A 57,671-nucleotide genomic window follows, 5' to 3' on the forward strand; every position below is an offset into this window, starting at 1 on the left:
CTATCGACGGTGGGGCGGCGCTTCAGGCTCTGTGCGACGGCATTCAGATCCCGCAGCACCCATTGGGAAGACACCGCCCCCATGAGCGCGGCGGCTTCAGCAGGATCGGTGGTCGCCGTGGATCCTTGCCGCGCATACAACTCCGGCGCGCAGGCGACGAACCCGGCCGCGGCAAACCGCCGGGCGACATCTCGGATGTGATCAGTCAGCCCCCACCACTCATGCAGGATGATCACCGCCGGGGCAGCACCCGCAGCCTGGGAGGGTTCTGCAAGAAACGACGGGATGGACGTGCCGTTGCCGACGACCTGGAGGGTTTCTGAGGCAACCACCGCCTACGCCCCCACGTCATTGAGCATCTGCTGCATCGGCCTGGCGAGGCACGTGAAGATCGGCGTGTCGCGAATGGTGTACTTGCTGCCTTTGGACTCGCGCAGCGCCATCACCAGATCCAAAAAGTCCTTGGGTTCGTTCGTCTCAAAGGCCACGACAAACTCCTGATCATCCAACCCGAAGGAATAGGTCGTGTGCAGCCGCACCGACGGGAATCTATTGCCGATCTTGATGTGCTCATCCATCATCGCCTGCCGCTCCTCCAGCGGCAGCAGGTACCAGTCGCGCGATTTCACAAACGGATAGACGAAGAGGTACTTATCGTTGGCCGGCGTGATGCATCGGCGTCTGTCTGCGTGATCAGGATCAAGTTTATCGACGTAGGTCGACCGCTTGGTCATCGATAAATAGGAGTACGGCACGGAGAGATAGCCGCCCATCGCTGTGCGCCCCACGGCCCCGGACATCTCCTGCAGCGGCTCCAACGTTGCCCCGACGCGCCAAATCATGAAATCCGCATCCGCCTTCATGCCGATCAAGGAGTACGTGCGCACCATCAGCTTTCTCGACCAGGTGTCCACCACGCCGGCCAACTCGTTGGCGTGCTTGCGTTTTGTCGACTGCGGCAGCCGCCGCCACTCCGGGCTGAGGTGAAAAAACCTGAAACTAACGAACTGCCGGATATCGGCTGCTTTTGCCGTCGACGCCTGAGGCTCTGTCACTGTCTGTGTCGTCATGCTCTCTATTTGCTATCTGCTATTTGCTATCTGCTTAAATCAATCGCTGGTAATTTTCTACCGGCAGTTTCCACACGGCGACACCGCAGAACCGATCCCCTTCCGGGCACACCGGACGCTCGCTCGCCTGCGATCGCACCCAGCAGGGGGCGGCGAGCCATTTGCCAATCTCGGGGAACTGCTGGGCCACTTGCAGTACTTCGTCGCGCGAGGCGTTCCAAATTTCTTCCTGAGCAGTATAGCAAAGCCGGTGCACCCACTTATGATGAAAATGCATCAAATCGCCGGACTCTTCGAACCGCACTGGAAACGCATTCGGCAGCAGATACAACGCGAACTCTTCTGAGACGCAAAGATTCAGCAGCTGATCGATCGCCTCCCACGTGCGCACCATGATCCGCTGGTAGGCCTCCTGGGCCTGGGGGCTGGCCGCAATCAGCGGCGGCGTGATGAAATCCGGCCGGCCGCTGATGAACTGCGCCGCAAGAATCGGCCGCGAAGCCGGCACCATGCGGTGGCGCTGATCTTGCGAATCTGCCGTGTGCGAGAGCTTCTTCTTAAACGTAAAGTGCGGATGCGCCATCGCGCGCGAGAGTTTGCTCATCGTGGTCAGTGTCAGCGCATCGCCCAGATACCGGTTGCGCGAGGGGTCCAGAATCAGCCGGATCGCCTTGGCATCGCCCAGCTGCTCGCGGGTCAGCCCCAGCATCGAGCGCACCGCTTGCGCCATGCTCTCTTGCGCGCGGGCGCTGTGATCGATGAGCTTGGAGGTACGGCCCTCCAGGGCTCGGTCGAACTCATCGAGAAACTGATTGGTGGCCCCATTTCGCCCCCGGCCATGGAAAAACTGGAAGCATTGGTACTCCAGCGTTTCGTCCATGGGGATGGGGTCTTCAGCCAGCGCCATGAAGGCCGGATCGATCTTCGAGACTTCTTCGACCATCCGCTGCACGACGAAGCGCTGCTCCAGCGGCGCATCAAATTGCTGGCACAGCCGCCAATAGCGATGCAGCGTGAGGCCGCTGATCGTATGATACAGATGCGCGTGGGTGGCCACCGGCAGCACGTAGCGGGCGATTTCCTGGCATCGTTTCTTGATGGCGCTAGCCCATTGCTTTTCTTCGACATTTCTCGACGGAAAGATACGTTGATACTCCTTGACCACCACTGGCTTGACCAGCTCGATGAGGGCGTGGTACGCATCCATCTGCTCATGGACGGTGGTAAGGTAGATCTCGCGCGCGCGATCTTCCAGCGGAGGAATCGTGAAATTCTCCGGCTTGACCTCGACATATCTCTGTGAAACTTGTTCGCTATTATAAAAAGGATGTGCGTGCAGAAATGACCAAATGAACTGGCGCGACACCTTCTCGAGGACGAACTGGAAGGTTGGATGCTGGATGGTGGTGTGATGGCCGGCTTTGTAGATGCTCTCGGCGATGCGATCCCGCTGCTCGCGCGACTTCTCGTCCTTGCCGACGTCGTCGCTGGAGATGACTTTCGAGGAATAACACGTCCGCGCCGTCGCAATCGCGAGATTGTACGGCTCCTGGAAATAGTTCTCCAGCCGCACAATCGGCTCGGGAGTGAGTGTGGTTTGGGTAACGGCGGTCATCGACGTGGAATACCGAATTATCTTACTCGCTTTAGGACTAGACTTCCAACACTTTGGGGGCTTGGGTGAGAACCTTGCAGCTATCAAGGGTGACGACCACCATGTCTTCGATGCGCATGCCGCCGGCATCCAGATAGTAGAGGCCTGGCTCGACGGTGACGACCATGCCGGCCTTAAGGATATCGGATTTGCCTGAAACGCGCGGCGGCTCATGGATCTCCAGACCCACCCCGTGGCCGGTGCCGTGGAAGAAGCCTTGCATCCGGCCATTTTGCTCACCGGTTTTAAAACCGAGAGAGTTGAAATATGCCATGATTTTGTCATGGACGAGTTTTCCGTCAACGCCGTCTTTGATGATTTTATAAGCAATCTCCTGCCCTTCTTTGACGGCTTCGAACATTTTTTTCACTTTATCCGAGGCCTTGCCCTTCACGACCGTCCGCGTGATGTCGGCGAAGTAGCGGCTGCGTGAATGCTGCGGAAACACATCCATCACAATCGGCTCATTCGCGCGCAGCGGGCCTGAGCCTTCGTTGTGCGGATCCACCGCCTGCACGCCAGGCGCGATGATCGTATGCTGGGCGACACAGTCGCGCTCCATCATCGTCAGGTGCATCGCCTTGCGCAGCAGCTCCACGGTCAGCGGTTTGCCGCCGATCCACAAGGCACCGTCGGATTTCACCTCGGAGTTGCCGATCAGCGCAATGGCGGAAGCCAGCGCATCCTCGGTCACACGCAGGCTCTCCGTCAGCAGCGCAATTTCTTCTTCGGACTTGACCATGCGCTCAGGAAAGAATGGATCGGCTTTTGGCTCGACGGTGAAGCCGCGTTTTCGCAGCGCATCGGCGTAGGCCAAGCCGAAATCCATCGGGACGTCGACCTGCGTGACCGAACGGCTCTTCAGCAATTCCCCAACAACATCCATCATGCTCGGCTCCTTGCCGAGCGCTTGCTTCGCCTGCTGGGCGAGCTTGGAGTACGAAAGGACTTCGTCGGCCTTGGACTGCGCTTTCGCGCGGTCGACCTCGAGGTCGCTCATGACGACGACGCGGTGGGAGTCAAACTGGGCAAAAATAAAGGGGTCGGGCGCGAGAAACCTGGTGGCGTAATAGAGGTTGGCGTTCTTCTCGCTGTCGGCGATGATCAGTTTGGCGGTGGCCATGATCGTCTAGGATAACACACCCCCGAGTCCGACTCTAGACAGAACTCGGCTCAATGCCTATAATGAAGCAACTTCGTGGAATTTTTCACAAGCTCCCAGACCATCCAATGAGTGAAGCGGTCTTTTTTTATCTCTTCACCATCCCGATGCTCTTGGCAGCGGCCTCGGTGATCATCAGCCGCCAGCCGATCTACAGCGTGCTCTCATTGCTCGTCGTCATGCTCTGCCTGGCGTCGCTGTTTGTCATGCTGCACGCCTACCTCGTCGCCGCACTCCAAGTGCTCCTCTATGCGGGCGCGGTCCTCGTCCTCTTTCTCTTCGTCCTCATGCTGCTCAACCTCGAGCGAGAGAGCCTCTCGCGCATGCGCGCCTTCACCCTCTGCACCGCCGGGACGATCGTGGCGCTCGCATTCTTGCTCAATGTCGTGCGCATCTTCTGGGCATCGCACCCAGGATCGGTGTTTCCAGCAACAGCCGCAGAAGGCACGGTGGAATCCATTGGACGATTATTATTCAGCCAGTACGTGCTGCCGTTTGAGCTCACCTCGTTTTTGATCTTGGCGGCGATCATCGGCGCCGTGACCCTCGCTCGTCAGGAACCCAAACGATGAACTGCGACACACGACCCATGACTCACGACACACGACAACAGATGTTTCGTTTGGTCATGTGTCATGGGTCGTGCGTCATGGGTCGCCGTTTCGTCCGTTAGCATGATTACTCTGACTCACTATCTGGTTACGAGCGCGCTCCTCTTTACGATCGGCCTTATCGGCATCGTCACGCGGCGCAATGTGCTAATGATCCTCCTCTCCATTGAGATCATGTTTAATGCGGCGAACCTGGCCTTCGTCGCGTACGCGCGAGCCTGGGGAGATCTCGGCGGCCACGTGGTCGTCTTCTTCGTCATCGCGGTCGCCGCCTCCGAGGTGACGGTCGGCCTGGCGATTGCGGTGCTGCTTGCGCGGCAACTGAAGACGCTCAATGCGGATGAGGTCAAGCTCTTGAAATGGTAGAGCCGTCGCTGGCCCCGATCCTCTCGTGGACCATCTTGCTCGCTCCGCTGTGCGCCGCGGGATTGATTTGGGCCTTTGCGATCCGCCGCAAGCGTCTGAGCGCAACACTGGCCATCGCAGGGTTGCTGATTGCCTTCGCCTGCGCTGGGATGCTGTTTCTCCATGCGCTGAAGATGCCGGCGGCCCTGCCGTTTGAAACCTCAGTCAACTGGATCGACCTGCCTGGATTCACCGTGCCGTTTGGCATCCTCATCGATCAGCTCTCGCTGCTCATGTCGCTCGTCGTGACCGGCGTGGGCAGCTGCATCTTCATGTATGCCACGGGATACATGCATGATGACTCGGCCTACAGCCGATTCTTCGGCGCGATGTCGCTGTTTGCCTTCTCGATGCTGACGATCGTGCTCTCAAACAACTGGATTCAGTTGTTCATTGGATGGGAGCTGGTCGGATTCTGCTCGTACCTGCTCATCGGCCACTGGTACGCCAAACCGTCGGCGGCTGACGCGGGCAAGAAGGCGTTCATGGTTAACCGCGTGGCGGATTTTGGATTCCTGCTCGGCATTCTGTGGCTGTGGGCCATCTCCAGCCCGCTGGCCTCAGAGCGCACGTTTCATTTTGCGACGCTGGAGCATCGGCTGCCGGCCCTCGCCCAGGCTGGCCTGATTCCCATGGCCATGCTGCCGTTCATCGGTCTGCTGCTCTTCTGCGGCCCGATGGGCAAGTCGGCGCAATTTCCGCTGCACGTCTGGCTGCCCGATGCGATGGAAGGCCCGACCCCGGTCTCAGCCCTCATTCATGCCGCCACGATGGTGGCGGCCGGCGTGTACCTCCTCTGCCGCGCCTTCTGGCTGTTTGAGGGCTTGCCATCGGTGATGACGGTGATCATGTGGGTGGGGGGCGCGACAGCGTTTTTGTCCGCGTGTCTGGCCCTTGTCGAAACCGACCTGAAACGGATCCTCGCCTACTCCACACTGAGCCAGCTTGGCTACATGGTGATGGCACTTGGCCTCGGCGGATCCACGGCCGGCATGTACCACCTGACCACTCACGCATTTTTTAAAGCCCTGCTGTTTTTGGCCGCGGGCAGCGTGATCCACGGCACGCACGAGCAGGATATCCGTAAGCTCGGCGGCTTGTGGCATTCCATGCGGTGGACCTCGCTGGCCTTTTTGATCGGGGGACTTACCCTTGCGGGTCTTCCTCCGTTTTCAGGGTTTTACAGCAAAGACGAAATTCTCGTCTTGGCGTTTGAGCGCAATACTCCGCTGTTCGCGCTGGCCACCGCCACCGCAGGGTTAACGGCGTTTTACATTGCCCGCGCATGGTTCGTGGCGTTCACCGGAAAGAGCCATCCCGCCTCCGGCGGGACAAGCGGCCATGCGCACGAGTCTCCAGCGGTCATGCTGATTCCGCTCGGCGTGCTGGCCGCCTTCTCCATCATCGCAGGCTATCTTGGCCTTCCTGCGTTTCTTGGTGAGCATGCCGAAGCCTTTCACTGGCTGGTGGCCGGCATTGCGCTGGCCGTCGCGGCGATCGGTCTGGTCTTGGCCTGGGTCGTCTATAGCAAGCAGTTCGTGACGTCGCAGCAACTGGTCCGCGCGCTCGCCCTGCCCTATTCATTTCTCGTCGACCGCTATCATATTGATGATGTCTACACGTGGTACGTTGAGAGCATCCAGCAGAAAGTGATCGCGGGGTTCTGCGCATGGTTCGAGCGGTTCGTCATTATTGGCGTTGCGGTCAACGGTACCGCATGGCTCGCGCAAAGCGCAGGCCGCGTGATGCGCCGCCTGCAAACCGGCACCGTGCAAACGTACGTCCTGGGATTTTTCATCGGCATCGTGATCCTCCTCTCCGCCTTCGTCCGTCAGTAATCCATGCCGCTCTCGCTCCTTATCCTCTTGGCTCCGACGATCGGCGCGCTGCTGCTCAGCGTCATGCCCGAAGACCGCCCTGCCCTGATCCGACGGATTGCCGTGGCCGCCACGGCGATCGCGCTTGTGGGCGCGCTCCTCGCCATCACCCGTTACAACACGACGATTGGCGGCTATCAGCACGAGACCATGATCCCCTGGATCCGAGCGCTTGGCATCGGCTTCCACTTGGGGGTTGATGGCATCAGCGTCGTCCTCGTGCTGTTGCATGCGATCTGCGCATTCACCGGTGTCTTGATTTCCTATGCGATCAAGCAACGCGTCAAAGAGTACTACATGTTTTACCTGCTGCTGATCACCGGCGTCTTCGGCGTGTTCCTCTCGCTCGACCTGTTCTTCTTCTACTTCTTCTACGAGATGGCGGTCATTCCGATGTATCCGCTGATCGGCATGTGGGGCAGCGATGTGAAGGAACAGGGTGCCGTGCGATTTTCCAAAGAGTACGCCGCGATGAAGCTGACGATTTACCTCACCCTGGGCGCAGTCGTGGCCCTGACCGGCTTGCTGTGGCTGTATGTCACCTCGGGCGCGAAGACGTTTGACCTGGTGGAATTGCAGCGCCATTTTTCGAGCGCGCCGCTGGCCCCCGCGCTCCAGCGCAGCATCTTCCCCTTGTTGGCGATCGGCTTCGGCGTCATCGCCCCGATGTGGCCGCTGCATAGCTGGTCGCCGATCGGCCATGCCGCGGCACCCTCCGCGGTGAGCATGCTGCACGCCGGGGTGCTCATGAAGCTCGGGTCCTACGCGATCATCCGCCTGGCGATCGGCCTACTGCCGCTGGGTGCGACGACCTGGCTGCCGTGGATCGCGGCGATTTGCGTGATGAACATCATCTACGGCGGCTTCGTGGCCATGGCCCAAAAAGATTTGAAACTGATCATTGGATATTCGTCGTCGAGCCATATGGGGTATGTGCTGTTAGGGATTGCCTGCCTTACCCCGCTCGCACTCAATGGCGCTGTCCTGCTCATGTTTGCGCACGGCCTCATGACCGCGCTCGCCTTCGCGCTCGTCGGCCACATCTATGACCAAACGCACACGCGATGGCTGCCCGACTTAGGCGGCCTCGGCCATCAGGTACCATTCATCGCGGTCTGCGGGGTGATGGCCGCGATGGCCTCAAGCGGGCTGCCGGGGTTTGCCAATTTCGTGGCGGAATTGCTAGTGTTTCTCGGAGGGTGGGACGAGTACCGCATCCCGGTGATCTTCGGCGTCTTCGGCGTGGTCATCACGGCGGTGTATATGCTGCGCTTTGTGCGGGGAACGTTTTTTGGGCCGCCGAAGCCAGTGTTTGCCGGACATGTCCGCGATGCGACGACGGCCTTTGCGCGCTTGCCGTATGTCGTCCTCATCGCCACTTTGCTCGTGGTCGGCTGTTGGCCTCAACCAATCCTTCGGATTATCGATACGAGCAGCCGAGCCTTGATTGAACAGGTCCTGCGCACCCCATGATGTCCTTCAGTCTTCTGGGCGTTGAACTCATTATCTGCCTCTGGATCGGCGTCATGCTGATCGCCGATCTCCTCCTGCCGCCTGCTAAAAAATCTTCGCTCTGGCTCCTCGCCCTCGCCGGTGTGGCCATCGCCGGTGGCGCGCTTTGGACGCAGTCGCAGCATGCCTTGTGGCGCGGCCTGCCTGCCGCGCTGGGCGCGGCGCAGGCAGGCGAAATCTTCCAAGACATGTTCATCGTCGATCCCTTTTCGTCGTATTTCAAAGCCTTGTTTTTGATCACGGCGGCGATCGTCATCCTCATGACCCGAGAATTCCAAGCGCATGTGCCGGCTCATCTGGGGGCGTTCTTCATGCTGCTCTTCACCGCCCTGCTCGGGACCTTAGTGCTCGCCTCGATCAATGACTTGCTGATACTCTTCCTCGGCTTGGAGCTCCTGACGTTTTCGCTCTACATCATGGCGGCGTATCTGAAAACTGATTCACGGTCTGTCGAAGCCGGAATGAAATACCTCATTCTCGGCTCTGTCTCCTCAGGGTTTCTTATTTACGGCATCGCCTTGCTCTACGGTTTTGCCGGCGGGACCAGTTTCACCGCGCTGCGAGCGGCGCTTGCTAACACCGCAGGGCCAGTGCCGCTGACGGCTCAAGCAGGGCTTGTGCTGCTGCTTGCCGGGCTCGGATTTAAGATCGCCGCGGTGCCGTTTCACTTGTGGGTGCCGGATGTCTACGAGGGAGCGCCCACTCCGGTCGTGGCGTTTTTGTCGGTGGGATCAAAGATGGCGGGGGTCATCGCGATGCTGCGCGTCCTCTACGGCGTGTGGCTCCCGCTGCACAGCCTGTGGGGGCCGATGGTCGCCCTCGTATCCGCGGCCACGATGCTCTACGGGAATCTGTGCGCCATTCCCCAAACGAACATCAAACGGCTGCTGGGCTATTCCTCCATCGGGCATGCCGGATATCTCCTCATGGGGTTATCCACCGGTTCCGTATTTGGCGTCAGCGCCGTCGCCTATTATCTCCTCGCGTTCTTGGTGAGCAATCTCACCGTCTTCTTCGTGGTTATTATCGTCTCAGAAGCCGTCGGGGGAGATCTGATTGAGCACTACCAGGGATTATCGACACGCTCGCCGGGACTCGCCGCCGCGATGTTCATTGGCCTGCTGTCGCTCGCCGGAGTCCCCCCGCTGGCAGGATTTGTCGGGAAGCTGTTCGTGCTCTTGGGGACGATGGAAACCGGCCGCTTGTGGCTCGTGGCTCTGGGTGCTGTGAATGTGGCGATTTCGCTGTATTACTATTTGATGATTGTGAAGCGGATGTACCTCGATGCGCCACGCTCAACCGCGCCGATCCGGGTGCATCCGCTGGCGATGGCAACGATCGGGGTACTCGTGGTGGGTATCGCGGCGATCGGCATCGTTCAAGAACCCTTCCTCACCCGCATTACCCACATTCCGTTCGCTGTCTTGCGGTAATTCAGCGCGCATCAGCGGCGCCTAGCCGACGTTTCTTCCTGCAGGTTCCTTAAAGATCTCCTTGAAGAAGGCTTTCATTTCTTCCCAGGATTGCTGATCAGCCTCAGCGTTATACGCCATGCCGGCAGAGGGATCATTGCCGGCTTCTCGAACCGTAAAACTATGCACCGCGCCTGGATATTGAATCACGCGATAATCCACTCCGGCTTGCTTCATCTCCTCTTCAAGGGCCGCCACGTTATCCTGCGTCACAAATGTATCATCCGCCCCGTGGAGCACGAGCACTTTGCCTTTGATCTGTTTCGCATCGGCAAGGTTCGGGGTATCCAGCGCTCCGTGAAAGCTGACCACGCCAAGAACATCTGCTCCGCTTCGGGCCAATTCCAACACGGTGGTCCCGCCGAAGCAGTAGCCGATGGCCGCGACTCGCGTTGGGTCAATGAATGGATGCTGCTTGAAAAAATCGAAGGCGGCGGTGATCCGTCGCCGCATCAGCTGCCGGTCGCTGCGATAGAGGCCGGAGAGCTTCGCCGCCTCTTCGTGATCCTTCGCCTGAACACCCTTGCCATACATATCGGCGGCAAACGCGATATAGCCCAGCTCCGCCAGTTGCTCGGCCCGGCGCTTGGCGTAGTCGCCGAGCCCCTTCCACTCATGCACGACCAGCACGCCGGGCCGCTGGCCCTTGAGGGCATCATCGTACGCGATGTAACCTTCCAACACGGCATCACCATCGTGATATTCCACCGTCTCCGTTTTCACCGCCGCCTGCGCATGAGGAGCAAGAGCCATGCTGAGGAAGATCACAGCCATCAAACGTTTCATGGTGCACATGCTCCTGTTGTGATTACGACGAAATTTTTCCGAAGAGATGGCGCAGCGCTGGTTCAAGAGTAGGATACCGAAACACATAGCCGGTGTCTAGGAGTCGGGCGGGCCGCACGCGAGCGCTGGAGAGCAGGACCTCCTCAGCCATCTGGCCCATCAATACGCGCAGGGCAAATGACGGCACAGGAACGATGGTTGGACGCGACAGCACGCGTCCAAGCGTTTTCGTAAATTCTCGATTGGTCACGGGATTCGGCGCGACAAGATTCACCGGTCCCTGCAGGGTTTCACGCGTGAGCGCGTGGAGCATCCCTCCAAGGATGTCATCGAGAGCAATCCAGCTCATGTATTGGCGCCCTGAGCCGAGTACCCCGCCAAGACCACACTGAAAAGGCGGCAGCATCAGCTTGAGCGCTCCACCGACCGGGCTCAGCACCACACCGATTCGCACATGCACCACGCGGATCCCCCGGCGTCTCGCAGGATCGGCTGCGGCCTCCCACTGGCGGCAGACTTCAGCCAAAAACCCCGAGCCCTGCGTGCTGTGCTCTTCCAATATCTCTTCACCACGATCACCATAAAAACCAATAGCTGAGGCCGTCACCAGAACCTTGGGAGGTTGAGACAGATGAGCCAACGCTTCACTCAGCCTGCGCGTTCCATGGGCTCGGCTGTCACGAATGCGCTGTTTCTTCTGCTCGGACCATCGGCCGATGATCGGCTCTCCGGCTAAATGGATGGCGCCTTCGACCCCTTCAAACCCCGAAACCTCAGGCGATCGGGGCACACGAACGACGGTATGCCCTTCAGCCGCCAGAGACGGGATGAGGGCAGATCCGATAAACCCTGTGGACCCTGAGACGGCGATTTTCATGTTGCAATATGGCAACGATACCACGGCAATGGATGGTTCGCAACAGCCGGAGGATATTAGATTGACGGAGCAATGTTGGTGCCGGGGGGAGGAGGCGGAGGCGTTGCGGGAAGCTGCGTAAACTCTTGAGGCGTGAGCTGGACGAATTTTTCAGGGGCGTCCCCGAATTTGCGAGTGCCGGGGTTGAGGAGCTCTTTGATGTCAATCCACATGCCATCGCGGGAGTAGGCGGCGATGTCATGGCGCTGCGTATCCATCCGGATCGCATCCTCCGGGCAGGCCTCAACGCAGTAGCCGCAATAGACGCACTTGCCCAGGTCGATGTCAAAACTCTTCGGCACTTTTTCCACGTTCGGGTCTGGGTGCTCGCCAGCCACGATGTAGATGCAGCGGGCCGGGCAGACCGTCTCGCACATCATGCAGGCCACACAGCGAGGCGTGCCGTCAGCGCGCTTTGTCAGACGATGGCGCGTGCGCAGCCGAGGCGAGGTCACCCGACGCTGATCCGGGTACTGGATCGTCACCGACGCTGGGATATTGCGGAAGAGCCCGACGCGATGCGCGATGTGCAGGCCGAGGTTTTGCCAAAAGTGACGGTTGGTGATCAGTAACCCTTGGGCGATGGCCGGCAAATAGGTGCGCTCCCACCAACTGAGCTTGCGGCGCTTGTGCGCATCGCGCAGCCGATGCAGTAATTGATGACTTAACGTCTCAGCCATTTTTACCTTAATACGATGATTACGCTCGTAACTGCGATATTGACTAACGAGAGGGGAAACAGAACCTTCCAGCCTAAGTGCATCAGCTGGTCATACCGAAATCGCGGCAGAGTCCATCGAATCAACATGAAGAACCAGATGAAACCTGAGACTTTGAGCGTCAACGACACGAGTCCGACGGCCACAAAGGCGAGATGCGGCACCGCCACGACCGCGCCCCACGGGAAATGGAACCCATCGGCGGCGAGCCACGGCGTTTGCCATCCGCCGAAAAACAGCACGGCGGTCAGCGCAGACACCAGCACGATTTCGACGAAGTCGGTCAAGAAAAACGCGCCGAACTTCATGCCGCTGTATTCGGTGAAGTAACCGATGATTTCCGGTTCGCCTTCCGGCAGATCAAACGGCACGCGCTTGGTTTCTGCTAAGGCGGCGGTGACAAAAATAATGAACGCCAACGGCTGCGTGATGATCCCCCATAAGGGAATCCATCCGCCGGCGACATGGCTGCCCTGCTTCAGGATGATCTGGTTCAGATCCAGCGTGCCATAGCAGATCACAACCCCGATGAGCGAAACGCCTAAGGCGATTTCATAGGCCAGCATTTGGGACGCCGCGCGCAACCCGCCGATCGTGGAGAAGTTGTTGCCCGACACCATGCCGGCGAGGATTACCCCGTAGATGCCGATGGAGGCGAGGGCCAGGACCACGAGCAGCCCGGCGTTGATGTTGGCGACTTGCAGCGGAATTTCTCGGCCCCACAGTTGCAGCGTCGGCCCGAGAGGAATCGCCGCAAAGGCTACGATGGCGAAAAAGACCGAGAGAAACGGGGCCAGCGTGTGGAGAAACTTATCTCCCCTCGCTGGAATGATATCTTCCTTGGAGATCATCTTCAGCACATCGGCCAGCGCGTTGATGATTCCTAAGCTGCCAAGCTTGCGGATGACCCAGTTGAGCGGCCCAAGCCACCGCCAGGTGAAGTAGGCCCGGTTCGCGCCCACGCGGTCTTGCATCAGCGCGCTTTGCTTGCGCTCCAGCCAGGTCTGCGCGCCGGCAAGATTCAGCACGCCGCCGAGCACGAGCAGACTGACAATCACTTTAATCCAAAAATCAATCCACATCGTTGGTCACAAGTCACAAGTTACTGCTCCAAGAACGCCCCCTGATCACCGATCGCTTGATAGGACAATCCTTGGAACGATTGTTCGATCTTGGCAAGTTCATCAAATGTGGTCTTGGCATCAACGAACCGTGTTTTCAAGCCAAGGCGCTGAGCCAACTCGTTGAAAATCTCAAGTTCGGAACGGGCCTCAGCCCATGGCAGCAGGGCGGCATGGATGCGCTGCACCCGACCTTCGAAATTCGTCAGCGTGCCTTCCTTCTCAGCGCAGACCGCGCTGGGAAGCACCACATCCGCATGATCTGCAGCCGGAGTAGCATTCGCGCCAACGAAAACGACGAACTCCAGATTGGCTGGCACCGTCACATCCGGCGAAAACACGAAGAGGGCTGTGATCTGCTTCTTCGTCACTTTTTCCAAAAGGCCCCCAGCTCCTTCAGGAATGCCAAGCGCCTGGGCGCCTTTGGTGTTCGGCGATCGATCGGCTTGCAGCAACAGATCGTCACTCGATCCACTCTTGGGTCGTTGAAACACGATCTGCGCAATACCGAGTTCCGTGAAGAACCGCTTGGCCGCAAACAGATCTTCGTTGGTCATGTGACTTGAAAGCACGACACCCACGCGATCGAGCTGTTTCGCGCCGCGAAGCTGCGTGAGCCGCTCAACAATCCGCGCGACTCCCTCCTCCCATGTCGCCTGCCGCACATGGCCATGGTCTTTGACGCCGACATGCGTGAGCCGATTTTCATCGATATAGTTGTAGCCGTAGCGGCCGACATCGCACATCCACCATTTGTTGACATCGGCGTTGTAGCGGGGTTTGAGGCGCATGACGCGCTCGCCATTGGCGATATGCGGGCGCCATTCGCGCTCGCGATTATAGTGAATCTCGATGTTGCAGCCGCGGGAGCAGCCGGTGCACACCGATTTCGCCGAGCCCAGGTACCACACGCGGCATTTGAATCGAAAGTCGCGGTCGGTGAGAGCGCCGACTGGGCAGATATCGACGACATTGCCTGAATAATTGTTGTCCAACGTCTTCCCCGGATGCACGCCGATTTCCGAATGATCGCCCCGATTGAAAATGCCGAACTCGCCGGTCTTCGTGACTTCATCGGTAAACCGCACGCAGCGCGAGCAGAGGATGCACCGCTCCGCGTCCAGCATTACTGTCGGGCCGATGGGCACCGCCTTGGGCTTCTTATGCTTGGTCTCGTTGAACTTCGGATCGTAGAGGCCATGCTGCATGTAGTAGTCCTGCAGCCAACATTCGCCAGCCTGATCGCAGACCGGGCAGTCCAGCGGATGGTTGATCAGCAGAAACTCCAGCACATCGCGGCGCCCGGCCAGTGTTTTATCGCTGGTCGTGTTGACCGCCATGCCCTCGGCTACGCGCGTGTGGCAGCCGATTTGCAGCTTCGGGGCCCCGGCGATTTCCACCAGGCAGATGCGACAGTTGCCGGCGATGGAGAGGCCTGGGTGGTAGCAGTAGAACGGAATCGGGCTGCCGGCTTTTTCGCAGGCCTGCAGCACCGTCGTCCCCTCCGCCACCGTCACCGATTTTCCGTCGATCGTCAATGTGATTTGCTTTGGCTCAGGCATTTTCTTTCCAAATGCGACACATGACCCATGACTCACGACTCATGACTATTCTGGTTGAAGTCCAGGGTCATGTGTCGTGGGTCGCGACAGCAACAACTGGCGTCGTTTGTGATCCAAGATTGCAACGCTTTTCTCGAACGTGGTATTCAAACTCGTCACGAAATTTTCTGATGTAGCTCTGCACCGGCCAGGCCGCGGCATCGGCGAAGACGCAGATCGTGCGGCCTTCCATGTTGCCGGCGATATTGAGCAGAATGTCGAGGTCTTGCTGCCGGCCCTGCCCTTTCATGATCCGATCCACAATCTTGAACACCCATCCGGTGCCTTCGCGGCACGGCGAGCATTGGCCGCACGATTCATGCGCAAAGAACTTCGAGGCGAACCAGAGCGCGCGGACCATGCAGGTGGTGTTGTCCATCGTGATCACACCGGCCGAACCTGCCATCGTGCCGGTGGCGAGCAGCGAGTCAAAATCCATGCGGACATCAATCTCGTCTGCGCGTAAAATCTTCGCTGAGATACCTCCAGGGATGACGGCTTTAAGTTCGCGCCCTTCGGCCACGCCGCCGGCTGCCGCAATCAGTTCGCGCAGTGTCACCCCATGAGAAGCTTCATACAGGCCAGGCTTCTGGACATGACCGCTCATGGAAAACAAGCGCGTGCCACCGGTCTTACCGAACCCGAACTTGGCAAACCACTCCCCGCCTTTGCCAATGATCGGCGGCACACAGGCCAGGGTCTCCACATTGTTGATCACCGTCGGCGACGCAAAGAGCCCGGCGATGGCAGGAAAGGGCGGTTTCAACCGCGGAAAACCTTTCTTGCCTTCAAGGGACTCCAGCAGCGCTGTTTCTTCGCCACAGATATAGGCCCCGGCTCCTCGATGCACGACAATATCCAGCGAATAGTCCGTGTTAAAGATACGGTTGCCAATAAAGCCGTACCTTCTCGCATCATCGATGGCCTGCTGCACAATCTGTGCCGGGCGTACATATTCGCCGCGGATGTAGATGTAGGCTTTGCGGCAGCCGGTGGCGAAGGCGGCGATGATCATGCCCTCAATCAATCGATGAGGATCCCGCTCGATGATGTACCGATCCTTCATCGTGCCTGGCTCGCCTTCATCCGCATTGACGACGAGAAACTTCGGTTTCGTCGAGCCCTTGGGAATAAAGCTCCACTTCTTTCCCGCCGGAAAGCCGGCACCCCCAAGACCGCGTAAATTGGATTTAGTCACTTCGGCAATCACCTGATCCGGCGACAGCTCGGTGAGCGCCTTACGCGCGCTCTGATAGCCGTCATCACGGACATACGTCTCGATCTTCTCTGAATCTTTAACGCTGAATCGTCTCGAGAGAATCGGTTCGACCAGTCCCACGGTGCCGCGAAACGCATTCGGGATCTCCGGCAACGACTCTGGTGATTGCACCAACGTGCTGATGATCTCGCGGGTGATGGGCCCCACATACTGATCATTGACCTGCATCATCGGCCCATGCTCGCAGGCACAGAGGCACTCGACGGTTGAGAGGGTGAACTTGCCATCCGGGGTCGTTTGGCCTGGTGCGATCCCTAAGCGCTCGGAAATCCCCGCGACACAGCCATCCGCGCCCTTGAGCGCGCAGGCGATGTTGTGGCAGACCTGGACGTGATATTTCCCAACCGGAGTTTGGTGGAACAAGGTGTAAAAGGTGACGGCTTCGTGGACGTGCGCCGGGGCCACGTCCAGCAGCTGGCCGACCCAGTTTTCGGCGTCGGTTGTAATGTGGCCGAAGCGCTCCTGTATTAAGCGCAACACCGGCAGCATCGCCGCCCGCTTCTGCTCGTAGCGAGCGACAATCGCCTCGGTTTCTTGTCGTATTGAGTCCAAAGACTTCATCTCTCAAGGCGATATCAGATATGAAATGGCCATTTCATATCTGATATCGTAGTTAGCGGTCGAGTTCGCCGCCGATCATGTTGACGGAGCCGAACGTCGGGATGATGTCGGCCAGCATATCGCCGACGATGAGCTCGGGGAGTGCTGCCATAATCGCAAAGCATGGCGGGTGCACGCGCACCCGATACGGCCGATCCCCACCGTCGCTGACCACGTAGAAGCCGACTTCGCCATTCGCCCCCTCGACCGCGCTGTAGTACTCGCCAGCTGGGGGGCGCAGCCCATGGCCGAGCATGATCAGCTTAAAGTGGTTCATCAGCCCTTCGATGTTGCCATACGTGTCTTCTTTGGCCGGCAACGCCACCCGGCGCTCGCTGGAATAGACCGCCTCATGCGGCCCGCGCGTTGAGCCCTGCAGCGTTGGATCCAGCGTCACGCGCACCTGTTTGAATCCGGCCACCTGGCCCATCTTCGCCTCATCCACCATCACATTCGCCGGCAGCACGCGGCCTTCAGAGTCAATATTGATCGGACCGGCTGGGATGCTCGCCAAGGCCTGCTCGATGATGCGCATGCTCTGCTCCATTTCCTCCATGCGCACCAGATACCGGTCATAGTTATCGCCATGCTCACCCGTCGGGATATCGAATGACATGCGGTCGTAGACGAAATACGGCTGGCTCTTGCGCGTATCGAGTACGATTCCGCTGCCGCGCAGAAACGGCCCGGTGATCCCGTAGCTGATGGCGCGCTCTTTCGAGATGATCCCGGTCCCCTGCATCCGATCCGCAAAGATGCGGTTGCGCGTCAACAGCGTGTCGCACTCTAAAACCACCTTGCGAACCTCTTCAAGGACGCGGCGAGTCCATTCGGCGAATCCCTCGGGTAAATCGGCCTTGACCCCGCCGATGCGGCCATAGGAGATCGTCAGGCGGGCTCCGGTGACCGCCTCAACCAGCTCCCACAGCCATTCGCGAGCCTTGATCATGTAGAGAAACACGGTAAAGGCGCCAATTTCCATCGCTGAAGCGCCAATGCAGGTCAGATGGTCGGTGATGCGGGAGATTTCGCTCATGATGACGCGGATGTATTGGCAGCGCTCGGTCACCTCGATGCCTAAGAGTCGCTCGACCGCAAGGCAAAACCCGAAATTATTGATCAGCGGCGAGACGTAGTTGAGCCGATCGGTGTACGGCATGACGTTGTTGTACGGCCCGCGCTCGCTTTCCTTTTCGAACGCGCGATGGAGATACCCGATCTCGACATCGCAGCCCATCACGCGCTCGCCGTCGAGCTCGACGATGAGCTGGACGATCCCGTGCATGGCCGGATGCGACGGGCCCATATTCAGAAACATGTGTCGAGTCTCAGTGGCCGAGTGGCCAAGTGGCTGGGCGGCCATTAGTTCATTGGACCAATCAGTGGTTGGCGTCTGCGGACGGGATAGTCTTTGCGCAGCGGATGGCCTGTGAACTCTTCGTACATCAGGATGCGGCGCAGGTTTGGATGGCCGGTAAAGCGGATGCCGAACATGTCCCAGACCTCGCGCTCATACCAATCCGCCGAGGCCCACACACCGGTCAGCGACGGCACGGTCGTATGAGCCATCGCCACCGGCACGCGCACGCGCAGCCGATGGTTGTGAGCCGTGGAATAGAAATGATAGACGAGATCGAACCGATAATCATCATTGGAAACTCCCCGCTCCCACGTTTCGGTCACCGGACGCGGTGTCATGTAGTACGGCAAGGGTGACGGGGTCACGAGGGTGGGGGCGCTGTGTTGTGCAGTGCCGAATTTGAGGTAGTCCACGCAGGAAAGGTCCATGAGCATATCGAAGTACTGCGCAGCATCATCACGCAGATACCGTGCCACGTCAAGCAACCCTTCGCGTTTGAGCACGACGGTCTGCTGCCCGCGAAAGATCCGCGCAGCGATCACGTGCTGCGGAAACCGTTGTCGAATTGCCTCTGCCAAATTCATTTGGCGCTCCACAGGTGGGCTTCGGGACGATGCGGAACCTGCAATTCACGTGGGCGGCCGGCAGGACCCAGCGGATCCTTCGCAGAAGCACCCTGGGCGATCTTTTCCTGAAGTTTCATCAGTCCGTCCAGCACGTTCTCCGGACGCGGCGGGCAGCCCGGGATGTAGATATCAACGGGCACCACCGTGTCGATGCCCATGACGGTGGCGTAGTTGTCGTAAAATCCTCCAGTGCACGTGCACACGCCGAAGGCCACGACCCATTTCGGATCCGCCATCTGGTCATAGATGCGGCGCAGCACCGGCGCCAGCTTATGGCTGATCGTGCCGACGACAAAGAGCACATCCGCCTGCCGAGGCGAGAACCGCGGAAAGCCTGCGCCGAAGCGATCCATGTCGTAGTGGGAGGTCGCCGTCGCCATGTATTCCATCCCGCAGCAGGCAGTGACAAAGGGATATTGGAAAATAGAAAACTTGCGCGCCCAACCCAGGGCCGCATCCAACTTGGTCGTCATCCAGCTGAGTTTTGAGGTATCCGCAACCATTATTTAAACTCCAACGCGCCCTGCTTCCAGGCATAGATGAACCCCGCGACCACGATCAGCAAAAAGAACCCCATTTCCAGGATGCCAAACCACCCCAGCTCTCTCACTAAGACCGCCCAGGGGAACAAAAACACCAGCTCGACGTCGAAGACCACAAACAGCATCGCCACGACGTAGAAATGCACCGGCAGCCGGCCGGCCGGCAGCGCGATGGGGTCTTTGCCACACTCAAACGGCTGGGCCTTGACCGGATTCGGCTGTTTCGGCCCCAGGAAGGCATTGAAGGACAACAGGAGCGCCGCAACCCCGGCGGCAAGGGCAGCCAAAATCAGTATGGCGGCATATTCGATCATCGGCGAAATGTTTCACAGCTTGGGGTTTGAACAGCGGCCTCGGCGTGGTCGGCCGAGGCTGTCCGGGGGATTATAGCAGGTTTTATTTATTGTAGTCGAGGCCGCGCTCGAGGAATTGTTCGTCCATCTTCTTGGGCGCGAAATAGCTGCGGACGAACGCTTTGAGCGGCTCGATCTCAAACTGGCGGCAGCTATAGACGTCGATCGAAATGAAATCTTTCGGGGTGAGCGTGTGCAGCTGGATGCCGCTTTCGACCAGGGGAATCCAGCCGGAGAGGCCGGCTTTATCGGGAAATCGCTTGCCGTCGGTGCGGAAGATGAAGGGCGGCGACTGCGGCTCCACCTTCAAGACGCGCACAATTTCTTCAAGGAAATTGTAGCAGAGGGTCAGATCGTCACAGGCCCCCCGCTTGCAGTCATAGAGATCGAGAAGCAGTTGATAGCCAAATGGGGCGACGAGCCGCCGTTTGGGTTTGCTCGCTTCGGCGGTTTCGGGCAGATCACACACCTGGGGCATACACCCTCCTCCTACAAGAAAAATGCAACACCCCGGCGGTTTTCCCGTCGGGGCGATCAGTCGTGACACGCGAATTGTGTGTTGGTCGTTCGTTCAGTACGGCACCGTCCTGAGTGTCATCATATAACAAGCCGCTCGATTGTCAATATGATTTCATTGCCGCAAGCTCGCGGCGCAAAAGCTCCAGCGGCAGGCCGATGACGTTGCTGCGGGAACCCGCGATGCGGGCGATCAGCTCCCCGCGATCCGCCTGCCTGCGCCGCGCCCGGCGCGGCAGGCAGGCCTGCAGCGCATACCCTCCCGCCTTATCGAGCGGCGAGCTTCGCGCGAACAGCCGCTGAATCGCCCCACGGGTCATCGGCTGAAACGTGACCTGGGTCTTTTCATAGGCCGCGCGCATCCGTCCGGTCCCGGGATCAAGCAGGCACAGGCCGGTATACACCCAATGGCTATTGCCGCTCAGCTTCTTCAAGAGGCGGAATGCCGCGCGCATCGTGCTGGGTTTGCCAATAACGCGCCCTTGGAAATAGAGGAAGGTGTCAGCGCCAATGACGATCCCGGAAGCGCGCAGCGGGAGTTTCGCGCAGCGCGCCTTGCCGACCGCGTTGCGCATCGCGTTCGCGGAGGGCGATTCGTTGCGGCGGATCGTCTCGCGATGGGCCGAACGGACGACGCGAAACGGCCGGCCGAGTTGACGGAGCAGCGCGCGGCGGCGGGGAGACCGGGAGGCGAGATACAACATCGACTAAGTTAAAACTCTTGAACGAGGGCTCGCATCTCGTTGACGGTCTGGGCGCGGTGGACACGATCACGGAAGGCCGCCGCTCCCGGATAAGTTCTGAAGTACCAGGCCACGATGCGGCGCAACGGCCCAACTGGATCATGGTCGTATTGCTCTTGCAGATCCATGTGCCGCAACACCACGGTTTTGAGTTGCGCCATGTCAGGAAGCGGCGGGGCGGCTTCGTGCTGCAGCGCGGCTTCGATCTGCCGATAGATCCAGGGATTGCCCAGCGCCCCGCGCCCGATCATGACGCCATCGCAGCCTGAAACATCCAAGAGCCGCCGCGCGCTGGCCGCATCCACCACGTCGCCGTTGCCGATGACGGGAATCGACACCGCCTCCTTGACACGACGGATTGCCTCATAATTCGCAGCACCCGCGTAGCCTTGCTCGCGCGTGCGGCCGTGCACCGCCACGGCGTCGACCCCGCACTCCTGAGCAATCCGCGCAATCTGCGCGGCTTCGGCTCCCGTGCCATCCCTGAATCCTAGCCGCATTTTCACCGTGACGGGAACCCGCTGCACGGCGCGGACCACGCGCCGAAAGATCTTCTCCGCCGCGCCCGGCTCGCGCAGGAGCATCGAGCCGCCCCCGTGGCTGACGATTTTTGGCACCGGGCAGCCCAGATTCAGATCGACCAGGTCAAATCCCATGGCCTCGAGTGTGGCGGCGGCCTCGCCCATCACCTCGGGATGGCAGCCGACGAGCTGCGCGCCCACGGGGCGGTCCTCCGGCAGCGTTCGCATCATCTCATAGGTATGCTGGACGTTGCGCACCAGCGCCTCAGAAGAAATCATCTCCAGAAACGCAAAGCGCATGCCGGCGGCCCGGGCAATGAGGCGAAACGGCAGGTCGGTGCAATTCGCCATCGGCGACTGCACCACCGTCGGTAACTCAAGCGTCTTGAGTCGAATCATCGTCCACCTATTATGCTATACTAAGGATCTTCATGGTAGCCCCATCGACGAAAAAAAGCAGCTTGCCGCGTTTCTTACGCTACGTTCGCCCGTATCGGCTGGTACTCGTAGGTGCCGTCGGCTTCGGGGTCATCCGCTATCTGATCCCCCTGTCCCTCCCCTGGACGATCAAGATTCTCGTGGATGACGTTCTCAAGCCCTCCGCGGCCATCTCCCACGGCCGGCTCCATTTGATCATGTGGGGGCTGTGCGCGCTCTTCGCGCTCTATGCCGTGGCCAGCTATTGGCGCTCCTACTTCGCCGGTCTCGCCGGCCACCGTGTCATCTTCGATCTGCGGCAAGCGCTGTATCTGCACGTGCAGCGCATGAGCCTGAGCTTCTTCGAGCGGCAGAAAATCGGCGCGGTCGTCTCGCGGATGACGACAGACATCGCCTCCGCCCAGAACTTCGTCGGGGCGGCCTTCGTCAACACCATCATGGACCTGTCGTGCGTGGTGGTGATTATCGGCTTGCTCTTCTGGGCGCATCCGAGGCTCGCACTGGTCTCGCTGGCCGTGCTGCCCTTGTACGTCGTGATCACCTACGTGTTGCAAAAGGACATCCGCAAGCAAAGCCGCGTCATGCATTACCAACTGCAGGAAATGTCCGGGGACTTGCATGAGCAATTCGCAGGCATCTCAACGATCCAGGCGTTCACGCAGGAAGAACACGAAGCGCAAGGATTTCGCGCGCAAAGCGAAGAATATTTTCAGACCGTGATGAGCAGCGTGAAGCTGCAATCCATCGCGCTGGGCGCCACGGGTTTTCTGACCTCGATCGGCCCCATCCTCGTGCTGTGGTTCGGCGCCACCGAAGTGTGGGCCAGCCGGCTCACCGTCGGCACCCTGATGGCGTTTTACGGCTACCTCGGGTTGCTCTACGCGCCCATCCAACGGCTCACTGAGTTGAATTTGATCCTCGCCAACAGTTTAGCCGCGATGGACCGCATCTTCGAGGTCTTTGACACGTTCTCTGACGTGCAGGAACGGCCCGGGGCCGTCGCGCTGACACGGGGGCGCGGCGAAATCCGGTTTGAACATCTCAGTTTCAAATACGCCGAGCGGGGCTTCGTCCTCAACAACCTCACGCTGACCATCCCAGCCGGCACTACGGCGGCCTTGATCGGTCCCAGCGGGGCCGGAAAATCCACGCTGGTCAAACTCTTGCCCCGCTATTATGACGTCACGGAAGGGCGCATTGTGATCGATGGCATCGACATCCGGCAGGCCACGCTGAAATCGCTGCGCGAGCACATTGCCATCGTTTCGCAAGAGCCGATTTTGTTCAGCGGAACGATCGAGGAAAACTTACGGTACGGGAAACCGCAGGCCGGCGCGGACGCCTTGCGCGCCGCGGCCCGCGCGGCGTTCGCGCACAGCTTCATCGAACAGTTGCCGAAAGGGTATGACACCGAAATCGGCGAACGCGGTGTGAGGCTCTCCGGCGGGCAGAAACAGCGGCTGGCGATTGCGCGGGCCTTCCTCAAGGATGCCCCGATCCTCATCCTTGATGAGCCGACGTCAGCGCTCGATGCGGAATCCGAGGCATTGGTCAAACAGGCCCTCACACGCTTGCTGGAAGGGCGCACCGCGCTGATCATCGCGCATCGGCTCTCGACGATCCAGCACGCGGATGTGGTCGTGGTCCTTGATCAGGGCCGGATTATTGAAGAGGGGCCTCACGAGGAATTGTTGCGACGCGCTGGCAGTCTCTACCGGCGCTATGCCGAGCAGCAATTATCGCTGTCGCTGACGTCATAGATCAATATCAGATATCGAATTCGATATCTGATATCGCCTAGCGTTTGACGAAAAAGACGTTCGCGGACAACCAAGACGCAGCCAGGCCGCCGAGGATCGGGCCGAGCCAGTAGACCACATGCCGATGGTCAAGCGCGCCGCCGAGGAGCGCTGGGCCGAAGGCCCGCGCAGGATTCATGGCCGCCCCGGTGACCGGGCCGCCGAGGAGCATACCACACGCCAGCACGGCGCCGATCCCCCACCCGGCCGCCGCGGACCCGCCGCCTTGGGAGTTGCCCGCCGCGCCGAAAACGGCGAGCACGAGGAAAAACGTCAAGACCGCCTCAATCACCAGCGCTTGGCCCACCGTCACCGCGGTGATCGATGGCGCGCCGAGGCGCGCGGCGCGCCACACCTCGCTCGGCAGCAACAGCCGAAGCACGAGCGCGGCACTCGCCGCCCCCGCGAGCTGGGAACACACGTACGCCGTCGCCGTCTGACGATCGGTGCGATTGACGCTGAGCATCGCCACGGTCACGGCGGGGTTGAAATGCCCGCCTGAGACGCGCCCGAGGGCTGCGATCATGGCTCCGAAGACGGCGCCATGCGCGACCGCAATCCCTAACACCCCCAGCGCCCCGCCGCTCCAATGATTCATGCACACGGCCCCCGCCCCGATGAACACCAGCGCAAATGTTCCGACCCCTTCCGCGATGACCGCAGCGCTCGCGCTCATCACATCTCCTGCTGCGTCATCAAGGCGCGCAGGCCCGAAGCGGTAAAGGGCTTTTGTAGCACGGTCATCGGCGCGCGGGTCGCCGCCAGGCGCGTCTGCAGCTGATCGCTGAGCGACCCTGACATGACGGCAATCCGCAGCGACGGCCAGCGCCGGGTGGCCTGGGCGATCAATTCGACGCCATCCATCTGCGGCATGATGAGATCCGTCAGCAGCACATCATAGGGGGCGCGCTCAAGGGCGACGATCGCCTCAGGGGAGGAGGAGGCCACGGTCACGCGGCACAGGCCGGCCAGCATCCGCTCGCACATCCGACGGATCGCCGGATCATCATCCACCACCAGCACTCGCAACCCATCCGGCTTGGGCTCCGAGGGCTGCAGCAGTTCACGCAATTCCCCGAGCAGCTGGGCCGGCAGATACGGTTTTTGCAGCACGCGAACGCCTTCCACCGCGCCTGTCAGGGTGCGCAGCTTCTGATCCATCAAGCCGCTGATCAACAAGACCCGCGCCGCGGGAGCGACCGCTCGGATGCGCATCATCAGCGCTTCGCCATGCTCCTGGCCGATCGAGAGATCGACAATGATCGCATCGGCGTCCTGCGCATGGCGCTTCACCATGTCCAGCGGCGGCACCGTCGCGGCCTCCGTGAGCACGCGGTAGCCGCCTTCGCGGAGAATCTCTTCGGCAAATCGTCGGTCCTGCTCCTCCGGCTCAATGACGAGGATGGCCCGAACGCGGGCAGCGACGGCGGGAGCCACGCCATTGGCCGCCTGGCCCAGCGCGTGTTGGCGCGGAAAATACAGATGGAAGGTCGTGCCGCGGCCTAGTGCTGTTTCAATATCGATGAACCCCTCATGCTGCTTCACCAATCCATAGACCACCGCCATGCCGAGGCCGGCCCCCTTGCCCTGCTGCTTCGTGGTGAAAAACGGCTCAAAGATGTGGGGGACGATCGTCGGATCCATGCCCGTGCCGGTGTCTTGCACCGAGAGCCGGATGTAGTCGCCCGGCTTGGCGCCAGACCGCCCCGCGGCAAATGCGGCATCCACCCGGAGAGGGCCGCTGCTGATCGTGAGCCGACCGGCGTCCGGCATGGAGTCCCGCGCGTTGGAGGCGAGATTGATGAGAATCTGCTCCAGCGCCGTCGGATCGAGCTTGACCAAGAGCGACTCCTTGGGGAGCGACAGGCCGACGTCGATGCGGTCGCCGACAAATTGCTGCAGCACGCGCTCAAGATTGCGCAGCGTCTGATTCAGCTCCAGCACGGTGGGCTTGAGCGCCTGGCGCCGGCTGAACGCCAACAGCTGCCGGATCATGCCTGAGGCGCTCTCCGCCGCATGCACGATTTCGTTCAAATCATTCTGCAGCTCGGGCTGCTCCTGGCAGCGGCCGCGCATCAGCCACGCAAATCCCAAAATGACCTGCAGGAAATTCTGGAAGTCATGCGCAATCCCCCAGGCGAAGCGGCCGATGGTTTCGAGTTTCTGCGCCTCGCTGAGCTCGGTTTGCAGCCGCAGGCGTTCCGCTTCCGTCTTGCGCCGCTCGGTGACATCGGTGCCGAAGAGCAGAAACCCGGAGAGCCGGGCGGCGGCGTCATGAATCGGAACGATCGTCAACTGGAGGATGCGCTCTTGGCCATTCGGCCGCGCGAGCGCGACGTGCTCGAGGGATGCGGGGCGATCCGCGAGTTGGCATGCGGAGAGGCCGCCGAGAACTTGGCCGGCGTCCCACGCGATGCCGGCATCCGCGAGCAATCGGCCGCTCACCGTCACTTCGGCGATGCCGAACACCTCCTCAGCCACGGCATTCCAATGCGTCACGCGGCCATCCAAACTGAGGCGGATCAGGATGGAGGGAACGGCGGACAGGAGCTGTTCGGTTTGGGTGTGCGCCGCCAGCAGATCCGCTTCGGCGCGTTTGCGCTCAATGGCATAGCGCATCGCGCGGCCCAGCAGGTACGGGTAGACCTCAAGATGGCCTTTCACCAAATAATCGTCGGCGCCGGCCTGCAGCGCTGCGGAAGCTAGCCCTTCGTCATCTGACGCGGTGAGAATCACCACGGGGACGCGATCGCTCAACTGCAGAATGGCCGTCAGCGCGTCCAACCCCTTGGTATCCGGCAGCATGAGATCGAGGAGAATGACGTCGATGCCGCCCCGGCTCAGCCGCTGCAGGCCCGGAGAGAGCCGGTCAACGTGAATGAGATCAAACGTCGCGGAGGTATCTTTTGCGAGGGCTTGTTTCACAACGTCAACATCGGCAGGGCGATCTTCGATCAGTAGGGCGGTGACAATTGGAGCCTTCATGCCACGTTTTCTTCCTCCTACATTCATAGCATTTTTCTTAACTCCTTGTCAAATAAGGGGTCAGACCCTTAATACCTCGCCATCTCCGTGTCGACTTCGCAGGCCCAGGCGTCGATGCCCCCGCGCATATGCTTGAGTTTCTTGAAGCCGAAACGCTGCAGCGTCTTGATCGCCTGCAGGCTGCGCTGCCCGTGATGGCAGTAGGTGATGATCGTATCCGCCGTGTCGAGCTCGTTGGCGCGCAGGGGCAATTCAGACAGCGGAATCAGCTGCGCGCCCTCCACCTTGACGATCTCAAATTCATGCGGCTCGCGCACATCAAGCAGCACTGTTTCGGGATGCTCCTTGAGATACTGCTGCACCTCACCCGGCCCTAAATCGTACTCGCTCTGCCTGACCTCAACCTCAGCTCCCCGGCCGATCCCGCAAAATGCCTCGTAGTCGATGAGGGCTTTCACCGTTGGATGCTCGCCGCAGACCGGGCACTGCGGATCGCGCTTGAGCTTCACCTCGCGGAACTCCATCTTCAGCGCATTGTAGAGCAGCAGCCGCCCGATCAGCGGGTCGCCTTTGCCGATGATGAGCTTGATGGCCTCGGTGGCTTGAATGATGCCGATGATGCCGGGAAGCACGCCCAGCACCCCGCCTTCAGCGCAGCTTGGCACCATCCCTGGCGGCGGCGGTTCCGGATACACACAGCGATAGCACGGGCCGCTGAACGGAGCGAACACGGTGGCCTGGCCGTCAAACCGAAAGATCGAGCCGTAGATGTTGGGTTTCTTCTGGAAGATGCACGCGTCATTAACCAAATAGCGCGTGGGGAAATTATCCGTGCCGTCGATGACCACGTCATACGGCGCGATCAGCTCCATGATGTTGTCGCGCGAGAGCTTGGCGTTGTATGCCGTGACGTCAACATCCGGGTTGATCGCGTTGATCCGCTCCTTCGCCGACTCCACTTTCAACCGGCCCACGTCCTCGGTGCGGTGAATGATCTGCCGCTGCAGGTTGGTGAAATCCACGACGTCAAAATCCACGATGCCCAGCCGCCCGACGCCGGCCGCCGCCAAATAGAGGCCGAGCGGGGAGCCTAAACCCCCGGCGCCAATGAGCAGCATCCCGGCATCCTTGAGCTGTTGCTGCCCCTCAATGCCGACCTCCGGCATGATCAAATGCCGGCTGTACCTCAAGATCTGATCTCGCGTCAACTGCGCCATCGTACGCAACAACGACCCATGACACATGACCCATGACACATGACCAAACGAAACATCTGTTGTCGTGTGTCGTGAGTCATAGGTCGTGTGTTATGTGTCAAGGGTCGTCCTTTCGTCAAAAAGTGAGGACGCGGTCCGCGGTGGCGACGTCTTCGAGCAAAAACGCCGGAAGGCCGCGCACCGCGTCGATCTCAGGAATCAAATCCTCTTTCTTCAACCCGCACATTTCCAGCGATGAACTGCACACGTAATATTGTACATCCCCCGAGGCCTTGATGTCGCGGCAGAGCTTGTGCACATCGAGGACGTCCAGCTTCTTCAGCCGCTGGATCACGCCGCCGGCTTCCCCCATAAACGCCGCCGAGAGCTCAATCTGATTGATGGCCTCTGGTGTCAGCCGAAACACCGATTCGTCGCGGAACAACACCCGGACTTTCATCTCCGAATGCACCGCCGCCATCAGCAGCGTGAGCACTTGGATGAAGTTATTCGTCGTCACGCCAGAAACAATCACTGCAAGAGATTTCATGGTTAGCTATCTGCTAATTGCTAGATGCTCCGTTAATACACGGGTCCATCGGATTCAGGCACTTGCGGTGTTGGCACATCGTCCATGTTGGACAGCGGATGCGGCTGTCCACCCGTGAGCAGTTTGGCCAGCTCGGCATCGCCGACGCGCGCGCACCAGTCATGAAACGATTCCCGCGCCTTGCGCTGTTGCGTGAAGGCGACCAGCACGCGTTCCAAGCGTTTGGCGCATTCGGCGGCGGGAATTTTTCGCACGATCGGATGATTAAATCCTGCCCCCTTCCCTAACCGGCCGCCGACAAACACGTCATACGCATCAACGATTTGACCATCGACTTTCGTTTTGGATCCCATCAGCCCAATGTTCGCAATCTGGTATTGCGCGCACGAGTTCGGACAGCCGGTGATATGCAGCCGCAGCGGCTCAGCCAGCGGCACATGCTGCTCCAGATACTCCACGATCTGCCGCGAGCGCGCCTTCGTTTCGGTGATGGCCAGCTTGCAAAACTCAGTGCCGGTGCAGGTCACGACGCTGCGCCGAATCGGATGCGCATTGATGGAGAGTCCGACATCGGCCAGACCTGACAACACTGACTCGACATTCCGCTCTGGAATATTCAACAGAAGAATATTCTGCCGGACGGTCAACCGAATGGTGTTCCCGTCGCCATATCGTCGGCACAGATCCGCGACTCGTTTCATCTGGGGACTCGTGATCCGACCGACGAGCACCGGCGAACCAACGTAGTACAACCCATCCTGCTTTTGCGCGTGCACCCCAACATGATCACGATAACTGTCTGAAGGCTCCTCATAGTCAGCCGGCGCATCATCAAGCTTCCGACCCAATCGCGCTTCCACCGTTTCACGAAATTTGGCCACGCCCCAGTCATGGATTAAATATTTAAACCGCGCATGATGGCGTTTCTCGCGATACTCGGGCGTTTCGCTCCAGAGATCCGTGATCTGCTGAATGACCGGCACGGCGTCTTCCGGCCGGATGAAGGCCTTCATCCGCTGGCTGATGAAGGGCTGCGTTGAGAGCCCGCCACCCACACGCAGATCAAACCCTAGCTCTTGCCGTCCGTCCACGGCACGTGAGGCTGCCACCAGCGAGACGCATTGAATTTCGGGCAATGAGCACCACGTCCGGCAACCCGAAACGCCGATTTTGTATTTGCGGGGCAGATTGGCGTATTTCACGTTGCCGTAGAAAAAGTCGCTGACCGCTTTCGCGATCGGGCTGGCATCGAAAAGCTCTTCGCGATCGACACCGGCCACCGGACAGCCGACGACGTTGCGCAGAATATCGCCGCAGGCCCCCAAGGAGCCGATGCCGACGCGCTTGAGCCGCTCCAGGGTCGGGAGAATCTTCGAATAGTGGACCCAGTGCAGCTGGAAATCTTGCCGGGTGGTGATGTCGGCATATCCCTTCTGCCATTGCTCGGCGATGGCGGCGATCTCCGCGAGCTGCTCGGGGGTCACAAACCCGTTGGGCTGCTTCGTGCGCAGCATGAAATACTCCGGCTCATGCCGATGCGTATAGAGGCCCAGCCACTTGCACATGAACAGATCATCTTCGGTCAGCGTTTCAACGCCTGCCGTGGCGGCGCGCTCAATGGCCTTCAGCACGTCAAAGGGATTCCCGTATCGCTGTTTGATGGTTTCGGAGGTATTCGGCATCACGGGCCTGACGATGTTACTTGGCTAACTCGACTTTGCTACCGACATCGTGCCACCAGCGGTCGAGCTCTGGCGTGAAGTATTTGACGCGGATTTTCTTGTACTCTTTTGTGCTGAAGAGATTCTTGTGGGGAAACGGCCCGGTCCGCTCCTCGATGCGCTTGGCGACGTCCATGCACGCCGAATACGTCGCGGCATGGATCATGGTAAAGAGCGGATAGGGCCAATGCGGATAGATCGGGCGGCGGTAGCAGTGGCTGACTTCTCGGAACAGGGCCATCTGCTCGCCGACGACATCGGCCTGCTCCTGGGGCACTTGCCAGACGACCATCGCGTTGGCCAGAAATCCGGCGTTGCGATGGTGGAGAATCGCAGCAAAGCGGCGCATGTAGCCTAAGCGTTCCATCTGTGTCGCCCAGGCGAATACGTCTTCTTCGCTCATGTCGGCCTGCTCGGCCCAGACGGCATACGGCATCTCGAGCAGCGGCAGATCCTCTTGCAGCACGCGGATGAGGCGGATGTCGGTGTCGCTCAGCGGGGGCTTCTGCGCCCATCGTTTTTTCTCATCGTAAATGTCTTCCGGGCTTTCGAGCGCAGACTCCTGCCCGGTCAGATCGAGCTTGACCCCGATCTTATACAGCCGCAAGGTCGGCAGGATGATGGTCTCCTCGGCCCGGGCGAGCGTGTGCAAAATCTGGATGACCTGCTCGAGCGAATCCCCGGGCGGCACCGCGATGGTAAACCAGATGTTAAAGGGGTCATTGCGCTTGTAGTTGTGCGACACGCCGGGGTGCTGATTGACCACCTCAGCCGCCTCATCCACGCGCTCCGGATCGACTTTCATCGCCGCCAGCGTGCTTTGGTAGCCGAGCGTGCGGGTATCGAAAATGGCGGAGAGCTGCCGAATCACGTGCTCACTTTTCAGCCGGCCGACGCGCGCGAGGCATTCCTGCTCGGAGAGGCCGAGTTTTTCTCCAAGCTGCTCAAAGGGCCGGTGGACCACGGGAAATTGCTTTTGCACCTCGGTGAGGAGCGCTCGGTCAATCGGATCAAGCACTGGCAGTTGGGGCATGGAGGTCGGCTGCTGCGGCGGCGTTGAGGCCGAAATCGGCCGCATACAATTGGGCAATCCGCGCGACGGCCTCCGCCGACAGCGGCGGGGCTGCGGCGGCGGCGACAAACTCCTGCAGCAGCGCTTCATTATAGATGTTCGGCAGCACGGATGCCACGGCCGGCTCTGACAAGATAAAGTGTATCGCCGCCTGCCCCAGGCTCCGTCCGGCGCGCTCGGTGAGAAACCCGAGCTGCTGAACTTTCTTCAAGCCGTTGACTTGCCATTGTCGTTTGCGCTCATCGGTGGAGACGCGATGAAATCGGTGATCGTGCTCGGCAAACACCGTCTCAGGCTTGACGGTGCCATCCAGCAATCCTGAGGCATGCGGCACGCGCACGAGGAAGCTGGCGTGATGCTGCCGGCCGAGAGGAAAGAGCCGCAGGCCCAGCATCTGCTCAAGCAAATTATAGATGATGTACACCATGTCGACGCTACGGCGCTCAATCGCATACGCCCCCTCATCCATCTGGCGCTCGGCGATGGCCGGGCCAAGCGATGGCCCATACGCGCGGATCTTCCCCTCGCTTTTGAGCGCCTCCAGTGTGGCGAAGAGATCATCACGCTGTAACGCCTCGAGGCGGGGGTTGTGCAATTGATAGATGTCGATGTGGTCCGTCTGCAAGCGCGTGAGGCTTTCTTCGAGTGCTACGCGCACGTACTCCGGACGCCAATCGTGGGGGAGCTCCTCCTGGCCGCTGCGCGCGGTGTGATGATAAAAATCGTAGCCGAACTTCGTGCCAATGGTGATGTCCTTGCGATGCTGGCCAAGGGCTTCAGCCAGGATCGTCTCGCCGCGGCCGCGGCCGTAGGTGTCGGCCGTATCAAAAAACGTGATGCCAAGGTCAAAGGCCCGGCGCAACAACTCGATGCCGACGGCCTCGTCTGTGATCCCCCACCAGGTTGTCGACACGGTCCAGACGCCGAACCCCACCTCGGATACCTTCACATCCGTCGCGCCAATGCGTCGAGTCTTCATGCAAAGACCTCCGTGGGGATGCCGGTTGTCGATGTCAAGCGATCGGCAATCTGCTGTAGCTGCGACCGCGGCACCTTGTGAATCCCGTCGGCGGCGGTCGGCCGATCGATCGTATAGACCTGCACCGCGCGCGGCGAGAGCCAGCCGACTTTCTCGACCCATAATTGCAGATGGCCCTCCTGAGTGTTATCGCAAACCCCGTGGATAAACATGCTCTGGAGGATGATGTCGGGGACGCGCTTGAGCCCCTCGAGCATCGCCTGAAAATCAATCGAAACCAGCGGTTGATTGATGCGCTGCCAGGTCGCGGCATCCGCCGCGTCGAATTTCATGCACCGCACATCCAGCAGCGCCAGGGCCTCGCGCACGCGCGGACGCATTACCTGGGTCGCATCGGAGAGCATCCCGACGGCCGCGCGAGGAAAATAGGCATCGCGCAGCTGCTTGACTCCATCCACCAGCGCGGCGAGGTCCGGATGCAGGGTGGGCTCGCCGTTGCCGGCAAATGTCAGGCAGTCCACCGGCGTCTTCGCCTCGGCATAGCGCTGCAGACTCCGCCGGATCTCGGCCAGCAGCTCTGGGGCCCGCCGCATCCGCTCGGGGGAGCCCTTCGCCGTCGTCCACCCATATTGGCAGTAGACGCAATTCGACGAACAGACCTTTCGGCTCACCGGCAGGAGATTGATCCCCAGGGAGTGGCCGAATCGCCGAGAATGGATCGGGCCGTAGACCGCAGCATCTTGGAGGGGAATTGGTGTCGGCATCGTCGAGAAAACCTATTGTAGGGCAGGATCTTGACGACGTCAATGTGGCGGCCACTCTTAGGTTGGTGCGGCGGCGCGGCGCTTGAAGACCCGGTCGATCCGCAACAGCAGGTCTTCGTGGTCAAACGGTTTGATGATGTAGTCCTCGACGCCTTCAAGCTCAAACAAATCTTTCATCCGGTCGCGCGCCGTCAAGATGATGACCGGGGTTTTGCTGCGGCCGAACCGGTGGTTGAGCTCCCGCAAGCACGAATAGCCGTCCATGACCGGCATCAACACATCAAGAATGATCAGATCCGGATGCTCCTGCTCCACCAACGCGAGGGCTTGCTGGCCGTCGTTGGCGACAAACGCCTGATAGCCTTTCGACTGCAATCGGATTTTAATGGCGAGTGCCAACTGCTGCTCATCATCCACGATAAGGATTTTCTTTCCCCCCGGCGGTGCCATGGCATCACCCTCCTTGTGCCGCGTCTAACAGCGATTGGACTGCTGAAACCACCTGCTCCGAGTGAAACGGCTTCTGCATGACGATCACGGAATCGAGTTTGGCCAATTGCCGCTCCCGCGCCCGCTCCGGCAGCGCGGTGAGGACCATCGCGGGAATCTTCGCGGTCGCTGGGTCGGCCTTGAGGCGCTGGAGCATTTCATAGCCATTCATCTTCGGCATGAGCAAATCGACGATGAGCAGATCCGGCGGCGGCGCCTGCCGGGCCTTCGCCAGCCCCTCTTCGCCGTTCTCGGCTGTCTCGCACAGGAAGCCGGCGGCCCGCAGGCGGATCGCCAGCGCGTAGCGCAGATCCGACTCATCATCCACGATCAGCACACGCTTGCCCATCACCCGGCCCCCTTGGGGTCCTGCTGCAGCACGTCGCGCACTTTCGCCAACAAGTCTTCGAGCTGAAACGGCTTGGCAATGTGGTTGTAGGTCGGATGATCCAGCCCCAGCCGTTCATCGGTGCGCTCGCCTTTGCCGGTCACGATGATGACCGGGATGTCTCTCGTGTTGGGGTTTTCCTTCAGGAGATGATAGACCTCGTACCCTTCCATCACCGGCATCATCAGATCCAGCAGAATCACGTCAGCGTGGTGGAGCTTCAGCAGCTCAAGGGCTTGGAGCCCCCCCTCGGCGGCCAGGACGTCATAGCCGCGGTGCTCCAGCGCCTCGGCAATGAATTGCCGCACTTTCGGCTCATCGTCCACGACCAAGACGCACGGCTTGACTTCCTGGGCATGCTGGACTTGGCGATCGGCGGCGCGCAAGAGCTCCTCATCATTCAGGGCGTCATCGGGGTAGGTCGCCGTGGCAACTGTCACAGAGACCTTGATCGCGCGGCCGTCCACGGTCAGCCGCCAGGCGTTGATGGTGCGCAGCAGCCGCGCCATGATCGTCTGGGCCGTGGCTTTATCGACCTCTGAGAGCATCACGACCATCTCGCCGCGGTGCCACCGAATGACGACATCGCCGGCCCGGCGGCGGATGGTATCCCGAATGAGCAGCTCCATCTCCTTCAGCATCCGGCTCATTTCCTCCAGCCCGTACAACGCCATCAGCTCCTGGAACTTGACCACCGCCACGACCGCAATCGAAAAGGGGGCCTGCCGGCGTTTCGCCGATTCAACCCCCGCGCGGAGGTATTCGCGGAAGACGTCATCCAAATGCTGCTTGGGCAGGGTGAAGGAAAACACGCTGCCCTTGCCCGGCTCGCTCGAGGCTCGAATGGACCCCCCGTGCAGCTCAACCAGCCGCCGGCTGATCGCCAGCCCAAGCCCGGTGCCTTTGGAGCCGCTGCCGCCGATGCTGCGGCGGAACTGCTGGAATTTCTCGAAGAGCTTCGGCAGATCATCCGGGGCGATCCCCACCCCGGTATCGGAGACGCTGAATTCGAGCTCCGTGGACTGCTCAAAGACCGCCAGGCGCACTTTCCCGCCAGGATCGGTGAATTTGATGGCGTTGCTCACGAGATTCACGAGCACTTGCGTCATTTTATCGGCATCCACGAAGAGGCTCGGCAGCCCCGGAGGAAGGTCCGTCTCAAGGCTGACGCGCTTGCTCTCCGCCAGGGGCCGCATCGACTGTATCACGGCATCGACCAGCGCCTGAGGCTCCACCAACCGCTTATTCAGCAGCACCCGGCCGGCCTCGATTTTCGCCATGTCGAGGAGGTCGTCGATGATCCGAGAGAGCCGATCGACATTGGCGGTGATGATGGAGAGATATTCCGTCTGATCCGGCGTGACGTCGCCCGCGATCCCATCGGCGATGATGGCGGTGAACTCTTTGATGGTCGACATGGGCGTGCGCAATTCGTGGCTGACCATGGAGACGAAGTCGGTTTTGAGCTCATCCAAGCGCTTGAGCTCATCATTAGCGCGCCGCAGCTCGACATTGCGCTCCTCCAGCAGCCGGGCGTGCTCCCACAACTCATTCTGCAGCTGCTCGCGCTCATCCTTCAAGTGCTTGCGCTCCAAGACCTCGCGGATCACCACCGGCAGCGCCGTCAGATGGCCCATGTGGGGGGATTTGATGATGTAATCGTAGGCGCCGAGCTTCATCGCCTCAACCGCCAGCACCTCATCGCCGTGGCCGCTTAAGATGATGCACACCGCTCCGGGTTTCATGGTGGTAATCCGCCGCAGGATTTCCGTGCCGTGCAGATCGGGCAGCTTCATGTCCAGCAGGTACACATCGAAGGAGGCCGCCACGATCCGCTCCAGGCCTTGGCGGCCGGTCCGGCAGACGTCGACGACGAAGCCTTCATGCTCGAGGGCTTCCTTGGTCAGGAGGGCTTGCCCTTCGTCGTCCTCAATCAGGAGAATGGAGCGTGGGGTCTGGTCCATGCCGCGTGTCAGTCGGGAAAGCGCACCACATCGAGAAACAGCCCCAGGGCCCGGACGCGCTCTTGAAAGTTTTCATACTGGATCGGCTTGACGATGTAGCTGTTCGCCCCCAGCTTATAGCACCGATTCACTTCGGCCTGGTCGTCGGTCGAGGTGAGCATCAGCACCGGAATCAGCTTCAAACGCGGATCCGTCTTCACCCTTTCCAACACTGAAAAGCCGTCCAGCTTCGGCATTTTGATGTCCAGGAGAATCAGGCCGGGTTTCGGCGATTTGCCCGCGTCCTGGTATTCGCCGCGCCGCAGCAGATAGTCCAGCGCTTGCTGGCCATCGGTCAGCTCGATGATATCATTGATAATGCCTCCCGCCCGAAGATTTTCCCGGATCAGCAGGCGATGACCCTCATCATCCTCCACCAGCAGAATCACAATGGATTGCTTTTCGTCAGTCATCGCTTCAGCCCTCCGCTGTTCGCTGCTGATGGCGAGGCAGCGTGAAATAAAACGTGCTGCCCTGCCCCCGCTGCGAGACGACCCAGATTCTGCCGCCGTGGGCGCGCAGAATCTTGCGCACATAGGACAGCCCGACGCCTTCGCCGGGCACATCCACCGCCTGCAGGCGCGTGAACATCTGAAAGACCCGCTCTTGATCCTCCAGGGCGATGCCAATACCGGTATCGCGCACAAAACACTCGACACCGCCCTCCGTGTCCCGGCCGCCGATTTCAATGAAGCGGATGCCGGTGGCCCCCATATAGTTAACCGCATTGGACACCAGATTGGCAAACACTTGGTTGATTTCGTTGCGCCGGCAGGGGACCTGGGCGGGCAGCGGGTGGCGGATCACCTGGATCGCCGCCTCCTTGAGCTGATGCTGCACGGTGGCGAGCGCGTCATCCACAATGGCATCCAGATCGTGCGGCTGCGGCGGATCGGCTCGCCGTCCCACGCGGGAGACGGCCAGGAGCGAGGCGAGCAGCGCGTCCATCTTCTCCACGCTTTTGGAAATAAACCGCAAGGATTCCGCGCACCGCGACTGCAGCTCCTGGCGCAAGGCGGTGATGTGCTCGGACAGAGCCTGATCGGCGCAGCGGCTCTGGGCGCGCTGCAGCGTGTCCACAGCATCTTGAATGACCGGGGCCAGCCGCGTGGAGAAGCCCTGGATATTGATGAGGGGTGCCCGCAGGTCGTGGGAGACGACCCGCAGCACATCTTCCATTTCTTGATTCACGGCCGAGAGCTCCTGGGTCGAGCGCTCCAAGCGTTTGGTGTATTCTTCCAGTTCCGTTTTGGACGCCTGCAGCTCTTCGACCATGTGGTTGAACGACCGCGCCACATCGCTCAGCTCATCGTTGGTCGCCACCGGCACGTGCTGAGAGAGATCGCCGTACTCAGCGATCTTCCGCGCCGCGTCGGTCAGCTCGGCGAGCGGACTGGTGACCCCGCGCGTATAGTAGCGCCCCAGCAAAATCACGATCCCCAGCACCTCAAACGCCACGACCCACGAAAACCGCACAAACTGCTGCAGGGGGAGCGCGAAATCCGACGGAAACGCCACGGACGTGAAGAGGTGCGGCGGGTTCATCGACCGCACAAACGCCACCACCCGGTGCTGGCCGACGCGATCGACCCACACGCCTTCGCGATCCCACCGGCTGAGGTCCGATTCGCGAAAGCGTTCTTCCGCGACATGGCGATACCCGCGCGGATGCGCGGAGATAATGCTCCCATCGGCCACGTTCGACTCAAACACATAGCCCTGGCTTCCCAGAGCCGCGTCCTGCAGCACCATCAGCCGTTCAGCCGGACGGGTCACAAAGCTCAGGCGCACCGCCGCCGCCCGCAATTGGGTCAGCGCTCGATCGCCCATGTACCGCTCAGTAATGATTTGGCCCAGCTTGTAGGCCGCCGGCTGCAAGAGGCAGACGGCCGCAATCGCCAAGACGCACACCGTCCCAAGGAATTTGGCTTCCAGCGAGGCGCGAAACAGCGGCCTCGGGTGCCGCAGCTGGATGCTGCACCAACTGAGCACGGGCTGCAGCGCGCGCGCCGTCCCGAAATAGCAGAACGCTCCCTGCATGCCGCCCACCAGCGGGATCGCCGGCAGCGTCTTGACGATTTCGATGAAGGGCAGATGGGCCCCGACGTAGACCACGGCGATGCCAACCGCATAGGCGATGGCGGCCGCGACAAACGCGGAGCGCGCCACGTCCCATGGCAGCCGCAGGGCGCGCTCATACACCATCAAACATTCGGAACGATCCACCGGGCCGCCGGCGGTCCACCGGCTGAGCGCGTCGTGGATGGGACGATACCAGCGCCGGGGCAGGGCCACCACGCACACGCCGCCGACGAAGGGCAGGGCCACCACATGCATCCAGAGCATCCAGCGCTTCTGCTCCTCGTTCAGCAGCCAAGAAAACCAGGCATAGGTCAGCGCTAAGCCGAATCCGAAGACGACAACAGCCAGGCTCCAGACCCGCAGCAGCCGCAGCAGCGTTCTCCGCGGCGTTGGCAGCCCACCGGTGCTGGTCCTGGTTGTTGCCGCGGCTGATGGCTTCTGATGTCTGGCGCTTGTTTGATGATCGTTCATCATCATCTGTGACGTGAAATTACTGACGGCTCAGCTCAGTATACCGCATGGCCATCGGCAACGTGAATATGAAGGTGCTCCCCTGCCCTGGCTCCGAAACCACCCGGATCGTGCCCCCGTGCGCATGGAGGATCTTGCGCACGTAGGCCAACCCGATGCCTTCGCCGGGGACGTCGATCGTCTGCAACCGAGTGAAGAGCTGGAAGATCCGCTCCTGATCAGCCGGGGTGATGCCAATGCCGGTATCCCGGACGTAGCACTCCGCGAACTCCCCGTGCGCAGCGCCGCCGATCTCAATCTGGCGTGTGGAACATGCTCCCATGTACTTGATGGCATTGCTCAACAGGTTGGAGAAGACCTGGTTGATTTCGTTGCGCCGGCAGGGGATCTGGGCGGGCAGCGGGTGGCGCACCAGCTCAATCTGTTGCTCCTTGAGCTGATGGGTGAGGGTCGCCAGGACATCATCGAGGATCTGGTCGAGATCATGGGGCGCGATGGGATCCGCCCGGCGGCCGACGCGGGAGATGGCCAGCAGCGAGCCGAGCAGCGTGTCCATCTTCTCGACGCTCTTGAAGATGAATTGCATGGATTCCTGGATCCGCTCCGGCGCGCCTGGCGTAGGAGTCTTCAGGAGCTGGTCGAGGCGCTTGGCGAAGCCTTGGATGTTAATCAGGGGGGCGCGCAGGTCGTGGGAGACGACCCGGAGCAGATCTTCCATTTCTTGGTTGAGCGCGGAGAGGTTTTGCGTGGACTGCTCGAGCCGCTCGACCATCTGATTAAAGGAGTGGGCCAAGTCGCTGAGCTCATCGTCCGTGGCCACGGGGACGTGCTGAGACAAGTTTCCTGAGCCGGCGATGGCCCGGACGGCGTCGGTTAATTCGCCGAGCGGCGTGGTCAAGCCGCGGGTGTAGTAGCGCGCAAAGAGAAACACGAGGCAGAGAATCTCGGCGGTCACGAACAACGAGAAGAAGACAAAGCGGCGCAGCGGAGCGGAGAAATCATCCGGAAACGACACCGAGACCAGGGTCCACGGCGGATCGCTGATCCGGAGGAACGTGATAATCCGATGCTCTCCGACGCGATCAATAAGCGTGCCTTCGTCGCCGGCCCAAAACTCGCGATGGCGTTGAAAGAGCCGCTCTTGCGACAGGGATGTATACCTTAGCGCATGGGGAGTCTCGATGCGGCCCTCGGCGGTGCCGGCCACAAAGACATACCCATGAGCCCCCATCACGGCTTCATGAAGAATCTTCATTCGCTCGCTCGGTGGCGTCACAATGGAAATTCGCGCCGCGGCCGCGCGCAATTGGGTCAGCGCCCGATCGCGCAGATACTGCTCTGTGATCGTCTGGCCCAGGGTGTACGCCGCCGGCGGCAGAAAGCAGACCGCCGCAATCGCCGAGACCCAGGTGACGGCGAAAAACTTCACCCCAAGCGAGACGCCGCGGAGGGGGCGCGGAACCTTCAGCTGCGCGCTGCACCAGACCGCCACCGGATACCATCCCCGGATCGTTCCAAAGTAGCCGAAGCTTCCGCACATGCCGCACACCAACGGGATGATGGGCAGCGCTTTCAGCACCTCCACCCACGGCATCTCAACAGCGACGCGCATGATGACGATGCCGATGGCGGTACCAATGGTGATCATCGTCGAGGCAAGGATGGCCACTCGCCACGGCATCCGTAGGGCATCCTCGTAGAGCTTCGTGCATTCTACCCGGCTGATGGGCGCACCCGCAACCCATGACATGAGCTTTCGATACATTGGGCCATAGTACAACAGCCACAGATACACCCAGCACGCGACCCCCCCGACCGGCGCGATGACAAATACGATCGAGATCAGCCACCGCCACTGAATGGGATCCAGGAGCCAGGCGGAGCGGAGATACGTGAGGATGACGCCAAACCCGAACACCACCAAGGTGGCCAGCCACACACGAAAGAGGTACAAAATCACTTGGAGGGGTGCCAAGGGAGGTGCGTGCTCATTGCGCGTGAGAACATCCGCTGGCGCTGCCGCGTCGCTGAGGTTTTTCATGGAGTTTTAAGCCCTGTTAAGGGGCATTACGTGAAGTATACCTGACGGAGGCAGCGCGAAACAATGCAACAGCAAGATGGGCCAACGGTTAGAACGGTTAGAGCGTCGCGGCCCAGCGGAGAAACCGCAGGAGGATCGTGGGGTGGCGGATCACAAACGCGGCGAAGCGGGCGGCGGTGATGTCCTCGGCATGGAGCAGCCGGCCCTGCTCATCCAGCACGCCATACGTCTCCAGGCGCCAGCGCAGCAGCGGGGAGCGCCAGGGAGTGAGGACGTACGGCCAGCTCAGGCGAATGGCGACAAGAAGCATACGAAACCACAGCATAAAAATTACCAATTACCAAGCACCAATGACCAAACAATCACCAATTTTCCAATGACCAAATCACCAAACGTTTGGTTATTGGTCATTCAGTCATTGGTCATGGTTTGGTAATTGGAATTTGGTTATTGGTTATTTTGTTAACAATTTGGTGGCAGCCAAAGCAGCGTCGTAGTTCGGATGGGACGTCACTTCCGGCACGTACTCGACGTAACGCACGGTCCCGCTGGCGTCGACCAAGAAGATCGCCCGGCTCAACAGGCGCAGTTCTTTGATGAGCGCGCCATAGGCGGCGCCGAATGACGCATCGCGGTGGTCCGACGCCGTCATGACGCGACTGATGCCGGCCGCCCCGCACCACCGCTTTTGGGCAAAGGGCAGATCCATGCTGATGGTCACAATCGCCACGTTCGGCAGCTTGGCCGCTTCTTCGTTGAACCGCCGCGTCTGCGCATCGCACACCGGCGTATCCAGCGAGGGCACCACGCTAATCAAGAGGGGCTTGCCTCTGAACTGCCCCAGGGTGATGGGCGAGAGATCCTGCCCAAGGAGTTGAAACTCCGGCGCCTTGCCGCCAACGGTGATTTCTGGCCCAAGCAGGGTGAGAGGACCTCCTTTAAAGGTCACAACACCTCGGCGTTCCTTCCCTAATGCGGTTGCAGTAGCAGTGGCCATCAGCGCCTCCCTCAGGTTTCACGCGATGAGACTTTTATCCTACGGGAAAGCTCTTGCTGCGTCAATACATCACACCTTGACGAGCCTCGCACTCGCCGATAGAGTGAACCTATGAGCCTGACCCTGCTCTTGCATGGCCGGCTTGGCCCGACCGTCAACTATGCACCGCTTGGCTCCTGGCTGCTGCCCTGGCGCATCGGCGATGGGCAAGCGGAATATGCCGCATTGCAGCAGGCGGCAGCGCTCATCGACTATTCGACCCTCGCCGCCATTGAGGTGCGCGGGGCGGATCGCGTGAGTTTCCTACAACGGCTCGTCACGAACGACGTGGCGCGATTGGCCCCCGGCCAGGGGTCTCCGGCAGCCCTCCTAGATGCGAATGGAAAAATGCTCGCGGTCTTTCTCATCCTCATGGATCAGGAGGGGCTGTGGCTGCTGTGTGATGTGGAGCGCGCAGCGCTCATCACGCCGCTGCTGGATCGCTACCTCTTCACCGAGGAGGTGAAGGTCCTCAACCATGAGCGCCGATGGGCCGCGCTGGCCGTGCAGGGACCGAAGGCTCTTCCCTTCCTTCGCGAGCTGACCGAAGCCGCTCCGAAGCCCCCTGTAAACAGCGGGGCGAAGGAGGGTGAAGCCGCTCTCTCGCTCATGGCGAGCGGCGATCATCTCCTCGCGACTCTTGAGGGAAACCCCGTGCGGCTGATCCGTCATGGAATCACCGGAGGCGATGGCGTAGTACTCCTCGTGGAGGCTAACACCGCCGAGCACACCTGGCAGTTCTTGAGAGATCGCGGCCAAAACTTCGGGCTGCGCGTCAGCGGCTGGGAGGCGCTCAACATCGCGAGGATCGAGGCTGGCATTCCGTGGTACGGCATCGACATGGATGCCTCAAACCTGCTGCCGGAAACCGGACTGGAGGCCACCCATGCCAGCGGCACCAAGGGCTGCTACATCGGCCAGGAAATTGTGGCGCGGCTGAGCACGTATGGCTCGCCGAATAAAAAACTGATGGGCTTGGTGTTGGGCGAAGGAGCCAGCGTGCCTGCCTCAGGCGATGAGATCCTGCATGAGCAAGAGTCGATTGGACGGATTACGAGCGGCTGCTACTCATGGCGTTTGAAGCGGCCGATTGCCATGGGGTATGTGAAACGGGGCCGCGACGAACCGAACACGCCGGTGCAGATTCTTCACGGTCAGACGCGATGCCACGCCACTGTGGTGAGGCGTCCTATTGCTGCCAGTACCTGACGAGCTCCTGCATGTGGGTGAGGGTGGCGAGGTTCGGCATCCGATCGAGGAACACCTTGCCGGCCAAGTGATCGCATTCATGCTGGATGACGCGCGCAAAAAAGCCGTGCGTGGAAAACCGCGCTCTTTCCCCTTTGCGGTTGTAGGCTTCGACCTCCAGCGACTCGGCTCGCGGCACCTGCCCTCGCAACTCATGCACGCTCAAACAGCCCTCCCAATCGACCAGCTGTTTTCTTGAGGCGTTGAGGATCTTCGGATTGATCAGCACCGTCAGGGGGATCTTGCCTTCCCCAGGATAGCGGCGGTTATCCGCCACTTCGATGACGGCAATCTGCCGGTTGACATAGACCTGAGGCGCGGCTAAGCCGACCCCGTCATAGTCGCGCATCGTCTCGATCATGTCGTCGATCAACCGCTGGGTCTGTGCGGACGTGATGCTCTCCTTCGGCACCGCCTCCGACGGCATGCGAATCACCGGATGTCCCAGCCGAGCGACCTTGAGAATGGACATCTGTGAATTATCCAGAAACAACCGGGTTGGAGGTGGGGCCGGACTTCGTCAGCGGCAGATATTCAGGATGGCGTTTCAGATAGGCGCCTGAGATATACGAACACGAAGGAATCACCCTGAGTGCGCCGGTTTTCGCATACTCAAAGGCGGCTTTGCACAGCTTCTCAGCGATGCCCTGGCCCCGAAACACCTCGGGCACGTAGGTGTGATAGAGGTCAAGGTCGTTGCCGGTGCGTCGGTACATCACGCAGGCTTCGTAGCCTTCCATGGTGACACAGAAACGGCTTCCCCCGTGATCGTGTCGCACCTCGACGGATGGCTCGCTCATGCTCGTGATCCATTATAATAGAAGGATGGACGCTGTGGAATACCTTCTCGAGGAAATTGCGCGCACGCTGCCGGAGAATCGCACCGCCCTTCGGAAGCTCAAAACCGCTGTGGCCTCACAAACGCGCAGGGCGGCCCTCATCCGGAATGACGCGCTGCTCAGACTCTACCGCCGGCAAGTCGAGCATGGCCAGCGCGCGTCCAATGAGCGGCTCGAGCAGATCTTAACACTCAACGGCATCCGCTCGCAGTCCGGGATTGCCACCGTGACCGTGATCACCGAGCCGTACGCCTGCCCTGGCCGCTGCGTGTACTGCCCCACCGAGGCGCGAGCGCCCAAAAGCTACCTCACCAATGAGCCGGCCGTCATGCGCGCCCTGCGCCATGACTATGATCCGTACCGGCAAGTCACGAGCCGCTTGGAAGCGCTTGAGGAAACCGGCCATGCCACCGAGAAGATCGAACTCATCATCAAAGGCGGCACGTGGTCGTTTTATCCTCAGGCGTATCAACAGGAATTCATCAAGCGGTGCTTTGATGCCGCCAACACCCTATCGTCCCCGACACTTGAAGAAGCCCAGCGCGTGAATGAGACCGCGCAGCATCGAATGATTGGCGTGACGATTGAGACGCGGCCGGATTACATCGACGACGCAGAACTCCGACGATTGCGAAGACTTGGAGTGACGCGGGTGGAATTAGGCGTGCAGAGTCTTGAGGATTCCGTGCTGCGACTCATCGTGCGCGACCACGGAACCATCGAAATCCGCCACGCCACGCGACGACTGAAAGATGCCGGGTTTAAAGTGGCGTATCACCTCATGCCGAATCTTCCGGGAGCGACACCAGAGAGCGATCTTCAGACGGCGCGTCGGCTCGTTGATGATCCAGCCTACCGGCCGGATGCGATGAAAATCTACCCCTGCGTCGTCATCGACACGGCCGAGCTGTATCAGTGGTGGCGGCAGGGGCGCTATGCGCCGTATGACGATGAGACGCTCATTGAGCTGCTCATCGCGATCAAACAGCTTGTTCCGCCGTATCTGCGGATTGAACGAGTGATCCGCGACATTCCCTCCACGTCCATTCGCGCCGGGTGCCTGATCACGAATCTTCGGGAAACAACGCAGCGTCGGATGCGCGCGCAAGAACTGCGCTGCCGCTGCATCCGCTGCCGGCAAGTGCGCGGAGATACGGAAGGACCGTTTACGCTCATCCGCCGCGATTATGAGGCATCCGATGGAACGGAAATGTTCTTGAGTTTCGAGGACGTCGCGCGCGATCAGCTCGCTTCACTGCTGCGCCTGCGCATCCCGGGACGGTTGATAGCAGATATCCCGCGACGCGGGATATCTGCTATCGCCTTGTTTCCGGCACTCGAGGATGCCGCGCTGATCCGAGAGTTGCATTCCTACGGCCACCATGTGCCCCTGCATCGGCGCCGCCAAGGGGCGGTGCAGCACCGAGGGCTCGGCCAGCAGTTGCTTGAGGAGGCGGAACGCATTGCGCGGGAGGAATTCGGGAAACGCCGGATGGCCGTGATTGCCGGTGTCGGGGTGCGCGACTACTACCGGCGCTTCGGTTACGAGCTCGAAGACACCTATATGGTCAAAACGCTGTAAGACGATATCAGATATCGAATTCGATATCTGATATCGCTTTTAGTTGACGAGTTTGTTGCCGGCTCGCTTGGGGGGATCGTTCTTGGGCCGTTCGGGCGCAGGGGGATTGTTCTTAAACTGCGGCGTCAGCTCTTTATTGATGGCGGCATAGGCTTTGTCTTCATCTTCAGAGGCCACAATCGCCCCCACCGGACATTCCGGCAAGCAGAGGCCGCAGTTGATGCAGACTTCCGGGTCGATGATCATGAACTCCTGACCCTTGTAGTCGCCGGGATGAATGCATTCGACCGGACAGACTGTGGCACAAACTGCGTATCGATCGCCCAAGCATTTTTCCGTGATCACATACGCCATGACGACTCCTCCTTGCGTTTTACTGAGTTGTTAGAGCACCAGGTGGGAATCGGTGTCGCGCACACCGCTGAGCTGGCGGATGGTGGAGAGAATTCCGGCGAACTCCTCGTACGGCTCGGCATCGACAAACGCGATCATGTCATGCTCGCCGGTCACCTGATAGACCATCTTGATGCCGGCGAGCTTGGCGACGGCATGCTCGACTTCCTTTTCGTGGCCGGGCACCACATCGATCATGATGAAGGCTTTCGGCATCGTTTCCTCTATACTAGGATATTGTAGCCTGAGTCGTCCGCCGACTCAAGCAAATCCGCTGATGGCGCTCCACGCTGAAATGATACGCCGCGCGGCGCGCGGCGCGCTCCTCGCACTCATGACGGGGTGCGCCATGGCGCGCCCGATGCTTGTTGGTGTTCCGTTGACTGACTTGCGCGCGCACCCGCGCACCGTCGCACAGCCGTCGGTCCACGACCCCGAGGAAGAAACGCAATTGTTCTACGGCGAACCGGTCCGCGTGCTTGAGGAACACAACGGATGGGTGCGCGTCGAAGCGATGGAGCAAGCGGAATTTAGCCATGCCACACGGTGGCAAGGGTACCCCGGGTGGCTGCCGAAGAGCGATCTGATGGCGGCCCATGACCAGCAGCCGCCGTCGATCGTCGTGGCTGACCCGTGGGTCGCGGCATGGACCAATGCCTATCTCACGGATGCGGCTTCCCTGCAATTCCCCATGGGCACGCTGCTCTCCGCCATCGAGATCGGCCATCAGGTGTGGCGCATTGAATTGCCCGATGGCGAGTTTGTCTGGATCCCGCATGGCGCGGCTCGCCCTCTGGAGCAGGTGGCCGCGCTGCCCCATGCCGAGAAACGGCGCATGATCCTGCACAGCGCCCAGCGGCTCATCGGCGAACCGTACTACTGGGGCGGCCGCGCAGCGCGCAGCAACGCCCGGGCGAATCGCGCCGCCGGCTTCGATTGCTCCGGGGTGGTGAACGTGGCGTATCGGACGGTCGGCCTCGCGATTCCGCGCGATGCGCACGAGCAGTTCCTGCGGGCAAAAAAGATCTCCACACTCCAGCCGGCTGACCTCATTTTTCTTTCGGCGCCGAATGATCCTTCACGCATCGTGCATGTGATGCTCTACGCGGGTGATGGCGACCTCATTGAAGCGCCCCAGACCGGGAACACGGTCCGTCGCATCAGCCTGCGTGAACGTCTTGGCCGAACGATCGATCAACTGACACCCGGCACCGTCATCGATGGACAAACGGTGTTCTTTGGGTCGTACCTACCTGCATGATCGCCAACCAAAACGAATTTTCGATTGACGATTTATGATTGACGATTAATTATCGACAATCGTCAATCGAACATCGTAAATCCCATGGCAATAGTGACCCTCCTTGGTTTGGTGGGAATAGTCCTCATCCTTCAGCGCCATCCCGCCACACATCGCCTCTTCAAGTGGCTGCCGACTCCGCTGTGGTGCTATGCCCTGCCGATGATGGCGACGACGCTCGGATGGCTGCCACGGCACCATCCTTCCTATCCGCTCTTGACCACGCTCGTGTTGCCGTTTGCGCTGGGATTGCTGCTGCTAGGCGTTGATGTCCCGGCGATCGCGCGCGTGGGCTGGCGGGCGGTCGCGGCGACGCTCCTCGGCAGTGTGAGTATCGTCCTGGGTGCGCCGCTGATGGGATGGCTCCTGCGCGCGCATCTGCCGGCTGGCGCATGGACTGGGGTGGGGACGCTCGCGGCGACGTGGACCGGCGGCAGCATGAACCTCTTGGCGGTGCGCACGATTGTCGGCACGCCTGAGGCGATCTTCACGGTCCTCATCATCGTCGATGCGCTCATCGCCTACAGCTGGATGATCGTGCTGATGGCCGCCAGCGGTCTTCAGCAGCCGCTGGATCGTTGGTTGCGGGCCGCGCAGGCCACGTCCTCGGAGTCCCTCCCTCTCGCCGGGCCTCCCTCTCGGATGTGGCCTGCACCTCCCGCGGCAATCATCGTCGCAATCGGGCTGACAACATCCGCGATTCTGGTTGGACGGATGCTCCCCACGACTCAGATGATTAGCTCCGCCAGCGGCTGGGTGGTATTGCTGGTGACGACGTTTGCGCTGGGCGCCTCATTCATTGCACCGATTCGACGGTTAGGCCCCGCAGCGACCTCGGTGGGCATGCCGTGTTTGTATCTAGTACTCGCCGGCATGGGAGCGCAAGCCAGCCTCTTGGCGCTGTGGGCGGCGCCGATCTGGGTCGCGTTTGGCGTCGGTGTCGCGATGTTTCACGGGGTGGTCATGCTGCTGGGCGGATGGCTGCTGCGGATTCCGCTGGGCGTGCTGGCAACGGCCAGCCAAGCGAACTTAGGGGGAGTGGCGTCCACCCCGATCGTGGGCGCGGTGTATCGTCAGGAATTGGCCGCCGTGGGGTTGTTGCTGGCGGTGGGGCTCAATGGGATCGGCACGTATCTCGGCCTCTGCTCCGCCTGGCTCGCCCGCCTTCTTCTAAGGTAGATGCCGGAAGACGCCGACGACTTTGCCGAGGATCGAGAGCGGCTGCTGCTTCGTCACGAGGATCGGCTCCATGCTGGGATGCTCCGGCTGCAGCCGAATCTGATCGTCTTCTTTAAAGAACCGCTTGACCGTCGCCTCATCGCCTAAGAGGGCGACGGCGATTTCGCCATTGTCCACCGTCGGCTGCTGGCGCACGATCACAAAATCTCCCTCCAAAATCCCGGCGTTAATCATGCTGTCGCCCTTGACCTTCAGGGCAAAATGCGCCGGCGCTTCAGCAGCCGCGGTCGTCGTCTTCCCGATCCAGCTGCCGTCGACCACCAGATGGCCTTCCACGTTCTGCTGGGCTAAGACGGGTTCACCCGCCCGCACGCGCCCGACGATCGGCACCCAGAGGGCTTGTTCAAAGGGTGCCACGATATCCAGCAAGCTGATGCTGCGCGCGCGCGGTTCGCGTTTCAAAAATCCTTTTTTCGCAATGGCATCAAGGTGCGTGGTCACGCCGCGCAGGCTCTTAATCCCCATCGACTTGCCGATCTCACGGATCGTCGGCGGATAGCCCCGCTGCCTGATCCAGCCGCGGATCGTCTCCAGCACCGTATGTTGTCGCTTGGTGAGTTGCTTTGCCATCTCAACACTCGATATCAGATATGATTGAGGCTTTTGATATCTGATATGGCCTCATCACGAGCGATATCAGATATGAAAAGGGCATTTCATATCTGATATCGTACTTAAGGATACTAGACGGGCGTCTAGATTTCAAGACCCTTGAGCGTGCCGACGACAGAGCGGAGTTGATCGCGCATGGCGGCCAACTGCTCATCGGACAAGGCGGCTTCAAATAATTTTTGCATGAGGGTGACTGCGTTCCGCAGCGATCCGGTCGCTTCCCGCAGGCGGCGCCGCTGAAACTGCCGCTCGCTGACCTGGCAGAATAATTGGCTCATGCGGATGGCCGTCGCCGTATCCGTTGGCACATTGTGCAGCGCGTTGCCGTACGCGAAGAGGGCTTTCTCTGCGTCGCCGGCGACCTCAAAACCGTTGCCGAGCCGCTGCCAATACTCAAACCCCACGCGCGGCTCGGCAAACCGGATGTCATGATCCGGAAGCACGTCAATCCCCCAGGCGTTGAGGATCGGATAACTGAACAGGTGGAGGCTCAGCATCACCGGCTGGCCGTTGCGAAACACCAGCACCGCGGCCTTGGTCGTCCGGCCCTTCATCCGAGTTGACACAGCCGCGAAGTCGTCAATCGAATGCAGCTCCTGGTCGTCGACGCGCACGATGATGTCATCGGGCCGCACGTCGGCGAGCGCGGCTTGCGAGTTCTCATCGACGCTGACCACGCGAACACCAACGGGGCTGTCGGCCACCACCACCCCGCGGAAGACTGACGGCAACTGGCCGGCTTCGCTAGTGAGACAGTGAGAGAGTGAGAGAGTGAGTAAGGGAATGCTGACGGTAGCCCGCATGAATCTCCACCAGATCTGTTCCATCTTTTCCCTATCTCACTGCCTCCCTATCTCGCTTTCTCACTCAGTCACAGCATTGTTCCGCCGCGAAGGGCGATGTCAACGAGCAGCGCGACAATCGCCAGCGGCAGCCACCAGTGGAACATCGGCGCCGTCGTGGTCACCGGAGCGGTCAGCGGGACAAAGGCGCGATCCGGCGCATTGTAGACGCCGTGGGTTCCGCCGGAAAGCGAGCGCAGCAAGCGTTCTTCGGGTGGCTGGCCGGTGATTTCGCCCTCGGCCGTCGGCGCCCCGACGCGGATCCAGCGCTTTGTTTCCACCGAAATCTGCCGCTGCTCCGCCGCCGCCTCAGGGGAGGCGATGGTCGAATCAAGCCGCAGCTGATGCCAGCCTCCAGGCACCTGCTCCAAGGAGGCCTGCCAGCGCCAAGCCCCATGTTGAACGAGGGGGAGAGGGATTTCGCCCGAGCCGTCGCCGGCAAGCAACCGCGCCTTAGGATCGGTCAGCGCGCCTTCAATGACCAGGTGAGGCGCCGATCCGGTATCATCAACCCACGTGAAGAGTTCCTCGCTCATCCGCGGCCGCATCGCCCACCGCGCGATGTGCGCCCATGTCGCCTCATAGCCGGGCCAGCGGACCCACTCGGGCGACCAGCGACTGTGCGCATCCGACAGAAACGACACCACCCGCCCTTTGCCTCGCATCCATCGCGCCAGCAGCGGATCGTCCCCCTTCGCCAAGGCTTCGGGGGACAGGTCCCCCTCGCCGCCGTTGATCGTCAGATCCACGCGGGCCTCGGGCTTGGCCGTCGCGGTCAGATAGCCGCGCAGCGCCGGCCACTCCGGAACCTCGGCGAACCAATCCGAGGAGGGCGCGCGCTGCGGACGGAAATTCCCCTCGGCAAACGGCAGGCGGTCGAGCATCTGCTGGGTATCCCGCGCGAGCAGATGCGGCAGCTCCTCCAGCGAATTCATCTGATAAAACCTGCCACCGGTGCTGCGGGAGAGGTACTGCAAGTAGTCGGTGTTGATGAACGCCGAGCCGATGCCGATGGTGCTGATCGTGATGCGCTCCTTCTGAAACGCCTGCAGCATCGTGGCGTAGGACTGCCGCAACTCCGCAAACGGCGTGTTGCCGTCGGAGAGAAGAATGATGTGCTTGATGGTCGCCCCGGTCGCCTCCAGGCGAGTGGCCGCCGCAGCCAACGCCGGGTACACATCGGTGCCGCCGGTCGCGCGCAGCTTCACCAAGGTGTCCACGAGCGACGCGGTCACCCCTCCGGCCGGCTGCACCTCGGCCACCACATACGGTTTCGTATCGAACGCCAGCATCCCCACGAGGTCCTCCGGGGAGAGCTGCTTGATGAGGGCCACCGCCGCGCGCTTCGTGGCGGCGATGCGCGGGCCGAACATGGATTGCGATCGGTCGATCAAGAGGATGACGCAGATGCGCCGCTTGGCTTCACGCAGGCCTTTGGGATCAAAGCGCACCGGCAGCAGCTCATCGAGGGGCGAGGCGGTGGCGATTTCATGCGCGAGATCGCCGCCTAAGCCCACCATCAGCAGCCCGCCGCCGAGCTCCACAGAGCGCCGCAGCTCATCGACTTGGGCCGGGCTCAGTGCGCTCTTGGGCAGATTGTCCAGGAGGACCGCATCGGCGTTGCGCAGCCGATCGGCCGAAAGATCCGCGGGGCGCATAACGCTGACATCCATCTGCCGTTGCTTCAAGACGGCGGCCAGCGGCGATGGCGCCGAGGGATGCTCGGTGACTAGGATGAGCTGCGGCGGCCCCTCGATTTCCGTATAGGCCTGCCGCTGCTCGTCCACCCCATCGGATGGAATCCGCAGATGCACGGTCAGCGCCATGGTGCCGCGCTGAATCGCCGGAACGGTCACCGTCGCCACCTGCCAGCCGCTCCGCAGGCGCATCGCCTGCTGTTTCACGGTGATACCCTGCAGGGCGATCGCCGCCTGGCCGTCTTTCATCGTCTGCGCCGCATTGAAGATGACCAGCCGCACCGGGATCGCCCCCCCGCGCTGAACGCTCGGCGGCACGAGCAGATCATCCCACACCGTCTTCGTCTCATTGAACACCGGAACCGTCACGGGAAACACGCTCAGGCCGCGCCCACGGAGTGCCGCCACGACCATCGCAGTGCTCCCCATCGTTTCGTGCCCATCGCTGAAGAGCACGAGGCTCGTCCGCCCGGGCGTGCTAGATGCTGCCAGCGCAGACAGCAAGGCCCCCTCAAGATCGGTGCGATCATCCCCCACCGAGGCCTGGCGGAGCAGCCGCTCAATGACTGAGGGATCGGTCAGCGCCTCGGTGCCCCAGTCCGCGACGGAGGCGGTATCCCGGCCGAACGCCATGACGGCGCGGGAGAGCCGCGAGGGACGGATCGCTTCCAGCGACGCCAGCCGCCGGGCGATCCACGCGCGTTGGCGCGGATCGATGCTGGCGGATTGGTCCACCAGGTACAGGATCTGGCGGGGGGCCTCATGGCTCCACCGGCGAGGAAACGCCCACAGCGCTGCGCACACCATGGCGATGGCGAGCAGCCGAGCGCCCACGGCGATGGCTTTGCGGGCACCCGCCAGCGGAATCTTCTGACTGAGCCACAGCACCAATCCCATGAGTGCGAGCGAGATCGCCAGATGAGAAAAGTTCATGTGCTGTGTATTTCGGATGGTGGATGGTGGATGGTGGATTGCGCTTTACTGGAATCCGCAATCGAAAATCGAAAATCCAAAATTCGTTGTGATGTTCGCCTCGCATACAGCCACCATTCGATCACGAGCAGCGCTAAGACGGCCAGCAAGAGCCATGGGGCCAGCGGAAGCATCGTCGGCTGCGCCGCCGCCGACGGCGGACGCTCTTCAGCCAGCGGCCGCCATGTCGAGGTCCGGTCCATCAGATTCGACTCGAGCGCGTTGAAGAGCCCTGTGGCGTGCGCGGCGTCTCCCATCAGCCACCGCAGGCTGTTGAACACGACGACAATGGCCGTCGTGGTGTCGTGGCTGATCGAGGGATCAAAGCGCAGGGTCACGCGGCGAACCCCCTGGGGCGCATCGGCCAATACCACGGGAATTTTCCGGCCGTTGCGCACCGCGGAGATGACGGCAACAGCGCTGGTGTCGGCCGTGGCTGCCGGATTCAACGCCACTGACACGACATCGACCGGCGCCACATACGCGCCCAGGGGATGGTCATTGGCCACCAGCCAATGCACAGGAGTGGACTGACGTGGCGCGTTGGCTGAGAGGTCGAATCGCAGCACGGCGGACGGTTGCCAACCGCTCATCACCTCGCGGTCGGTGATCAGGACGAATGGCGCATCGGCCGCAGGCGGTTCGGTGCTCCATTGGAGCGCTGCGCATGCGGTGAGCCACTCCCTGAGGCCGCGCTGCAGTTCCGGGGAGGCCACGCGCAAGACCACGGGCAAGGTCGCGTGCTGCGGGATGGTCAGATGCGCCGCATTATCGAGGCTGAGCGCATCGGGCTGGGCTTGCAGTTGCACCTCAATGTCCCCGGCGGCGTTCGCGGGCAGGCTCAGCGCTTCCACGCGGCGCGCCCCGGCCTCCAGCCGAAGGCTGGATTGCGCCAATGGCGCGCCGCCCTGCAGGACGCGCACCGTCACCGTTGAGGGTTCGGAAGAAAAATTGTGGATCGTCGCCGCCAGGTGCGCCCCGTCCGCCGCGCACAGCGGCCCCCGCGCTTCGACACCTGCCAGCGCGACATTGGCCAGTGTTTCTCCCACGCCGAGCCATTGCACGCGGGCCGGCAAACCTTCAGGCCGCGGCTCATCGGTTGCGACGATGATCTCATCAGGCGGCTTCGGCAGCATCGCGCTTCCCAGGCGCACCGCGGAGGCCAAATTGCCGCCCAGGGCCGCTGTGCGCTGCTCATCGAGGGCGCGATGGATCGTGGCCGCATCGCTTCTCGGATGCGCCACGGCCGGCTGCAGCGGCGCTGTCGCCACCAGCATCACCTCATCAGCCGCAGACCGCTCCATTAATCGCCGCCGAAGCGCGGTGCGAGCGCGATCGAATGCAGCGCTGCCGCTGCGCCGCGCGGCCATGCTGGCCGATGTATCGAGAATCGCCAGGACGGTGCGTCCGCCTGGATGGCGAAGGGCTGGCCGAGCCAGGGCGAGGGCTAAGAGGATCGCGCCGGCGAGCTGCATCCAGAAAAGCGGGTTGACCACCAGATGCGTCCGTCGACGGGCAGCGCGGCGCAGCAGGTGCTCAAACGGGATCAGGCTGGGAATCTGAAGGCGCCGCCGGCTGGCCGCCAGCCGCCACAACCAGAGCACCACCGGCACGCTGAGCAATCCGAGAAAACCTAGAGGAGAAAGAAATGACATCTATGGAAATTATCAATAACCAAGCACCAATAACCAAACAATGACCAATGTTCCAATGACCGAATTACCAAACGATGTGGTCATTGGTGATTCAGTCATTGGGAATTGTTTGGTGATTGGAATTTGGTAATTGGTTATTGGCAGCTAATCCGTGAATTGAACCGAGCCACAGCCAGAAGCCCAGATTGGTGTGCGACGAATAGAGCGCTGATTCAAACACGCCGACCACCAGAAACGCCACCACCCCGCAGCCTAAGGCGGCGGCCAGCAGCGCCGTCTCTCGATCGCTCGAACGGAGCAGCCGCCGAAACGCCCGGCCTGTCTGCGCGATGATGCCGGCAAACGCGATCAACCCGATCGCTCCTAATTCGGCAGCCAGATGCAGATAATGGTTATGCGCGTACGCCGAATGGATGGGATCCCAGGACAACTTATACCGGTCATAATTCTTAATGAACGTGTTGACGCCCACACCGATGACCGGATGCGCGGCGAACATCCGCCAGGCGGCGGCCCAGATTTGCGGCCGCTCCGGCTGAATCAGCGCATCCCACCACGACGGTTGGCTCGCGGCCCAGGCGCGCACAGGAGCCGGCAACAACAGCAGCAGAAGGACTCCGGCCGCCGCCAGTCCGGCTAACAGAGGCCAGGCTCGCCGCACGACACAGAACACCAGCAGGCTCGCGGCCACCGCCGTGACCCCGGGACGCGAGTAGCTCAACACCAGCGCGCACGATAGCAGAGCCACGACCAACCACCGCCACCATCGACGCACCGCATCCCCCGCCGTGATGGCCGCCACCACGCAGAGGGGAAAGACGCTGGCCGCAAAGATGCCGAAATCATTCGCGTGGCCGAACGTCGCGGTCAGCCGCGGCAGGCCCCCCGGGGCATGGCCGGCCGCGCGGCCCCGCAGCGGATCAACACCGAAGGCGAGTTGCAGCAGCCCATCGATGGAGACGATCGCCGCGGACAGCACGACGGCGGATAACACGGCGCGCAGGCGGGACGGCCGGTTGAGCGTCTCGGCCGCCACCCAACAGATCAGGACCGCTTGCGCGATTTTGAAGAGTCCTTGCACGCTCGCGCGAAGCGCCACCGAATGCCACATCGACACCACCCCGGCCGCGAACCACACGCAGAACCATACGTTGACCGCGAGCTGCGGAGGCCGCAGGCTGCGCGTTCGCAGCTTGCCCAGCACCCAGGAGGTGACGGCGATTCCCACCGCAAGGTTCTTCAGCGCAGGGGCGAGCGGCCAAAACAGCACGGCCAGCCAGATCGAGGCAAACGTCACCTCATCAGCGGTGAGGCGCAGCCAGCGCTTGCGCAGCAACAGCCGCACGCAGCCCCACCCATCGCGCAGAGGTGCGAGCTTGCTGCGCCCGATGCGGGAGGCATAGCCGATGGGGATTTCCTCCGCGCGCAGGTTCGCCACGGCGAACGCTTCGACTTTGATCTCGTGCGAAAACGGAATGCCGGAATCTGCGAGATGCAATTGCTTGAGCGCCGAGGCGCGGATCGCCCACATGCCGGAGAGCGAATCGCGCAGCGACAAGCCGAAGCACCAATTCGCCAGCAGGGTGAGGACCCCATTGCCCACGCGGCTGACCCACGACATGGCCCGCGGCTGCTGCAGCGGGAAGCGCGAGCCGTTGACGAAATCCAGCTGCCGCCGGGCCAGCGTCTGCACCAGCGGCTCGATGGCGGAGAGCGGATACGTGCCGTCGCCGTCAAGCTTCACGATGACGTCGCCCGTCGCTTCCCGCAACCCGCGGCGGCAGGCCTCCCCGTAGCCGGGCCGCGTCTCGGCCGCCACCCGAACGCCCGCAGCGCTGGCGACGGCGGCGGTCTCATCGGTGGAGCCGTTATCGACAACCACCACCTCATCGACGCTGCGGGGCATCTTCGGCAGCATCTGCCGCAAGCCATCGGCCTCATTCAGGCACGGAATAATCACGCTCACCCGCAGGCCATCAATCATTCAAGAAAGCCTCGGTGTGGCAGCACGTTCGTCACAAACGAGGCGAGAGATTCATCCAGCCGGTGCTGCGCAAAGGCGATGCCGTGCCGCTTGCAAAATCGCGCGAGCAATTCGTTGTGGCCAGTGACCGCCTGCTCAAGCTCGGCTGTGCTGTACGCGAGCTGATGCGTGTCGCCGGTTTCGGCGTCGACGACCATGCCCGCGCGCGAGAGCTGTGCGGGATGCAATTCTTGCGGGCTGATGACCTGGATCACTTTCACCTCGAGATTGCGGATGGCCAGCAGGTGCAGCGCTTGGAAAAATTCCGCCGGGCGCACCATGCCGTCGGTGACCACGATGGCCTGCCCGCCGTGCATGCGCAGACTGATCGCCGCCCGGCGCACCCACTCGGCCAGCGCCACCGGCCCTCCCAGGACGGCCGCATCGGCGGCTCCCGCCATGCGCGAGAGCTCCGCCCGCTGATGGAACCAGGGGCTCGAGGCGATTGGCCCAGGCTTGATCCAACTGAAGCGCACGTAATGGCCGTCGCTGATCCCGATGTAGCCGAGGCTCACCGCTAGGTGGCGCGCGCGGATGAATTTCTCGGCGGTCGGCAACCCCATGGACGGGGTGGCATCCACCAAAATCTCCACCGAGAGGGCAATTTCCTCTTTATACGTTTTGACGAACAGTTTTTCCAAGCGGGCGTAGAGGCTCCAGTCGATGGCGCGGATGTCATCGCCGGCGTAATACGGCGCATAGTCGGCAAATTCGATCGAGGAGCCGCGCCGGCTGACGGTGAAGCGCCCCCCGAGCCGGTGCCCTGCCCGCACGGACTTGATGGAGAGCTCCAATGTGTCGAGCCGATTGATATAGGCTGGCGTGAGCCAATCTATCGTCATGGAGACGCAGCGGTTCCGCACACCAGGTAGCGCAGGTTTAAACCTGCGCTACCTGGTGTGCGCTACTCACTTTCTCACTAACTCTCGTTTGGTAGGCGACAGGAGTTCTGTCAAGATGTCCAGCGCTGAACGCTTCTCGGCTTCGGCCTCGAAGGAGAGGATGACGCGGTGGGAGAGCGCTGGCAGGGCGACCGCGTCCGCATCCTCGAAGCTCACGTTGACGCGGCCGGCCATGAGTGCTGAGACTTTGGCCCCCATGAGGATGGCCTGCGCGCCGCGCGGGGAAGCCCCATACCGCAACCAGCGATTCGCCGCGTGGGCGGCATCCTCGTCATTCGGCCGCGTGGCGGTGACCAGCTTCACGATGTACGCTTCCACTTCGCGCGCCACCAGGACCTCGCGCACCAGCCGGCGGGCGTTCATGATCCACTCCTGCGCCTTCGCCTGCGGCAGCACCGGTTTGGCCGAGACGATCTCGGCCGTGGTCGTCTGCTGCAGGATGCGCGAAAGATCCTCTGACGACGGGTAGCCGATGAACAGTTTAAAGAGAAAACGGTCGAGCTGTGCTTCGGGCAGCGGAAATGTCCCTTCCATTTCAATGGGATTCTGTGTGGCCATGACGAAAAACGGCTCCTCCAGCTTCATCGTGGCACCGGCGATGGACACTTGCCGCTCTTCCATGGCCTCGAGGAGTGCCGACTGCGTCTTGGGTGTGGCCCGGTTGATTTCATCGGCGAGCAGGATGTGCGTGAACACCGGGCCTTTCGTAAACTCAAACGCCTTATGCCCGTCGCGTTCAACGACCAATTGCGTGCCGAGGATATCTGAGGGCATCAAATCCGGCGTGCACTGGATGCGCTTAAACGACAGGCCGAGCACGCCGGCCACCGACTTGGCCAGCAGCGTTTTGCCTAACCCTGGCACCCCTTCCAGCAGAATGTGGCCGCCGGCAAACAGCGCAATCAGC

General features: G+C 61.0%; 54 protein-coding genes (1 of these 54 running past the window's edge). 10 read left to right on the forward strand and 44 right to left on the reverse strand.

From position 1 onward, the window contains the following. From HY737_01360 to HY737_01375, 4 genes are all read right to left on the reverse strand, one after another. Nucleotides 1-332: dienelactone hydrolase family protein (locus tag HY737_01360; GenBank protein MBI4597036.1), on the reverse strand; the 332-nt coding region annotated here is incomplete at its 3' end. Nucleotides 333-335: 3 nt separating this feature from the next. Beyond that, entirely contained in the window at nt 336-1,070 is a 735-nt protein-coding gene (locus HY737_01365) for a chlorite dismutase family protein (GenBank protein ID MBI4597037.1), read from the reverse strand. Nucleotides 1,071-1,104: 34 nt separating this feature from the next. Then, complete coding sequence (locus HY737_01370; protein ID MBI4597038.1) at nt 1,105-2,685, reverse strand: FAD-dependent thymidylate synthase; 1,581 nt, start codon at nt 2,683-2,685, stop codon at nt 1,105-1,107. A 37-nt stretch (nt 2,686-2,722) separates the two neighbouring features. Continuing rightward, entirely contained in the window at nt 2,723-3,847 is a 1,125-nt protein-coding gene (locus HY737_01375; protein MBI4597039.1) for an aminopeptidase P family protein, read from the reverse strand. Between the two features lie 107 nt (nt 3,848-3,954). On the opposite strand from HY737_01375, the gene HY737_01380 reads away from it, so the two are divergent. The 5 genes from HY737_01380 (at nt 3,955) to HY737_01400 (ending at nt 9,724) form a co-directional block, all read left to right on the forward strand. Next, the gene (locus HY737_01380; GenBank protein MBI4597040.1) at nt 3,955-4,458 is read left to right on the forward strand and encodes an NADH-quinone oxidoreductase subunit J; all 504 of its coding nucleotides are present in this window, start codon (nt 3,955-3,957) and stop codon (nt 4,456-4,458) included. Nucleotides 4,459-4,563: 105 nt separating this feature from the next. Further along, nucleotides 4,564-4,863, forward strand: a complete 300-nt coding sequence (gene nuoK, locus HY737_01385) for an NADH-quinone oxidoreductase subunit NuoK (GenBank protein ID MBI4597041.1) — start codon at nt 4,564-4,566, stop codon at nt 4,861-4,863. After that, nucleotides 4,857-6,740, forward strand: coding sequence for an NADH-quinone oxidoreductase subunit L (gene nuoL / locus HY737_01390; GenBank protein ID MBI4597042.1), 1,884 nt, complete (start codon nt 4,857-4,859; stop codon nt 6,738-6,740). The genes nuoK and nuoL overlap by 7 nt, the downstream gene beginning before the upstream one ends. A 3-nt stretch (nt 6,741-6,743) precedes the next feature. Continuing rightward, nucleotides 6,744-8,252, forward strand: a complete 1,509-nt coding sequence (locus HY737_01395) for an NADH-quinone oxidoreductase subunit M (GenBank protein MBI4597043.1) — start codon at nt 6,744-6,746, stop codon at nt 8,250-8,252. After that, on the forward strand, nt 8,249-9,724 hold the full coding sequence (locus HY737_01400; GenBank protein ID MBI4597044.1) for an NADH-quinone oxidoreductase subunit N: 1,476 nt from the start codon (nt 8,249-8,251) through the stop codon (nt 9,722-9,724). The genes HY737_01395 and HY737_01400 overlap by 4 nt, the downstream gene beginning before the upstream one ends. A gap of 21 nt (nt 9,725-9,745) precedes the next feature. Here HY737_01400 and HY737_01405 read toward each other — a convergent pair whose 3' ends face one another. The 13 genes from HY737_01405 to dusB form a co-directional block, all read right to left on the reverse strand. Beyond that, a complete protein-coding gene (locus HY737_01405) occupies nt 9,746-10,549 on the reverse strand; it encodes a dienelactone hydrolase family protein (GenBank protein ID MBI4597045.1) in 804 nt (267 codons plus the stop codon). Nucleotides 10,550-10,571: 22 nt separating this feature from the next. Continuing rightward, nucleotides 10,572-11,426, reverse strand: a complete 855-nt coding sequence (locus HY737_01410) for a TIGR01777 family protein (protein MBI4597046.1) — start codon at nt 11,424-11,426, stop codon at nt 10,572-10,574. Between the two features lie 56 nt (nt 11,427-11,482). Beyond that, nucleotides 11,483-12,145, reverse strand: a complete 663-nt coding sequence (locus HY737_01415; GenBank protein ID MBI4597047.1) for an NADH-quinone oxidoreductase subunit I — start codon at nt 12,143-12,145, stop codon at nt 11,483-11,485. A 2-nt stretch (nt 12,146-12,147) separates the two neighbouring features. Then, a complete protein-coding gene (locus tag HY737_01420) occupies nt 12,148-13,266 on the reverse strand; it encodes an NADH-quinone oxidoreductase subunit H (protein MBI4597048.1) in 1,119 nt (372 codons plus the stop codon). 20 nt (nt 13,267-13,286) lie between these two features. Beyond that, nucleotides 13,287-14,867, reverse strand: a complete 1,581-nt coding sequence (locus HY737_01425; protein MBI4597049.1) for a (2Fe-2S)-binding protein — start codon at nt 14,865-14,867, stop codon at nt 13,287-13,289. A gap of 67 nt (nt 14,868-14,934) precedes the next feature. Next, complete coding sequence (gene nuoF / locus HY737_01430; protein ID MBI4597050.1) at nt 14,935-16,353, reverse strand: NADH-quinone oxidoreductase subunit NuoF; 1,419 nt, start codon at nt 16,351-16,353, stop codon at nt 14,935-14,937. A 445-nt stretch (nt 16,354-16,798) separates the two neighbouring features. Further along, the gene (locus HY737_01435) at nt 16,799-18,148 is read right to left on the reverse strand and encodes an NADH-quinone oxidoreductase subunit D (GenBank protein ID MBI4597051.1); all 1,350 of its coding nucleotides are present in this window, start codon (nt 18,146-18,148) and stop codon (nt 16,799-16,801) included. Then, entirely contained in the window at nt 18,148-18,729 is a 582-nt protein-coding gene (locus HY737_01440) for an NADH-quinone oxidoreductase subunit C (protein MBI4597052.1), read from the reverse strand. Before HY737_01440 ends, HY737_01435 begins: the two co-directional genes overlap by 1 nt. Next, complete coding sequence (nuoB, locus tag HY737_01445) at nt 18,726-19,274, reverse strand: NADH-quinone oxidoreductase subunit NuoB (GenBank protein MBI4597053.1); 549 nt, start codon at nt 19,272-19,274, stop codon at nt 18,726-18,728. Before nuoB ends, HY737_01440 begins: the two co-directional genes overlap by 4 nt. Continuing rightward, nucleotides 19,274-19,627, reverse strand: coding sequence for an NADH-quinone oxidoreductase subunit A (locus tag HY737_01450; protein MBI4597054.1), 354 nt, complete (start codon nt 19,625-19,627; stop codon nt 19,274-19,276). The genes nuoB and HY737_01450 overlap by 1 nt, the downstream gene beginning before the upstream one ends. 82 nt (nt 19,628-19,709) lie before the next feature. Continuing rightward, the gene (locus HY737_01455; GenBank protein MBI4597055.1) at nt 19,710-20,144 is read right to left on the reverse strand and encodes an S-adenosylmethionine decarboxylase; all 435 of its coding nucleotides are present in this window, start codon (nt 20,142-20,144) and stop codon (nt 19,710-19,712) included. Between the two features lie 142 nt (nt 20,145-20,286). Next, a complete protein-coding gene (locus tag HY737_01460; GenBank protein ID MBI4597056.1) occupies nt 20,287-20,886 on the reverse strand; it encodes a Maf-like protein in 600 nt (199 codons plus the stop codon). A gap of 8 nt (nt 20,887-20,894) precedes the next feature. After that, complete coding sequence (gene dusB, locus HY737_01465) at nt 20,895-21,845, reverse strand: tRNA dihydrouridine synthase DusB (protein MBI4597057.1); 951 nt, start codon at nt 21,843-21,845, stop codon at nt 20,895-20,897. 32 nt (nt 21,846-21,877) lie between these two features. On the opposite strand from dusB, the gene HY737_01470 reads away from it, so the two are divergent. After that, on the forward strand, nt 21,878-23,644 hold the full coding sequence (locus HY737_01470) for an ABC transporter ATP-binding protein (protein ID MBI4597058.1): 1,767 nt from the start codon (nt 21,878-21,880) through the stop codon (nt 23,642-23,644). 37 nt (nt 23,645-23,681) lie between these two features. On the opposite strand, the gene HY737_01475 is transcribed toward HY737_01470, so the two are convergent. The 16 genes from HY737_01475 to tpx all read right to left on the reverse strand — a co-directional run bounded on the left by HY737_01475 (nt 23,682) and on the right by tpx (nt 41,421). Beyond that, entirely contained in the window at nt 23,682-24,359 is a 678-nt protein-coding gene (locus HY737_01475; GenBank protein MBI4597059.1) for an aquaporin, read from the reverse strand. Further along, nucleotides 24,359-26,668 carry a response regulator gene (locus HY737_01480; protein ID MBI4597060.1) on the reverse strand — a complete coding sequence of 770 codons (2,310 nt, stop codon included), beginning with the start codon at nt 26,666-26,668 and terminating at the stop codon, nt 24,359-24,361. Before HY737_01480 ends, HY737_01475 begins: the two co-directional genes overlap by 1 nt. Before the next feature lie 68 nt (nt 26,669-26,736). Continuing rightward, nucleotides 26,737-27,885, reverse strand: coding sequence for a molybdopterin-synthase adenylyltransferase MoeB (gene moeB, locus HY737_01485; GenBank protein ID MBI4597061.1), 1,149 nt, complete (start codon nt 27,883-27,885; stop codon nt 26,737-26,739). Between the two features lie 115 nt (nt 27,886-28,000). Then, the gene (locus HY737_01490; protein ID MBI4597062.1) at nt 28,001-28,414 is read right to left on the reverse strand and encodes a DsrE family protein; all 414 of its coding nucleotides are present in this window, start codon (nt 28,412-28,414) and stop codon (nt 28,001-28,003) included. 32 nt (nt 28,415-28,446) lie between these two features. After that, nucleotides 28,447-30,096, reverse strand: a complete 1,650-nt coding sequence (locus HY737_01495) for a nitrite reductase (protein ID MBI4597063.1) — start codon at nt 30,094-30,096, stop codon at nt 28,447-28,449. Nucleotides 30,097-30,112: 16 nt separating this feature from the next. After that, on the reverse strand, nt 30,113-31,168 hold the full coding sequence (locus HY737_01500; protein ID MBI4597064.1) for an Lrp/AsnC family transcriptional regulator: 1,056 nt from the start codon (nt 31,166-31,168) through the stop codon (nt 30,113-30,115). Then, nucleotides 31,146-32,186 (reverse strand): aldo/keto reductase, encoded by a 1,041-nt coding sequence (locus HY737_01505; protein ID MBI4597065.1) that lies wholly within the window; start codon nt 32,184-32,186, stop codon nt 31,146-31,148. Before HY737_01505 ends, HY737_01500 begins: the two co-directional genes overlap by 23 nt. Next, on the reverse strand, nt 32,183-32,950 hold the full coding sequence (locus HY737_01510; GenBank protein MBI4597066.1) for a radical SAM protein: 768 nt from the start codon (nt 32,948-32,950) through the stop codon (nt 32,183-32,185). The genes HY737_01505 and HY737_01510 overlap by 4 nt, the downstream gene beginning before the upstream one ends. A 57-nt stretch (nt 32,951-33,007) precedes the next feature. After that, complete coding sequence (locus HY737_01515) at nt 33,008-33,400, reverse strand: response regulator (GenBank protein ID MBI4597067.1); 393 nt, start codon at nt 33,398-33,400, stop codon at nt 33,008-33,010. Nucleotides 33,401-33,404: 4 nt separating this feature from the next. After that, nucleotides 33,405-33,791, reverse strand: a complete 387-nt coding sequence (locus HY737_01520; GenBank protein MBI4597068.1) for a response regulator — start codon at nt 33,789-33,791, stop codon at nt 33,405-33,407. After that, nucleotides 33,788-35,791: a response regulator gene (locus HY737_01525; protein ID MBI4597069.1), complete on the reverse strand. Its 2,004-nt coding sequence runs from the start codon at nt 35,789-35,791 to the stop codon at nt 33,788-33,790. Before HY737_01525 ends, HY737_01520 begins: the two co-directional genes overlap by 4 nt. An 8-nt stretch (nt 35,792-35,799) precedes the next feature. Continuing rightward, nucleotides 35,800-36,243: a response regulator gene (locus HY737_01530; GenBank protein ID MBI4597070.1), complete on the reverse strand. Its 444-nt coding sequence runs from the start codon at nt 36,241-36,243 to the stop codon at nt 35,800-35,802. A 4-nt stretch (nt 36,244-36,247) separates the two neighbouring features. Then, nucleotides 36,248-38,389, reverse strand: coding sequence for a HAMP domain-containing histidine kinase (locus HY737_01535; protein MBI4597071.1), 2,142 nt, complete (start codon nt 38,387-38,389; stop codon nt 36,248-36,250). A gap of 13 nt (nt 38,390-38,402) precedes the next feature. Then, nucleotides 38,403-40,424: a HAMP domain-containing protein gene (locus HY737_01540; GenBank protein ID MBI4597072.1), complete on the reverse strand. Its 2,022-nt coding sequence runs from the start codon at nt 40,422-40,424 to the stop codon at nt 38,403-38,405. 97 nt (nt 40,425-40,521) lie between these two features. Then, nucleotides 40,522-40,734, reverse strand: coding sequence for a hypothetical protein (locus HY737_01545; GenBank protein MBI4597073.1), 213 nt, complete (start codon nt 40,732-40,734; stop codon nt 40,522-40,524). Between the two features lie 144 nt (nt 40,735-40,878). Next, nucleotides 40,879-41,421 carry a thiol peroxidase gene (gene tpx, locus HY737_01550; GenBank protein MBI4597074.1) on the reverse strand — a complete coding sequence of 181 codons (543 nt, stop codon included), beginning with the start codon at nt 41,419-41,421 and terminating at the stop codon, nt 40,879-40,881. 111 nt (nt 41,422-41,532) lie between these two features. Between tpx and HY737_01555 the strand changes: the two genes are divergently transcribed. Continuing rightward, nucleotides 41,533-42,669 (forward strand): aminomethyl transferase family protein, encoded by a 1,137-nt coding sequence (locus HY737_01555; GenBank protein ID MBI4597075.1) that lies wholly within the window; start codon nt 41,533-41,535, stop codon nt 42,667-42,669. Here the strand turns inward: HY737_01555 and def are convergent. Both def and HY737_01565 read right to left on the reverse strand, forming a co-directional pair. Next, nucleotides 42,650-43,180: a peptide deformylase gene (def, locus tag HY737_01560; GenBank protein ID MBI4597076.1), complete on the reverse strand. Its 531-nt coding sequence runs from the start codon at nt 43,178-43,180 to the stop codon at nt 42,650-42,652. The genes HY737_01555 and def overlap by 20 nt on opposite strands. A 7-nt stretch (nt 43,181-43,187) precedes the next feature. After that, entirely contained in the window at nt 43,188-43,508 is a 321-nt protein-coding gene (locus tag HY737_01565) for an N-acetyltransferase (protein MBI4597077.1), read from the reverse strand. 34 nt (nt 43,509-43,542) lie between these two features. Here HY737_01565 and HY737_01570 point away from each other — a divergent pair, with 34 nt between their 5' ends. After that, nucleotides 43,543-45,129: a tRNA uridine(34) 5-carboxymethylaminomethyl modification radical SAM/GNAT enzyme Elp3 gene (locus HY737_01570; GenBank protein MBI4597078.1), complete on the forward strand. Its 1,587-nt coding sequence runs from the start codon at nt 43,543-43,545 to the stop codon at nt 45,127-45,129. Nucleotides 45,130-45,168: 39 nt separating this feature from the next. Here HY737_01570 and HY737_01575 read toward each other — a convergent pair whose 3' ends face one another. Together HY737_01575 and HY737_01580 are read right to left on the reverse strand one after the other, a co-directional pair. After that, nucleotides 45,169-45,483: a ferredoxin family protein gene (locus HY737_01575; protein MBI4597079.1), complete on the reverse strand. Its 315-nt coding sequence runs from the start codon at nt 45,481-45,483 to the stop codon at nt 45,169-45,171. Between the two features lie 30 nt (nt 45,484-45,513). Continuing rightward, a complete protein-coding gene (locus tag HY737_01580) occupies nt 45,514-45,738 on the reverse strand; it encodes an Lrp/AsnC ligand binding domain-containing protein (protein MBI4597080.1) in 225 nt (74 codons plus the stop codon). Nucleotides 45,739-45,817: 79 nt separating this feature from the next. Between HY737_01580 and HY737_01585 the strand changes: the two genes are divergently transcribed. After that, nucleotides 45,818-46,783: a C40 family peptidase gene (locus HY737_01585; GenBank protein ID MBI4597081.1), complete on the forward strand. Its 966-nt coding sequence runs from the start codon at nt 45,818-45,820 to the stop codon at nt 46,781-46,783. 84 nt (nt 46,784-46,867) lie between these two features. Beyond that, nucleotides 46,868-48,001: a DUF819 family protein gene (locus HY737_01590; GenBank protein MBI4597082.1), complete on the forward strand. Its 1,134-nt coding sequence runs from the start codon at nt 46,868-46,870 to the stop codon at nt 47,999-48,001. Here HY737_01590 and lexA read toward each other — a convergent pair. The 7 genes from lexA to HY737_01625 all read right to left on the reverse strand — a co-directional run. Further along, the gene (lexA, locus tag HY737_01595; protein MBI4597083.1) at nt 47,993-48,631 is read right to left on the reverse strand and encodes a transcriptional repressor LexA; all 639 of its coding nucleotides are present in this window, start codon (nt 48,629-48,631) and stop codon (nt 47,993-47,995) included. The genes HY737_01590 and lexA overlap by 9 nt on opposite strands. Before the next feature lie 125 nt (nt 48,632-48,756). Continuing rightward, on the reverse strand, nt 48,757-49,500 hold the full coding sequence (locus HY737_01600) for a PDZ domain-containing protein (GenBank protein MBI4597084.1): 744 nt from the start codon (nt 49,498-49,500) through the stop codon (nt 48,757-48,759). Nucleotides 49,501-49,544: 44 nt separating this feature from the next. Continuing rightward, the gene (locus HY737_01605) at nt 49,545-52,145 is read right to left on the reverse strand and encodes a VWA domain-containing protein (GenBank protein ID MBI4597085.1); all 2,601 of its coding nucleotides are present in this window, start codon (nt 52,143-52,145) and stop codon (nt 49,545-49,547) included. Continuing rightward, nucleotides 52,142-53,839 (reverse strand): BatA domain-containing protein, encoded by a 1,698-nt coding sequence (locus tag HY737_01610; GenBank protein ID MBI4597086.1) that lies wholly within the window; start codon nt 53,837-53,839, stop codon nt 52,142-52,144. Before HY737_01610 ends, HY737_01605 begins: the two co-directional genes overlap by 4 nt. Nucleotides 53,840-53,930: 91 nt before the next feature. Then, nucleotides 53,931-55,823 carry a glycosyltransferase gene (locus HY737_01615; GenBank protein ID MBI4597087.1) on the reverse strand — a complete coding sequence of 631 codons (1,893 nt, stop codon included), beginning with the start codon at nt 55,821-55,823 and terminating at the stop codon, nt 53,931-53,933. Then, nucleotides 55,820-56,704 carry a DUF58 domain-containing protein gene (locus tag HY737_01620; GenBank protein ID MBI4597088.1) on the reverse strand — a complete coding sequence of 295 codons (885 nt, stop codon included), beginning with the start codon at nt 56,702-56,704 and terminating at the stop codon, nt 55,820-55,822. The genes HY737_01615 and HY737_01620 overlap by 4 nt, the downstream gene beginning before the upstream one ends. Before the next feature lie 66 nt (nt 56,705-56,770). Continuing rightward, nucleotides 56,771-57,671 carry the 3' portion of a MoxR family ATPase gene (locus HY737_01625; GenBank protein MBI4597089.1) on the reverse strand. It continues 113 nt past the right edge of the window, so 901 of the gene's 1,014 nt are visible here — the last part of the coding sequence; its start codon lies off the right edge, out of view; its stop codon occupies nt 56,771-56,773.

This window comes from Candidatus Omnitrophota bacterium, from assembly GCA_016209275.1.
In the GTDB taxonomy this organism is placed as follows: Bacteria; Omnitrophota; Gorgyraeia; order Aquiviventales; family Aquiviventaceae; genus JACQWM01.

Bases quoted from the DNA above. Each gene is read 5' to 3' on its own strand.
- HY737_01365 (MBI4597037.1), bottom strand. From the start codon at position 1,070: ATGACGACACAGACAGTGACAGAGCCTCAGGCGTCGACGGCAAAAGCA.
- HY737_01370 (MBI4597038.1), bottom strand. From the start codon at position 2,685: ATGACCGCCGTTACCCAAACCACACTCACTCCCGAGCCGATTGTGCGG.
- HY737_01375 (MBI4597039.1), bottom strand. From the start codon at position 3,847: ATGGCCACCGCCAAACTGATCATCGCCGACAGCGAGAAGAACGCCAAC.
- HY737_01380 (MBI4597040.1), top strand. From the start codon at position 3,955: ATGAGTGAAGCGGTCTTTTTTTATCTCTTCACCATCCCGATGCTCTTG.
- nuoL (MBI4597042.1), top strand. From the start codon at position 4,857: ATGGTAGAGCCGTCGCTGGCCCCGATCCTCTCGTGGACCATCTTGCTC.
- HY737_01395 (MBI4597043.1), top strand. From the start codon at position 6,744: ATGCCGCTCTCGCTCCTTATCCTCTTGGCTCCGACGATCGGCGCGCTG.
- HY737_01400 (MBI4597044.1), top strand. From the start codon at position 8,249: ATGATGTCCTTCAGTCTTCTGGGCGTTGAACTCATTATCTGCCTCTGG.
- HY737_01405 (MBI4597045.1), bottom strand. From the start codon at position 10,549: ATGAAACGTTTGATGGCTGTGATCTTCCTCAGCATGGCTCTTGCTCCT.
- HY737_01410 (MBI4597046.1), bottom strand. From the start codon at position 11,426: ATGAAAATCGCCGTCTCAGGGTCCACAGGGTTTATCGGATCTGCCCTC.
- HY737_01415 (MBI4597047.1), bottom strand. From the start codon at position 12,145: ATGGCTGAGACGTTAAGTCATCAATTACTGCATCGGCTGCGCGATGCG.
- HY737_01420 (MBI4597048.1), bottom strand. From the start codon at position 13,266: ATGTGGATTGATTTTTGGATTAAAGTGATTGTCAGTCTGCTCGTGCTC.
- HY737_01425 (MBI4597049.1), bottom strand. From the start codon at position 14,867: ATGCCTGAGCCAAAGCAAATCACATTGACGATCGACGGAAAATCGGTG.
- nuoF (MBI4597050.1), bottom strand. From the start codon at position 16,353: ATGCAGGTCAATGATCAGTATGTGGGGCCCATCACCCGCGAGATCATC.
- HY737_01435 (MBI4597051.1), bottom strand. From the start codon at position 18,148: ATGGCCGCCCAGCCACTTGGCCACTCGGCCACTGAGACTCGACACATG.
- HY737_01440 (MBI4597052.1), bottom strand. From the start codon at position 18,729: ATGAATTTGGCAGAGGCAATTCGACAACGGTTTCCGCAGCACGTGATC.
- nuoB (MBI4597053.1), bottom strand. From the start codon at position 19,274: ATGGTTGCGGATACCTCAAAACTCAGCTGGATGACGACCAAGTTGGAT.
- HY737_01450 (MBI4597054.1), bottom strand. From the start codon at position 19,627: ATGATCGAATATGCCGCCATACTGATTTTGGCTGCCCTTGCCGCCGGG.
- HY737_01455 (MBI4597055.1), bottom strand. From the start codon at position 20,144: ATGCCCCAGGTGTGTGATCTGCCCGAAACCGCCGAAGCGAGCAAACCC.
- HY737_01460 (MBI4597056.1), bottom strand. From the start codon at position 20,886: ATGTTGTATCTCGCCTCCCGGTCTCCCCGCCGCCGCGCGCTGCTCCGT.
- dusB (MBI4597057.1), bottom strand. From the start codon at position 21,845: ATGATTCGACTCAAGACGCTTGAGTTACCGACGGTGGTGCAGTCGCCG.
- HY737_01470 (MBI4597058.1), top strand. From the start codon at position 21,878: ATGGTAGCCCCATCGACGAAAAAAAGCAGCTTGCCGCGTTTCTTACGC.
- HY737_01475 (MBI4597059.1), bottom strand. From the start codon at position 24,359: ATGAGCGCGAGCGCTGCGGTCATCGCGGAAGGGGTCGGAACATTTGCG.
- HY737_01480 (MBI4597060.1), bottom strand. From the start codon at position 26,668: ATGAAGGCTCCAATTGTCACCGCCCTACTGATCGAAGATCGCCCTGCC.
- moeB (MBI4597061.1), bottom strand. From the start codon at position 27,885: ATGGCGCAGTTGACGCGAGATCAGATCTTGAGGTACAGCCGGCATTTG.
- HY737_01490 (MBI4597062.1), bottom strand. From the start codon at position 28,414: ATGAAATCTCTTGCAGTGATTGTTTCTGGCGTGACGACGAATAACTTC.
- HY737_01495 (MBI4597063.1), bottom strand. From the start codon at position 30,096: ATGCCGAATACCTCCGAAACCATCAAACAGCGATACGGGAATCCCTTT.
- HY737_01500 (MBI4597064.1), bottom strand. From the start codon at position 31,168: ATGCCCCAACTGCCAGTGCTTGATCCGATTGACCGAGCGCTCCTCACC.
- HY737_01505 (MBI4597065.1), bottom strand. From the start codon at position 32,186: ATGAAGACTCGACGCATTGGCGCGACGGATGTGAAGGTATCCGAGGTG.
- HY737_01510 (MBI4597066.1), bottom strand. From the start codon at position 32,950: ATGCCGACACCAATTCCCCTCCAAGATGCTGCGGTCTACGGCCCGATC.
- HY737_01515 (MBI4597067.1), bottom strand. From the start codon at position 33,400: ATGGCACCGCCGGGGGGAAAGAAAATCCTTATCGTGGATGATGAGCAG.
- HY737_01525 (MBI4597069.1), bottom strand. From the start codon at position 35,791: ATGGACCAGACCCCACGCTCCATTCTCCTGATTGAGGACGACGAAGGG.
- HY737_01530 (MBI4597070.1), bottom strand. From the start codon at position 36,243: ATGACTGACGAAAAGCAATCCATTGTGATTCTGCTGGTGGAGGATGAT.
- HY737_01535 (MBI4597071.1), bottom strand. From the start codon at position 38,389: ATGATGATGAACGATCATCAAACAAGCGCCAGACATCAGAAGCCATCA.
- HY737_01540 (MBI4597072.1), bottom strand. From the start codon at position 40,424: ATGAAAAACCTCAGCGACGCGGCAGCGCCAGCGGATGTTCTCACGCGC.
- HY737_01545 (MBI4597073.1), bottom strand. From the start codon at position 40,734: ATGCTTCTTGTCGCCATTCGCCTGAGCTGGCCGTACGTCCTCACTCCC.
- tpx (MBI4597074.1), bottom strand. From the start codon at position 41,421: ATGGCCACTGCTACTGCAACCGCATTAGGGAAGGAACGCCGAGGTGTT.
- HY737_01555 (MBI4597075.1), top strand. From the start codon at position 41,533: ATGAGCCTGACCCTGCTCTTGCATGGCCGGCTTGGCCCGACCGTCAAC.
- def (MBI4597076.1), bottom strand. From the start codon at position 43,180: ATGTCCATTCTCAAGGTCGCTCGGCTGGGACATCCGGTGATTCGCATG.
- HY737_01565 (MBI4597077.1), bottom strand. From the start codon at position 43,508: ATGAGCGAGCCATCCGTCGAGGTGCGACACGATCACGGGGGAAGCCGT.
- HY737_01575 (MBI4597079.1), bottom strand. From the start codon at position 45,483: ATGGCGTATGTGATCACGGAAAAATGCTTGGGCGATCGATACGCAGTT.
- HY737_01580 (MBI4597080.1), bottom strand. From the start codon at position 45,738: ATGCCGAAAGCCTTCATCATGATCGATGTGGTGCCCGGCCACGAAAAG.
- HY737_01585 (MBI4597081.1), top strand. From the start codon at position 45,818: ATGATACGCCGCGCGGCGCGCGGCGCGCTCCTCGCACTCATGACGGGG.
- HY737_01590 (MBI4597082.1), top strand. From the start codon at position 46,868: ATGGCAATAGTGACCCTCCTTGGTTTGGTGGGAATAGTCCTCATCCTT.
- lexA (MBI4597083.1), bottom strand. From the start codon at position 48,631: ATGGCAAAGCAACTCACCAAGCGACAACATACGGTGCTGGAGACGATC.
- HY737_01600 (MBI4597084.1), bottom strand. From the start codon at position 49,500: ATGGAACAGATCTGGTGGAGATTCATGCGGGCTACCGTCAGCATTCCC.
- HY737_01605 (MBI4597085.1), bottom strand. From the start codon at position 52,145: ATGAACTTTTCTCATCTGGCGATCTCGCTCGCACTCATGGGATTGGTG.
- HY737_01610 (MBI4597086.1), bottom strand. From the start codon at position 53,839: ATGTCATTTCTTTCTCCTCTAGGTTTTCTCGGATTGCTCAGCGTGCCG.
- HY737_01615 (MBI4597087.1), bottom strand. From the start codon at position 55,823: ATGATTGATGGCCTGCGGGTGAGCGTGATTATTCCGTGCCTGAATGAG.
- HY737_01620 (MBI4597088.1), bottom strand. From the start codon at position 56,704: ATGACGATAGATTGGCTCACGCCAGCCTATATCAATCGGCTCGACACA.